The organism is Rhodococcus ruber NBRC 15591 (assembly GCF_001894945.1).
GTDB classification, from domain to species: Bacteria; Actinomycetota; Actinomycetes; order Mycobacteriales; family Mycobacteriaceae; genus Rhodococcus; species Rhodococcus ruber.
In genome coordinates this window covers 1-56,490 of record NZ_BCXE01000041.1, presented here as the reverse complement: position 1 = coordinate 56,490, position 56,490 = coordinate 1, and the positions used below count along the sequence as shown (strand labels likewise).

Below are 56,490 nucleotides of genomic sequence, written 5' to 3'. Positions count from 1 at the left end.
GCCCAGGTGCGGAACGGGAGAGTGCGGCAGTGGCGACGCAACCGGAATCCGCGCGGCGGGAGAAGCTTCGCCGTGCCTTCGAACCCACGCTGCTCGCCGTCACCCTCACCGCCCTGACGGCCGGGGGCATCGCGTGGCTTCTCGACGCGCACGCCGTCGCCGACGCGTGCTGGATCGCCGGCACCGTCGTCGCGATCGTCCCCGCCACCTGGTGGGTGATCGATGCGCTGCGGCGCGGACGCGTCGGGGTGGACCTGATCGCGGTGCTGTCCCTGGTCGGCACCCTGCTCGTCGGCGAATACGTCGCCGGGGCGCTCATCGGCGTGATGCTCGCCTCCGGGCAGGCCCTCGACGCGGCCGCGGAACGTCGTGCCACCAAGGACCTGCGTGCCCTGCTCGAGCACGCCCCGCACACCGCCCGTCGCCGCGTCGGCGACGAGGTGGAGGTCGTGCCGCTCGGCGACGTGGTGCCCGGAGACACCCTGGTCGTGGGGCCGGGGGAGGTGGTGCCGGTCGACGGCTGGGTCGCCTCCGAGCTCGCGGTGCTCGACGAGTCGGTCCTCACCGGCGAACCGATGCACGTGCAGCGCCGCACCGGGGAGGCCGTGCGCAGCGGCGTCGTCGCCGCCGGCGGCGCCTTCGAGCTCCACGCCCGCGCCACCGCCGAGGACAGCACCTACGCCGGCATCGTGCGCCTGGCCCGCGAGGCCGCCGCCGAGAGCGCCCCGGTGGTGCGGATCGCGGACCGGGTCGCCGCGTGGTTCCTGCCGCTGTCGCTGACGGCGGCGGGACTCGCGTGGCTGATCAGCGGCTCGGCCACCCGCGCCGTCGCCGTGCTGGTGGTGGCCACCCCGTGCCCACTGCTGCTCGCCGCGCCCGTCGCGATCGTCTCCGGCCTCTCCCGCGCCTCGCGACTGGGGGTGGTGATCCGCAGTGGCGGCGCACTCGAGAACCTCGGGCACGCGACCACCCTCGTGATGGACAAGACGGGCACGCTCACCAGCGGCCGGCCCGCCGGAACCGACATCGTCACCGCGCCCGGCGGCGACGGCACCGAGGTGCTGCGCCTGGCGGCGTCCGCCGACCAGCTCTCCCCGCACGTGCTCGCCGAGGCCATCGTGCAGGAGGCGAAGATGCGAGGGCTCGTCCTGTCGCTGCCCACCGACGTCGCCGAGCAGGCCGGCACCGGCGTGGCCGCGACCGTCGACGGCCGCCGCGTCACCGTCGGCAGCCTGGTCCTGCCCGACGACGCGCCGGGGTGGGCGCGGGCGGTGCTCAGCCGTGCCGCCCTCGACGGCGCCGTCGTCGCCTGGGTCACCGTCGACGACGCTCTGGCCGGCGCCCTGCTGCTCGTGGACCCGCTGCGCCGCGACGCCGCGCGCACCCTGCGGCGGCTGCGCGCGGCCGGCCTGGACCGGCTGGTCATGCTCACCGGCGACCGTCGCGAACCGGCCGAGGAGATCGGCTCCGTCCTCGGCCTCGACGGCGTATACGCCGAGCAGACCCCGGCGGACAAGGTCAACGGCGTCCGCGCCGAGCGGGAGGCGGCGGTCACGGTGATGGTCGGCGACGGTGTCAACGACGCCCCGGCCCTCGCCGCGGCGACCGTCGGAGTCGCGATGGGTGCCCGCGGATCCACGGCGAGCTCGGAGGCGGCGGACATCGTGCTCACCACCGACCGGCTCGACCGGCTCGCCGATGCGATGGAGATCGCCCGCCGCTCCCGGCGCATCGCCGTGCAGAGCGCCGTCGTCGGCATGGGCCTGTCGCTGGTCGCCATGGGATTCGCCGCGTTCGGATACCTGCCGCCCGCGGTGGGCGCGTTGCTGCAGGAGGGCATCGACGTCGCGGTCATCCTCAACGCCCTGCGTGCCCTGCGCGGTGACCGGGACCGGGAGCTGGCCCTGCCCGACGACACCGAGGCGATGCTGCACCGGTTCTCGGCCGAACACGATGTGCTGCGGGACGACCTCGCGATCCTGCGCGACACCGCCCAGCTGCTCGCCTCCGGTGATCTGCCGGCTGCTCATGCCGCGCTGCGCCGCACCGATGCGTTCCTGTTCGACACGCTGCTTCCGCACGAACGGGCCGAGGACGCCGAGTTGTACCCGGCGCTCGCGGTCCCGCTCGGCAGCGGAGAGGCGACCGCGACGATGAGCCGGATGCACGCCGAGATCGACCGGCTCAGCCGCCGCCTGCGCACTCACCTGGCGCAGGCCGACGCCGGCGGCGGCCTGAGACCGGACCAGTGCGACGACCTGCTCGCCTGCCTGTACGGGCTGTACGCGCTGCTGCGGTTGCACTTCGTGCAGGAGGAGGAGAACTACTTCGCCCTCGCGCCCGAGACCGAACGGACGGACGGCTCGGCCTGAGCGGCGCGGGCGGACGGCGGCGGACGCTCGTATCCGGTTCTGCCGACGCGACGTTCGCGGTGGAGCCGTCGGTCAGCGTCGGGCCTCGGCCGCGATCATCGACAGAGTCGGCCGTGCCATGGCCCGCACGAACGGCCCGGCCGCCGTCCAGTAGCGGCGGAAGAGTCTGCGGGCCTTTTCGTCGGTGCCGTGCACCCGGATCTCGGTGAGCAGGACGCAGGTCTGCGCGCCGTACGGCAGAACGGTGAAACTCCATGTGCCGACCCCGCATTCGGGAACCGAGATGCTCGACAGGGGCGTGCCGGGATCCCAGTCGACACGGCCGTACCCCGGCTCCCACCACCGGCCGACGAAGCCGAGCACGAGTTCGCGCCCCGGTTCCTCGGCGACCACCTCGAAGCCGCCCTGCGGACCGATCAGGTCCCCGAGACGGACCGCGCGGCGCGCCCGCACCGTCCGGTGCCGCGGCGCGCGCACGGCGTCGAAGGCCATCCGGGCCAGATTGGGGGCGGCGATCACCGGGGATCGCATGAAGTCGATGCGGCGGATCGCGGCGAACGTGTCCCCGGCGGGGGCGTCGACCACCCGCGCGCGTACGACCCGTTGCTCGAAAACCGGCAGCTGCCGGTCGGTCGCAGTGGAGTCACCGTCCGGCATTGTTGCTCCTCGGGAGCTGCGCCGTCCGATTCGCCGACAGCTGCCGGACCATCACCCAGCGCGCGACGAGGTAGCCGAGGACACCGCCGTAGACGGCCTTCAGCACCAGGAACCATCCCGTCGACAGCCCGGACACACCGAGCAGGTGCAGCACCCAGATCGCGAGCACGGAGACGGCCGCGGCGGCCGCCCCGAGCGACAGACCCAGAGACCAGGTCCCGGACGGCAACCGCGACAGCCACCGACCGGCCTGCGGGGCGTCTGCGGTGGTTGCGTCGAGCCCTCCGCGTAGCGCCCGACGCACCCCGGCGGCGGAGAACCCGGCGACGAGCACGGAGAGGATGATCGCGGTCAGCGCGATGTCGACGACGATCCCGTCCGCGGACCACAGCGGCACGAAGGACGTGCCGCGCTTGCCCGCCCACGCCAGCAGTGGATTGACGACGACGTTCACCAGGCCGGTGACGACGGCCTGCTTCCGGACATACGAGGCAGCAGAATCCACGGCCCATCCTCCCGATCCCGGCCCGCGGGAGCGGGCTCGTTCTCATCGTGAACCGCGGAACCGTGCTCGTTCCAGGGCCGTTGGTCCCGAGAGGGCGGCGCCGACGGGGCGTGGACGGGACTCGGCGCTCTATCCTCGGACATGTCGGCCGCCGCCCCGAGGAGAGTCATGTATCTGCTGGCAGGTGCCGTCGCGCTCGTCGTCGCCGTGCTGCTGCTCGATCGGCTCGGGCTGTGGGCGGAGCGTCGAGGCTGGGTCTACTGGCGCAAGAATCGGCCACCGGCGAACGGAGCCGGTGCCGCGGGTCTTTTCGGTGAGATGCAGGCGCTGTTCTCGCCCTCGCACCGGCACGTGATCGACGAGGGCCGCTCCAGGCAGATGTCGCGGTCGGACACGGCCGCGGGGGAAACCGAACGGATGATCCTCGACCTGCACGCGGGAACCGTGGCGATCGACGTTCGCGGTCGCGCGCCGCAGGGCGGTCCGTCGTCGCACTAGCTCAGGCGAACCGTGCCTCCCGGCTGCAGATGCGCGACGCGGCCGCGGCATTCGATCTCGATCGGCGCCTGGTTCCCGGGGCCCGCGCTCACCTGGACCTCTCTGCCTTTGATGCGCAGGCGAAGACGGTAACCCCGGTAGAAGATGGGGAACTCCAGGGCGCCCAGCGGCTCGGGCCACTGCGGGGAGAACACGAGCCGGCCGCCGCGGGTTTCGAGGCCGGGGACGCACCGCTGCAAGAAGTCGACGCTGCCGGCCATGGCCGCGAGATGAATGCCCTCCATGGTGGTGCCGCCCTGGATGTCGGCGATGTCGGCCTTCAGCGCCTGGTAGAAGTAGTCCACGGCCTCGTCCCGGTGGGCTCGGGCCAGCACCCAGGAATGGACCACCCCGCTCAGGGTGGAGCCGTGCGAGGTTCGCGCCATGTAGTAGTCGATGGTCCGCGGGATCTCCTCGGTCGGGAACCGGTAGCCGAGCCGTTCGAGCAGTTCCTGCAGTTCGTCGGCGGACAGCAGATAGAACAGCATCAGCACGTCGGCCTGCTTCGACGCCCGGTAACAGTTGACGTCGTCGCCTTCGGCCTCGAGGATCCGGTCGAGTCGCTGGATGTCGCCGTAGCGGCGCCGGTAGCCGTCCCAGTCCAGCTCGGCGAGCTCGTCGTACCCCTCGAACTGGCTGAGGACACGGTCGTGGAACGGGACGAACATCTTGCGTGTGATGTCCTCCCAGCGTGTCGTCTCCTGCGCGTGCAGCCCCAGCGCCTGGGTCAGATACGAGCGGATCTGCAGCGGGAGCAGGTCGAGTGTCTCCAGCGCCCGCAGGATCACCCAGACCGACATGACGTTGGTGTACGCGTTGTTGTCGATCCCGTCGTACGGGGCGCCGGGGTAGCCGGAGTGGAACTCGTCGGGGCCGATGACTCCCCGGATGCTGTACCGGTCGCGAGTCTCGTCGTAGGACGCGAGGTCGGCGTAGAAGCGGGCGATCTCGACGAGCATCTCGGCGCCGTACTCGATCAGGAACTCCAGGTCGCCGGTGACCTGGTAGTACTGCCACACGTTGTAGGCGATCGCGATGCCGATGTGGTGCTGGCGCCGGCTCGGATCCGGGTTCCACCGCCCGGATCTGGGGTTGAGGTGGAGCTGCGGGCTCTCCTCGCGGCCGTCGCTGCCCGACTGCCACGGGAACATCGCGCCCCGGTGCCCGGCTTCGCGTGCCATCCGGCGCGCCTCCCGCAGGCGACGGTAGCGGTAGCGCAGCAGCGACCGGGTCAGCGCGGGCAGCCGCAGGTTGAGCACCGGGAACACGAACAGCTCGTCCCAGAAGACGTGCCCGCGGTACGCCTCACCGTGCAGCCCACGGGCCGGCACGCCCACGTCGAGGTCGGTGGTGTTCGCGGAGACGGTCTGCAGCAGATGCAGAAGATGGAACCGGACGACGCGCAGGGCGTGGCCGTGACCCGGACCCTCGTAGTCGATGCCCAGGTGATCCCACAGGTATCCCCAGGCGAGCACGTGGCCGTCGAGCAGTTCGTCGAACCGGCCCAGCCGGGGGAGCCACCGCGCGGCTTCGTCGGCCGGTTCGGACACCGCCGGGTCACGTCCGGTGAACACCGTCACGATCTTCTCGAGCGTCACGGCCCGGTCGGGGTCGACGTCGACGACGATCTCGTGTCCGATCCGGTCGCCGCCGTCGACCAACCGGCACTCGGCCGCAACGGGTTCCCCGCCGCACCACACCGTGTGCCGGGCCGCCATCGCCACCGGGATCCGCGACTGGTTGGTCTGCACCGCCAGCAGCACCGAGTCGGCCGACAGGGCGGTGGACTGCAGCGGCCCGAGGTGCTCGTCGGCGAGGGCGCGGTAGCGCTCGACGAGGGAGTTCCGGACCGTGCCGTCCAGCAGGGAACGGATCTCGAGCCGGCCCGACCAGTCCTCGGCCGCGATCGTCGTCTCGAGGGCGCAGGCGTGCGGGACGTTCATGGCGACGAACCGCCGCTGCCGCACCGAGGTGGTGCGGCCCGCGGCGTCGCGGAAACGCAGCCGCCGGGTGAGGACGGCGCGGCGCAGATCGAGGTACTGGTGGTAGTCGAGCAGTTCGGCCGAGTCGAGGTCGAACCACTGCCCGCCGTCGACGCGGAAGGTCACCGGCAGCCAGTTCGGCAGGTTCACCAGACTCTCGTGGTCGACGATGCTCCCCGAGACCTCGTCGTCGAGCCGGTTGAAGATGCCGGCCACGTAGGTGCCGGGGTAGTGCACGCCGTCGGCCCGGGATTCGGGAGCGCAGCCGCGGGTGGCGAAGTAGCCGTTGCCGACCGTGCAGAGGGCCTCGCGCAGCTTCTCGGTGGACGGGTCGTAACCGTCGAAGAACATCGTCCAGGCGTCGTCCGGGGGCGGCGCGATCCCCGGGTCGCTGCCGAGCAGATCCGCCAGCCGCTGCAGGATCTCGCGAACCCGGTCCGGGCCGTCGACCGCGAACTGGGCCGTCGACCGCCGGTCACCCTCCCCGGGGTGGCGCACGACGACGCCGATCCCGGTCGACGTCAGGGCCCCGAACGCCTCGTCGCCGGTGAGGTCGTCGCCGATGTAGACCGGCATGGGGTCGCCTGCGCCGCGGACGTGGTCGAGTACCCAGGCCACCGCCCGTCCCTTGTCCCACTCGACGTCGGGGCGCAGTTCGGTGACCCCGCGCCCGTGCGTGACCCGCAGCGGGCCGTCCCGGCCGGCCGCATCGCGCACCGCCGCGAGGACCTCATCCATCCGGTCCCCGGCGACGTGGCGATGATGAACGGCGACGGTGAAACGCTTGGGCTCGACCAGAACGCCGGGCACGGCGGCCAGGCTGTCCCGGAGGGCGACGGCGAGCTGCCCGAGGTCGGGCACCGCGCGATCGGCGGCCTCGTGCCGGTGGTACGTGCCGTCCGGACCCACGAGCTCGAAACCGTGGCTACCCGCGTACCAGAGGCCGGGCACGCCGACCCGCGCCTGCAGGTCGGCCACATCGCGGCCGCTGATCACGCCGACCGGGCAGTACCGGGCGAGCCGGGCGAGCTCCTCCGCCGCGCCGTCCACGAGGGTGGCCGCACTGGGATCGTCCGCGAGGTGGGCGAGGGTGCCGTCGAAGTCCAGGAACACGGCGTAGCGGCGGGTGCGCAGCATGGCGGTCGCCTGGTGCCGGGATGCCAGGGCGTCCGGGATTTCCGACAGCCGGCGGTCACGGGGACGCGGTTCGACCGTGGGGGTGGTCATCGGCTCGGCTCGGATGATGAGTGCATGGCAGTCTGTCCCTCGGCGCCGTTGCGGAACAGGCCCACAGGAGTTTTCCCGATTCTACGATGTGCTCGCCGGTGGGCAGGCCCGTTTCGATGCGGCCCGCCGCCGGTCGGGTCGGCTACGACCAGGTCCTCGGGTTGAAGGCGACGTAGAACCAGGCATTCGCCGCGGGATCCCACGAACACGACACGAGGACGACAGCACCGATGGACCGATCGAACGCCTCGGCCTTGGAGCAGACGGCGCTGCCTTCCGGCCCCGCGAATTCGGCGCGGTAGAGCGGACCGATGCGCCACGGCGCCGCAGCGGCGGTCCCGGGTCCCACGGTGGCACCGAGGACGACCGGGGCGGCGACCAGACCGGCGAGGGCGGCGGCCCGGCGGGCGACCTTCTTCGACACGAGGACTCCTTCGGTTCGGGAACGGTCCCGGCAGCCTGTCGCGTCCTCCGCCGGAACCCGCCCCTCGATGATCACCGGCGGACACCCGCCGCGCAGGCGTTCGCCCGAACCGGCACCGCTGTCCGGAATCAGACCTCCAGCTGCTCGGCCTCCTCGATTGCCGCCTGCAGCTGGTCCAGTAGCGCTCGGGCCTGCGCGATGTCGAGAGCGACACCGAGGCCTTCCGGCAGGTCGAGCACGACGCCGGGTCCGTTCGCGCGGGCGGTGACGGGATGATCGCCGGTCGTATCGGTCACGGCTGGGTCCTTCCGGTTCGGGGGCACGGTTGCCGGGTCTCAGTCTGCCCGGAAGAACTACCGTGTGGGTGCGGGCGTACAGGCCGGTGCCGGAAAGGTGGATCGATGGCTGTCACGAGCGCCGGGATTCTGCTGTACCGGATCGACGATGCCGGTGTGCTCGAGGTGTGGATCGTGCATCCGGGCGGCCCGTACTGGACCGGCAAGGACGAGGCGGCCTGGTCGATTCCCAAGGGTGTGTACGGCGAGGACGAGGATCCGTTCGCCGTGGCGCTACGGGAATTCGAGGAGGAATGCGGAATGCCCGCGCCCTCGGTGGACTACGAGATGCTCGGGCGGTTCAAGCAGCCCTCCGGGAAGATCGTCACCGTCTACGCCGCCGAGACCGCCGCGGAGCTGGCCTTCCTGGGCAGCAACACCTTCGATCTGGAGTGGCCGCCGCGGTCCGAAAAGGTGCAGAGCTTTCCCGAGGTGGACGACGCCCGCTGGTTCCCGCTCGCCGTCGCGGACGTCAAGCTCGTGAAGGGGCAGCGCCCGATCCTCGCCCGGCTCGGCGAGCGGGTGCACGCGGCCGGCCGGGCGTCCGCGGGGACGTCCAGCAGCGGAACGGAGGACGCGGGTACGTGAGCAAGACCGTGCTGATCACCGGGGGAGGGCGGGGACTCGGCCGGGTCACGGCCGGGAAGCTCGCCGCCCGAGGGCACAACGTCCTGCTCACCGCGCGTACCCGGGCTGCCGCGGAGGACGCCGTCGCGGCGATACGGCGGGAGCATCCCGGTGCGCGAGCCGAGCCCCGCTGGGTGGACCTGTCCTCCCTCGAACAGGTCCGCTCCTTCGCCGTCGCGGAAGCCGCGCGGGGCGCACCGATCGACGTGCTGTTCCACATCGCCGGAATCCTGCAGACGAGCAAGCAGCGCCGGCTCACCGTCGACGGGTACGAGGAGACGGTGGCCGTCAACGTCCTGGCCCCGTTTCTGCTCACCCGCCTGCTCCTACCGGCACTCGAACGCAGCGAGGCCGCGCGCGTCGTCACCGTCGGCTCGCGGCTGCATCTGCCCGGATCCCGCGGTGCGCCGGTCGACTTCGACTTCGCCGACGTCCAGCTCGAGCACGGGTACCACCCCGATCGGGCGTACAAGAATTCGAAGCTGGCGGTGCTGTGGTTCACCTACGAGCTCCAGCGCCGCCTCGAGGGGCGTCCGATCACCGCGAACGCCGTGTGCCCCGGTTTCGTGCCCACCACCGCTGCGGCGAGCACCCGCGGTCTCATGCGGCTGTTCATGGCGCACGTGTTGCCGCACATGCCGTTCGCCACGTCCGTCGACGCGGCCACCGACTCGCTGGTGTTCATGGCCGTCGACCCGTCGCTCGACGGAATCGGCGGCCGGTTCTTCGGCGAGTGCCACGAGATCGACTCCAGCCCGCAGTCCCACGACGTCGCTCAGGCCCGGCGGTTCTGGGAACTCGCCGAACGTCTCACCCGCGCGGCGTGACCGCACAGCCCGCCACCGGCACAGACGCGCGGGCGCCAGTCAACCGCGGCGACTATCGGGGCCGCGGCTGACTGGGAACGCCGCGGATACTGGACCCCGGCCGGAGGCCGGCAGTGTCACCGCGGCCGGAGGCCGGCAGTGTCACGGTGCCCCCGGCAGGACTCGAACCTGCCTCGGTGTCGCTTTGGACTTGTGGGATGACCTGCGGGGATTGGTGAATCCTGCTGGTAGGAGACGAATCTACCGCGTGTCTTAAAGGCACACAAGTGGACACGCGATTACCCTTGGACTGCACAGATACTGCACGACGACAGGGGATCGGGTGGCCGGGAAGCGCCGAGGGTGGGGAATGAACCGCAAGCTACCGTCCGGCCGGTGGCAGGCAAGCTACGTCGGCCCGGACGGTCTGCGATACAACGCGCCCCGCACGTTCGCGGCAGAGGATGACGCTGTGTCCTGGCTCGCACACGAACGCCGACGCATCGACTTGGGTGTGTGGACACCGCCGGGCGCCGAACCAGACGAGGGCACCGACCAGGCAGCACCCCTCGCCCTCGAGGCGTACGCCGAACGCTGGCTGACAGAGCGCACCCTCAAACCGCGCACCCGGGCCCTGTACCGCGATCTGCTGCGCCTGCACATCCTTCCCGCCCTCGGGGACGCCGAACTGACCGCGATCACACCCGCGGCCGTCCGAAGCTGGCACGCCGGTCTCGGCACCAAGACGCCGACCCGCAACGCCCACGCCTACGGCCTGCTGCACGCGATCCTGTCGACCGCCGTCGATGACGAACTGATCGACGTGAACCCGTGCCGTATCCGTGGCGCCAGCAAGACCAAGCGCGCCCGCACCATCACTTTGCTGACACCGGCCGAACTCGACCAGCTCGCCGCCGCCATGCCCGGCCGGCTGCGCTGCTCTGTCCTGCTCGCCGCCTGGTGTGGCCTGCGCTGGGGCGAGACCTCGGAGTTGCGCCGCAAGGACGTGTCCTCCGACCGGACCGTGCTGCACGTGCATCGGGCCGTGGTCTACCGGAGTGGGCAGTTCATCGTGTCGACGCCGAAGACCACCGCCGGCCGTCGCGACGTTGCCATACCGCCGCACGTCGCCGGTCTGCTCGCCGAGCACCTGGACGAGCACGTGAGCCGCGGGAAAGAGTCCCTGCTGTTCCCCTCGGAGAACGGTGGGCACATGGGCGACTACGAGTACCGGAAGGCATTCAAGAAGGCCGCAGCGGAGATTGGCCGGGACAGTCTGCGGGTGCATGACTTGCGCCACGTCGGTGCTGTCCTCGCTGCGCAGGCCGGCGCGACCACCGCCGAACTCATGCTCAGGTTGGGGCACACCACACCGGCAATGTCGATCCGCTACCAGCACGTCGCTGCTGGCCGCGATGCCCACATTGCGGCTCGACTGTCCGAACTCGCCAAGGGGGAGAAGTGACCAATCCACTCGAGGAACTGTTTGCTGCGCATGATGCCGCGGACAGAATCTATGACGCGCTGGTCAAGACGCGCACCGTATCGAAACACGCGCTCCTGACGTATCGATTCCAGCGGTGTCGCTGCACTGTGCTGCACGTGATCCAGACGCCGAATGGTGTGCTGCTCGGTTTCCCTCGGCACAAGCTGTCGCATCGGGTCAATCTCGAGACCTCGAACGAGTCTGGCCGAGCGAACAACACCGAGGACGGGGACCGTCATTGGAAGCGACACGCCGGGTACTTCGTGTCGGATTTGAACTTTGAGCTTCGCTGCGATCACTCTCGAAAGACGTTCAACACCAACGATATTGCCGCTGAGATTGAAGCTGGACAGAGGAACCGCACGGTGTTCCTGTCATAGCGTGTCGGGGGCGTGGGTTACAGTGTCCACGTAATCGATTTGCCCGCCATGGATATGGCGAACCCGGGACGAATGGCTGCCGGTGAGACCCGAGAGGGGATCAGCAGCCATGCCCGCGAGCAAATCGCAGAGACGCCTCGTCTCAGTACCCCAAGCCGCCGAATACGCCGGCGTCTGTAGCAAGACTATTCGCCGCCGAATCTCGGACGGCACGATCACCGGATACCGATTCGGGCCGCGCCTCATCCGCGTCGACCTGGACGAGATAGACGCCGTGCTCCGCCCCCTCGCCACGGCAGGGGGTGCGAAGTGACAGAGCCCAGAAATGCCGATGCCCCCGGTGTCCGAATCCCGGGGGCCCGAAACGGCAAGCAGCAGAACGTCCAATCCGCAATCGATCATATCGTGTCGTCCGGTCGTGATGCGCGCTACGAACTGTCCGATCCCTCAGAGCGCGAAGTCCTCCAGGCTCTGGCCGTTGTCGCCGCCGCCGGCTACAGCATCGCCGTTCGCTGCACCCGCTGCGGACACCCCCTCGTGACTGCGACAAGCGTTGCCCGACACCAGGGGCCGCGCTGCGCCGCCAAGGGGGTGCAGGCATGACAGGCCCCATCCGCCCGGTCGGTCCCGAACCGAGTCTCGAGGTGCTGTGCGTCGGCGCCCTGCTGTGGGCCGCGCCCGACGTCGTGCGCCCGGTGCTCACCCTCGTGGGCGCCGACGACCTCGATGACCCGCATCTGCACCCGCTCCTCGAGGCGATTCGCCGCCTGGTCGCCGCCAACCGGCCGCACGACGGGGTGGCCGTAGGGGACGAGCTGCAACGGTGCGGAGCCCTCGCCGGGGAAGCCGGCCGACTTACCGCCCGTCGTCTCGCTGACGCAATCACCAGCGGTGCCAGCGCGAACACCCTCGCTGTTCGCAGCTACGCGACCGCCGTAGTCGCCGACGCATACCGGCGCCGGTACGAAACCGCTGGGAAAGCACTGGCCGAGGCCGCGACCGACCTGGCCGAGGCGGACCTACTGCCGCTGCTGCGGGGAATCGGCACCGACGCGGTCCGCCACGCCGACCGGCTCGCCGCGCTCCGGGGGGAGGTGGCCTAGATGGTGTACCTCGGAGACAACACCGACCAGAGCGGGGGCAGCGTGCCGACGGCCGCGCCGGCACCGTCGGGCGGGGCCGCGATCCTCGACGACGTGACCGCATTCCTGCGGTTCTACTCGATCTACCCAGACGAGCACTGCGCCCCCACGTACGCGCTGTGGTTGGCCCACACGCACGCTTCGACCGCGTTCTACGTCAGCCCGCGCATCATCTTCTCGAGTCCCGAACCGGGATCGGGGAAGACTCGCGATCTCGAGCTCGGGGCGCTGCTGGCCCACAACCCGCGGTTGACCATCTCCGCGACCACCGCGGCGATCTACCGGCGCATCGCCGCCTCCGTCGACGAGGGAGAGATGCCACCGGCGTTCTTCTACGACGAGGTGGACGCGATCTTCGGCCGGTCGGCCACCCCGCAGACCGAGGACCTGCGGGCATTGCTCAACGCCGGGTACAAGCGGGGCGCCACCGTCGACCGCTGCGAAGGTGACGCGAAGAACATGAAGGTGCGTGAGTTCCCCGTCTTTGCCCCTGCCGCGCTGGCCGGCCTCGCCGGGAACATGCCCGCGACGATCACCACCCGCGCCGTCACTGTCCACAAGCGCAAGCGTGCTCCAGGCGAGCACGTCCACCCGTTCCGGGAGCGCGACGCCGCGGCCGAGGCCGCTCCGATCCGAGAGGACCTGGCCGAGTGGATGGCAGCGCAGGCGCCCGTACTGGCCGAGGCCCGACCGGTCATGCCTCGCGGGGTGGAGGACCGCCCCGCCGAAGTGTGGGAAGCGCTGCTTGCCATCGCCGACGCCGCCGGTGGGCACTGGCCCGACACCGCCCGCGCCGCGTGCCGGCATTTCGTGCTCGAAGCCGAACCGGCCGAGGCTTCCCTGGGTGTGCAGTTGCTCGCCGACTGCCGAACGATTTTCCACGGCCGCGACCGGGTCGCCACCGAGGAACTGATCACCGCGCTCCGCGCCCTCGAGGAAGCACCGTGGTCGGACCTGCACGGCCGCATGATCGATGTTCGCGCCCTCGCGAAGATGCTCAAGCCGTACGGGGTGCGCTCCACCCAGATCCGGCTCGGGGAACGCACCGTCAAGGGCTACACCGCGGTCGGGGTGAACGGATTCCACGACGCCTGGAAACGCTACCTACCCACCGAAACCGGGATAGGAGCGAAACGTGCGTAACAAGCGGAACCTCCCAGGTCACAGCGTTTCGGATGGAAACCGTGTTTCGGATCAAGCGAAACACGAATCCGAAGCGAAACGCTCTGACCTGCACAGTTACCCCCGTTTCGCTCGTTTCGCCCACATCCCGCTCACGCGGAAGGGAAACACCAAATGACCCGCCGGCAGGCCCGCCTGTACCCGATCCCCCCGACGCTCACCGCCCTCGTCGATCCTCGTTTGACCGGCGCGGCCTGTACCGGCAGAGCACCACTGTTCGACGCCGAACTCGAAGAGGAGTCCGCCGAGAACCGCTCTTCCCGGCTTGCCGCCGCAGCACGCATCTGCCGCGGCTGCCCCGTGCTGTCCGCCTGCCGGACAGCAGCCCGCGAACAAGACCGTCCCACCGGCATGTGGGCCGGAACCATCCGCAACCCCCACGGTTACGGACGGCCGAGGAAGGAATCAGCGTGAGGCGCCACCCCACTCGCGCCCAGGCGCACGTCACCGCGCAGCACGCCGAGAACCGGGTCCGGCTGCGTGTCGGCACCGACCTGTGGACCCTCACCGCCGGGGAAGCACACGACCTCGCAGACCGGCTGCACGACGCCGCCGAAGCCCTCGACAGGAAGGACACCCCCTGATGGACGACGACACCCGCGCATGGCTGCGCAGCATCTTCGGTGACCCGTCGCCGCGTGACATAGTGCCCGGCGCCGGCCTGACCCGAGACGACGTGCTCCGCATGAATGCACTCACCGGGAAGCCCGTCACCGCTACCTACCCCGGGGACGTCATCACCGACGTCGACGGCATCCCCATCGGAGTGCATCCCAGCCGCACCGAACACATCACGTTCGGCGGTGTCGCCCTGACCCGCCGGCAACTCGCCGACCTGGACCTGACCCCCGAGGACGTTCCGAACGTCCACGTCCTGCCCGACCCCACCGAAGGAGAATCGAAGTGAGCGACCAGAGCACCGACCAGACCATCGACGACACCACGGTTTCCGGTGACGCCACCGAAAACGCCGCCGAGGCCGTCGACCAGGCCGACACCCCCGAGACCGACATGCCCGACGAGGGCAAGGAAGCCGCCAAGTACCGGCGCCGGCTGCGGGAGACCGAGAAGCAGCGCGACGCCCTGCAAGAGCAGGTTTCGGCGCTGCGCCGGGCCGCGATCGACACCGACGTGCAGCGCACTCACCGCATCAAGCCCGAAGGGTTCTGGGCAACCGGCATCACCGTCGACCAGCTGCTCGACGACGACGGCAACATCGACCCCGCCAAGGTCGCCGCAAACGCCACCGACGCCGTGCAACGCCTCGGAGTGCAGCAGCAGGGCCGCAACGTCGTCCCCCGCGAGGGCGCCAACCCCCGGCCGCGCGGCGGAGACCGCTTCACCGAGGCATTCAGCCCCCGCTGACTGTCGCCCCGGCCCGGTAGACTGCACCCGAACGCAGGAACCGGGCCGGGAGCCCGTCCCGCGGACACGTAAGCCCCAGGAGGGCCGATCGGACAGGCCAGGTGCCGCCCGAGCGAAATCACCATCATTCGCCGGCGGCCGTTGCGCTGCCTGAACCCGAAGGAGCCCCAGACATGGCTACCGAAACCACCTCGACCAGCGCGAAGGCCTGGTCCCCCGACGTCAACGCGTTCGCCGCCACCGACGTCATCCCCGACGCTTTGATCCTCCAGACCTCCACCGTGGTCGGTCGCATCGAAGGCGACGAACCCGCCGTGCGAGTCGCCTACGTCGACGACGCCGCGGCCACGTTCGTCGCCGAAGCCGCCACCATCCCCGAGGCCGACCCGGCCCTGTCCGAAGTCCTCGTCCACACCGGCAAGGTCGCCCAGCTCGTCCGGCTGTCGCGGGAGCAGTACAGCCAGAACAACACCGCCGCGCTGCTCTCCGAATCGGTGCGCCGGGCCGTGACGAAGAAGGCCAACGAGGCATACATCGCGCAGGCCGCGCCCACCGCCCCGGCCGTCACCCCGCCCGCCGGCCTGCTCAACGTCACCGGCATCGAAGCCGGGGGAGCAGTCGCCAGTGCCCTCGACGGCCTGGTCGACCTGATCGCCACCCTCGAGGGCAACGGCGCCACCCCCACGCACATCCTGCTCGCCCCCGACGCGTGGGCATCGCTGCGCAAGTTCAAGACCGCCACCGGATCGGCACAGACCCTGCTCGGGGCCGGCACCGCCGACGCCACCAAGTCCCTGCTCGACCTGCCCGTCATCGTCTCGTCCGCACTCACCAGCGGCACCGGCCTGGTCATCGACCGCAGCGCCGTCGTGTCCGCAGTCGGTGACGTACAGCTCGCCGTCAGTCAGGACGTGTACTTCGCATCCGACAGCGTCGGTATCCGCTGCACCTGGCGGTTCGGTGCGAACGTCGTGCGACCCGACCGAATCGGATCGTTCACCGTCACCGATCCCGCCTGACAGGAGCGCACACGATGGCCGCAGTCACCCTCACCGTCGACGACCTGACCCCGTTCGCCCCCGACATCGAACCGGGGAAAGCAACCGCGATGATCGACGACGCCCTCGCACTCGCGGCCGTCGTGGCGCCCTGCATCCTCGAAGACACCTTCACCGCAGCCGGCGCCGCGAAAGCGATCCTCCGCGGCGCCGTCCTGCGCTGGCACGACTCCGGCGCCGGCGCGATCGTCTCCCAGTCTGCGGGGCCGTTCGCCCAAACCATCGACACCAGCACCGCACGCCGCGGCATGTTCTGGCCGAGCGAGATCACCCAGCTACAGAAGCTGTGCCAGACCGGCAGCAGCGGCGCATTCACCATCGACACCGTGCCGGCCGCCCCGGTCCCGACCGTGCATCCGTTCCTCACCGACACCGACTGACCCCCAGGGGGGGATGACCGCTACCCCACCCCCACGGTGCATCCTCCGGCCTTGGCGCCGCTCTCTCCCTTGGTTTTTTCCACCAGCCCCCTGGGGTGCTCGCTCAGCGACGGCCGGAATCTGATTCCGGGCATCTTCGGTGTGTCGGTCGGATCGACGCCCCTGCCGGGGCGGCTGTGCTGGACCTCGAGGACACCGCAGAGCGGTGCCTGTGCTAGCTGCCCCTTCCCCAACGTCGCCCGGTCGCCATGCCCTCATAGACCGTCTGAGCCAGCACGAATAGCCCCGGCACCTTGTGGTGTCGCGGCTGTACTGGACCCGTTCGGACGTGTCGACCCGTACTCGATCGGGTGCCCCGCGCCGTTCGCGGGGACTGGGGATGGAACCCGGACCGTCTCGGTTTACGTCGGAGACGGCAGAAGCGACGTGCAGAGGCTCACGGACCGCGGCGTGCAGGGCCGTGCTTACTCTCCGTCTGGCGGGGGGGTAAGCACGACGCCAACAGGTCGGGTGCCGGGCGGATCAGATCGGGCAACCATGGCGGTTTTCACCACGGTTGGAGCAACTGGCCGGGGGAGTGGTACTCACTGAGCGAGTACCCCGGTCACCTCAGAGGGTGGCGTCCTGGTCGACAACCTCGAGTCGGTAGTGCAGGACTGTGCCGTCCGCAAATTCGGTGACGATCGGAGCGACGGCCTCGACGAGCTGAACCTCGCCGTGCTGGAGGGTGAGTATTTCGGTGTGGTCGGCTATCGCTGCTGCTGCCTCGAGGAACGAGTCGAGACGGCCGAGGACGACACGTTCGCCGTTGGGCCGCAGGAATGACACTGCGATGACCCCGGCTGCTGCGTGCCAGCCGTTGCTGACTGCGAGCTCCAGGAGGCCGAGGGGAAGGAAGTACAGCAGTCCGAAGCCGAGGGCCGCGGCCACGACCAGGGCTGCACGGTTCCCGGCGCCGGGAACCTTTTCCTGCGATCCCAGGAGAGGGGGTGCCCCGTTTTCACGGTCAACCGAGAAAAGGTCGTGAGCAGCCACGTTGTCGGCGCCGACAATGTTACTGCTGACGGTGTCGACGTGCAGCTGCTCGACTGGGATGCAGCACTCGAGGGCGGGGCAGCCGTCGATCGGCTCGAGGACGACGGTGGCGCACAGTTCGCCGGCGCAGACGTGGAAGTCCAGGACCTCGAGGACACGTTCGCCGGGGCCGGCCGTGAGGGTGGATAGACTGCTGGGACGGTTCATGACGGGTCTCTTCCGTTGTGGCCGAGGCCCTGGAAGGTGTGGGAAGCACCGACCAGGGCCGTTTATGTTCGACCGAGGCCAGGCAACTGCACGTGAACTGCACGTATAGTCCGCTGAGGGAGAAGAAACCGCTTTGACCAGCGGTTTTGTGGTGCCCCCGGCAGGACTCGAACCTGCGACCTAGAGATTAGAAGGCTCTTGCTCTATCCAGCTGAGCTACGGAGGCGCGGCCAGAATCTTAACTGTTTGCCGGTGCGTGCCCGACCGAGGCCCCGCCGCTGCCGGCGCGGTGGGCGCGTGCGTCCCGATCGGGCGGCGAATCCGCCCGTCGCGCCGCGAGCGCGGGCATACACTCCGTAGGTAGCTGAAATGTGAGGTATGCCACATGCAAGTACCTTCGGCTTTCGAATACGAGCGCGCCACCGGCATCGAACACGCCATCGCTCTACTGGACGAACGCGGCGAGGAAGCCCGAGTCGTCGCTGGTGGGCACAGTCTCCTGCCGATGATGAAACTGCGGCTCGCCGGCCCCGAGTGTCTGATCGACATCAACGACCTGGCCGGCGAGCTCGGCTACATCGCCGTCGAGCCCGACGTCGTGCGGATCGGCGCGCTGGCGCGGCACCGCGAACTCCTCGAAAACGAGGCGCTCGCCGAGATCTTCCCGATCTTCCGCGACGCCGAACGCGTCATCGCCGACCCCGTGGTGCGCAACCGCGGCACGATCGGCGGGTCGCTGTGCCAGGCCGACCCCGCCGAGGACCTGTCCACCGTGTGCCAGGTCCTCGACGCATCGGTCGTGCTGCGCGGTCCGCGCGGCAGCCGGACGCTGACGATGGAGGAGTTCCACCTGGGCCCCTACGAGACGACCGCCGCCGCCAACGAACTGCTCGTCGAGGTCCGGCTGCCGCGACGGGGCCGCGGGTCGAGCGCCTACGCCAAGGTCGAGCGACGAACGGGGGACTGGGCGATCGCCGCCGCCGGCGCGGCGGTGTGGATGAGCGACGGCGCCATCGACGACGCGCGCGTCGGCCTCACCGCGGTCCGGGCGGACGCGCAGGCCCTGGCCGGCATCTCCGACCGGCTGCGCGGCGCGACGCCGTCCGAGGACCTCTACCGCGAGGCCGGCGAACTCGCCGCCGCCGCGAGCGACCCGGTCGCGGATCAGCGCGGCACCGTCGACTACAAACGCCACCTCGCCGCGGAGCTCACGGTGCGGACCCTGCGCCGCGCCGTCGAGCGGCTCACCACCTCCGAAAGGGGTTGACCCGATGCGTGTTTCGATGACCGTCAACGGAGACGAGGTCAGTGCCGAGGTGGAACCGCGGCTGCTGCTCGTCCACTTCCTGCGCGATCACCTCGGCCTGACCGGCACGCACTGGGGCTGCGACACCAGCAACTGCGGCACCTGCGTCGTCGCGGTCGACGGCGAGCCCGTCAAGTCGTGCACCATGCTCGCTGCCATGGCGAGCGGCCACGACGTGCGCACCGTCGAGGGACTCGAGCGCGACGGCGTGCTCGACCCCGTCCAGGAGGGCTTCATGCGCTGCCACGGGCTGCAGTGCGGCTTCTGCACCCCCGGCATGATGATCACCGCCCGCGCCCTGCTCGACCGCAACCCGGACCCCGACGAGCAGACCATCCGCGAGGCGATCTCCGGGCAGATCTGCCGCTGTACCGGCTACACCACCATCGTGCGGTCCGTCCGCTGGGCCGCCGAACACCCCGCCACCGAGAAGGCGCCGTCATGACCGCCGTCGACCCGACCCCCGAGCTGCTCGACACCGTCGACAACGACGAGAAGCCGTGCGGCCACGGCCGCATGCTGCGCAAGGAGGACCCGCGATTCATCCGCGGCCACGGCCGCTTCGTCGACGACGTGCAACTACCCGGCATGCTGCACCTGGCGATCCTGCGCTCCCCGGTCGCGCACGCGAAGATCCTCGGCATCGACACCAGCGCCGCGCAGGCCCACCCGAAGGTGCGGGCCGTCGTCACCGGCGCCGACCTCGCGGACAAGGGCCTGGCCTGGATGCCGACCCTGTCCAACGACGTCCAGGCCGTCCTCGCCACCGACAAGGTCCGCTTCCAGGGCCAGGAGGTCGCCTTCGTCGTCGCCGAGGACCGGTACTCCGCCCGCGACGCCCTCGAACTCATCGACGTCGAGTACGACATCCTCGATCCGGTCGTCGACGTCCGTCGCGCCCTCGCACCCGAGGCCCCGGTGATCCGCACCGACCTCGAGGGCAAGACCGACAACCACTGCTTCGACTGGGAGACCGGGGACGCCGCCGCCACCGAAGCCGCGTTCGCGAAGGCCGACGTGATCACCCGGCAGGAGATGGTCTATCCCCGGGTGCACCCGGCGCCGATGGAAACCTGCGGTGCCGTGGCCGACTACGACCGGATCACCGGCAAGCTCACGCTGTGGTCGACGAGCCAGGCGCCGCACGCCCACCGCACCCTCTACGCCCTCGTCGCGGGTCTGCCCGAACACAAGATCCGGGTGATCGCCCCGGACATCGGCGGCGGGTTCGGCAACAAGGTGCCCATCTATCCCGGGTACGTCTGCGCGATCGTCGCGTCCCTCGTCACGGGCAAGCCGGTCAAGTGGATGGAGGACCGCAGCGAGAACCTGGTGAGCACCGGCTTCGCCCGCGACTACGTGATGGTCGGTGAGATCGCAGCGACCCGCGAGGGGAAGATCCTCGCGATCCGCACCCAGGTCCTCGCGGACCACGGCGCGTTCAACGGCACCGCCGCCCCGGTGAAGTACCCGGCCGGCTTCTTCGGGGTGTTCACCGGCAGCTACGACATCGAGGCCGCCTACTGCCACATGACCGCCGTCTACACCAACAAGGCGCCCGGCGGCGTGGCCTACGCGTGCTCGTTCCGCATCACCGAGGCCGTCTACCTCGTCGAGCGGCTCGTGGACTGCCTGGCCTACGATCTCGAGCTCGATCCGGTGCAGCTGCGGCTGCAGAACCTGCTGCGGCCCGAACAGTTTCCGTACACCAGCAAGACCGGATGGAAGTACGACTCCGGCGACTACGCGACCACCCTGCGCAAGGCGGCGGAGATGGTCGGGTACGAGGAGTTGCGCCGCGAGCAGGCCGAGCGCCGCGCGCGGGGCGAACTGATGGGCATCGGCGTGGCGTTCTTCACCGAGGCCGTCGGTGCCGGCCCCCGCAAGGACATGGACATCCTCGGTCTCGGCATGGCCGACGGCTGCGAGCTGCGCGTGCACCCCACCGGCAAGGCGGTGGTGCGGCTGTCCGTGCAGACCCAGGGCCAGGGGCACGAGACGACGTTCGCGCAGATCGTCGCCGAGGAACTCGGCATCCCACCCGAGGACATCGACGTCGTGCACGGCGACACCGACAACACCCCGTTCGGTCTCGGCACCTACGGCAGCCGGTCCACCCCGGTCTCCGGCGCGGCCGCCGCCCTCGTCGCGCGCAAGGTCCGCGACAAGGCCCGGATCATCGCCTCCGGCATGCTCGAGGTGTCCGTCGCCGACCTCGACTGGACCAAGGGCTCCTTCCACGTCAAGGGCGATCCGACCGCGTCGGTGACCATCCAGGACATCGCGATGCGGGCGCACGGCGCGGGCGATCTGCCCGAGGGTGTCGAGGGCGGACTCGAGGCCCAGATCTGCTACAACCCCGAGAACCTCACCTACCCGTACGGGGCGTACTTCTGCGTCGTCGACGTCGACCCCGGCACGGGTGAGATGACGGTCCGCCGATTCCTCGCCGTCGACGACTGCGGCACCCGCATCAACCCGATGATCATCGAGGGCCAGGTCCACGGCGGACTCGTCGACGGCATCGGGATGGCGCTGATGGAGATGATCGAGTTCGACGAGGACGGCAACTGCCTCGGCGGCTCGCTCATGGACTACCTCATCCCCACGGCCATGGAGGTGCCGCACTTCGAGACCGGGTTCACCGTCACCCCGTCGCCGCACCACCCGATCGGCGCCAAGGGCATCGGCGAGTCCGCGACCGTCGGCTCGCCGCCCGCCGTGGTCAACGCCGTCGTCGATGCCCTGCGCCCCTTCGGGGTGCGGCACGCCGACATGCCGCTGACCCCGTCCCGGGTGTGGGAGGCGATGCAGGGCCGGCCCACCCCGCCGATCTGACCCACCGGCCCGAACCAGGGAGAGCCGTATGGACCTGACGATGCGTGCCGCGGAACTGACCCGCCGGCGCCGGGCGTTCGTCCGTGCCACCGTGGTGCGCGCCCAGCGGCCGACGTCCGCGCGGCCCGGCGACTGCGCGCTGGTACTCGACGACGGCACGATCGAAGGCTTCGTCGGTGGCCAGTGCACCGAGACCTCGGTGCGGGACGCCGCGCGACAGGCCCTGACCACGGGGGAGAGCACCCTGCTGCGGGTCCTGCCCGGCACCGCGCAGACCTTCCCCGACACCCCGGGGGCCACCGTCGCGGTCAATCCGTGCCTGTCGGGCGGCGCGACGGAGATCTTCCTCGAGCCGCAGCTACCCGCCCCGATGCTCGTCGTGTCGGGGTCGACGCCGGTGGCCGAGGCCATCGCGGACTTCGCCGAGCGGCTCGACTTCGTGGTCGACCGCCTCGAGCCGGGCGCCACGCCCGCCGCCGACGCCGCGGCCGTCGTCGTCGCGAGCCTCGGTGGCGAGGAGCCGGGCGTCATCCGGGCCGCCCTCGACGCCGGGATCGGCTACGTCGGGCTCGTCGCCAGCCGGCGGCGCGGCGCCGACGTGCTCGCGCAGGCCGAGGTGCGCCCCGACGAACGAGCGCGCGTGCACACCCCCGCGGGTCTCGACATCGGGGCGCGCACCGCCGCGGAGATCGGGCTGTCGATCGTCGCCGAACTGGTGCAGGCGGTCCGCCGCGAGAATCTCGGGTCGCCCACCGCGCCGATCGCGGCCCCGCGCACCGCGGTGGACCCCGTCTGCGGAATGACCGTCACCGTCACCGCCGACACGCCGCATCTGTCCGACGCCGGCACCGATGTGTGGTTCTGCTGCCCGGGATGCCGCCGCGCCTACCAGAAGGAACACGCCACGTGTTCGTGACGGGACCGGCTCCGGGAGCCGGCCGATGAGCGTGTTCGCCGACGTCGACGACGTCGTCCGCCGGTTCGACGACCGGGACTACCTGCTCGACGAGGGCACCGCCACCGCCCTGTATCTCGCGGTGGAACTCGGCCGGCCGCTGCTGCTCGAGGGCGAACCCGGCGTCGGCAAGACCACCGCCGCCAAGGCCCTCGCCGCCGCCGTGGGCACCGAGCTGATCCGGTTGCAGTGCTACGAGGGTCTCGCCGCGAGCGAGGCCCTCTACGACTGGAACTACCAGCGGCAGCTGCTCGCGATCCGGCTCGCGGAAACCCGCGGCGAGACGCTGCGCGAGGCCGACCTCTACACCGAGGAGTTCCTGCTCGAACGGCCGGTGCTGCGCTGCGTGCGCCACCGCGGGCCCACCGTCCCGGTGCTGCTCATCGACGAGATCGACCGGGCCGACGACGAATTCGAGGCGCTGCTGCTCGAGTTCCTCGGCGAGTACTCGGTCACGATCCCCGAACTCGGCACCCTCGCCGCCGCTCGGCCCCCGATCGTCGTGCTCACCTCCAACCGCAGTCGCGACCTGCACGACGCGCTGCGCCGGCGCTGCCTGTACCACTGGATCGACTATCCGGACCGGCACCGCGCCGTGGCGATCCTGCGCCGCACCGTCCCCGCCGCGAACCTCGCGCTGGTCGAATCGGCCGCCGACTTCGTCGCCTCCGTGCGCCGGCTGGACCTGGACAAGGCGCCGGGCATCGCCGAGACCATCGACTGGGTGTCCGCACTCGTGGCGCTCGGAGTGGCGGATCTGGTCCACCCGGGCGCGGTGGCGACACTGACCGCGCTCGCCAAGACCCCCGACGACCGGACCACCATCCGCGCCGAATACGAGGAGTTCCGCGCGTGAGCAGCGCGCTGCTGCTGCGCGGCGTCGACCTCGCCGCGTTCACCGTGGCGCTCACCGACCGGTTGCGCCGCGCCGGCGTGCCCGTCGCCGCGACCGCCACCGCGACCCTGGTGCGGGCACTGCGCCTGCACCCGCCGCGCACCCGCAGTCGCCTGTACTGGACGGCGCGGATCGCCCTCGTCGACCGGCAGGACGCGCTCGAGGCATTCGACGCCGTCTTCGCCGAGGTCTTCGACCAGCAGGCGCTCGCCGTCGACCCGCACGCCCGGCGCACCGGACCCGACGGGGCGACGGGCGCGGGGGAGACCACCGTGCCGGCGCCGCACGCGCCGCCGGGGGCGCCGCAGTCCGGTGTGCCGTGGCACACCGGCGCCCCGCGTCGATCCGGCGGACCCGGCGAGACGGGCCGGCCCGGGCCATGGGCGCCGAGCCCCGTCGAGATCGTCGCCGACCAACCGTTCGGCGACCTCCGGCCCGAGGACCTGCGCCTGCTGGGGCAGTGGCTCGAGCAGGCCCGGGTGCGCTGGCCGCGGCGCCTCGGCCGCCGCCGCACGCCGCACCACCACGGCCGCCTCGACGTGCGGGCCACCCTCGCCGCCTCCCGGCACACCGGGTTCGAGCTGATCCGTCTGTGCCGGGCGCGGCCGATCCGCCGGCCGCGCCGGATCGTGGTGCTGTGCGACGTGAGCCGGTCCATGCACGGCTACGCCGACACCTACCTGCACCTGATGCGGGCCGCGGTGCGCGCCGGCGACGCCGAGGTGTTCGCGTTCTCCACGAGCCTGACCCGGCTCACCGCGACCCTGGCGCACCGCTCCGCCGAGCACGCCGTCGCCCGGGCCAACGACACGGTCGTCGACCGCTACGGCGGCACCCACATCGCCGGGAGCCTCGAGGCGTTGCTCGCCTCCCACCACGGCAACCTGCTGCGCGGCGCCGTCGTGTTCGTCGCCTCCGACGGGTGGGACAGCGACGATCCGCAGGCGCTCGGCCGGGCCGTCGCGCGGATCCGTCGCCGCGCCCACCGGCTGGTGTGGCTGAACCCGCGGGCCGGCCGGCCCGGCTACCGTCCCGAGACGGGGCCCATGGCGGCAGCGCTGCCGCACTGCGACGCTCTGCACGCGGCCGACACCCTCGACGCCCTGCGCGTGGTGTTCGATCTCGACCCGGTCGCCGGGTGGGTGGCGCACGTCTCCGACGGTGCGTCGTAGCGGCGCTCGCCGAGGTCCTACCCTGGTACCTATGGCATCACCCGAGCTCGCGTCGGCCGCGCCGACCTCCTCGCCGCCGGCCGGGCGGCGCAACACGTCGGCACTGTACGTCCTCCTCGGGCTCGTCGCCGCGGTCGTCGCGCCGATCGTGGTCGGTCTGTCCGCCGCGCAGGCGCTGGTGCTGCTGGGCATCCCGGACCCGGGACCGCTCACCACCTACGGACTGCCCGCGGTGCGCGCGATCGCGGAGGTCGCGGCCGTCGCCGCAGTCGGATCGTTGTTCTTCGCCGCGTTCCTGGTGCCGCCGCAGCGCAGCGGGGTGCTGGACGTGGGCGGCTACCGGGCCGTGCGGACCGCGGGCGCCGCCGCCCTGATCTGGGCGTTGTGCTCGGCGGTGCTGGTGCCGCTGACCCTGTCCGACACCTCCGGGCAGCCGCTGGCCGAGGCGCTGAAGCCGGAGAACCTGTGGGGCGCGATCGGGCAGGTCGACACGGCGCTCGCGTGGGCGTGGACGTCGGCGCTCGCCCTGATCCTGGCGGTGCTGATCCGCGCCGCGGTGCGCTGGTCGTGGGTGCCGTACCTGCTGCTGCTGTCGCTGGTGACCCTGATGCCGCTGGCCCTGACCGGGCACTCGTCGTCGGGCGGGTCGCACGACATGGCCACCAACAGTCTCGTGCTGCACCTGGTCGCGGCGTCGGTGTGGGCGGGCGGGTTGTTCGCCCTGCTCGCCCACGGGTGGCGCCGCGGCACGCACACCGACCTCGCGGCCCGCCGGTTCTCGTTCGTCGCCGGGCTGGCGTTCGCGGTGATGGCCCTGAGCGGGGTCGTCAACGCCGCGGTCCGGCTGCCCGCGGACGAGCTGCTCACCAGCACCTACGGCCGGCTGATCGTGGCCAAGGCGCTGGCACTGATCGCCCTGGGTGTCCTCGGGTGGATGCAGCGGCGCCGTGCGCTGCCCGCGCTCGAGGCGAACCCCGACGATCGGGGCGCGCTCGTCCGGTTCGCGGCCGTCGAGGCCGTCATCCTGGCCGCCACGGTCGGCCTGGCCGTCGGGCTGGGCCGCACCCCGCCGCCCCCGCCCGCGACGGTGCCGTCGCTGCTCGAGGTGGAGCTGGGCTACAACCTGGACGGCCCCCCGACACTCGGCACCCTCTTCTTCGGGGCGTGGCGCTTCGACCTGATCTTCGGCACGATCGCCCTCGTCCTCGCGGTCGCCTACGCGATCGGGCTGTGGACGCTGCGCCGGCGCGGCGACAGCTGGCCCGTCGGCCGGTCGATCGCCTGGTTCTCCGGCTGCTTCGTGCTGCTGGTCGCCACGTCGTCGGGCGTGGGCATGTACTCGCCGGCGATGTTCAGCGTCCACATGGGCGCCCACATGGCGATGTCGATGCTGGCGCCCGTGCTGCTCGCCCTCGGCGGGGCGATGACCCTGGCGCTGCGGGCCTTCAAACCGGCGGGCCGCGACGGCTACCCCGGCCCGCGGGAATGGCTCCTCGCGTTCCTGCACAGCCCGCCGTCGCGGTTCTTCACCCATCCGGTCGTCGCGTCGGTGATGTTCGTCGGCGGCTTCTACGCGTTGTACCTGGGTGGGATCTTCGAGGCCAACGCCGACAGCCATGCCGCGCACGTGCTGATGAACCTGCACTTCCTGATCAGCGGCTACCTGTTCTACTGGGTCGTGATCGGCGTGGACCCGTCGCCGCGGGACGTGACGCCGGTGACGAAGCTGGCGATGGTGTTCGGCTCCCTGCCGTTCCACGCGTTCTTCGGCGTGACGTTGATGAGCATGGGCTCGGTGATGGCGGAGTCCTACTATCGCGGGCTCGGCCTGGCCTGGAACAGCGACCTGTTCGCCGATCAGAAGGTGGGGGGCAGTATCGCCTGGTCGGCGGGGGAGATCCCGCTGGTGCTGGTCATGCTGGCGCTGCTGGTGCAGTGGTCGCGCAGCGACGAGCGCACCGCGCGACGGGTGGACCGCGCCGCCGAGCGCGACGACGACGCCGATCTCGCCGCCCACAACGCGATGTTCGCCGAGCTGGCGCGGCGGGACCACGAGGGCCACTAGGTTCGCCGGCGCCGCGCGGTGTCGGTGCGTCGCCGCCGCGCGGCCTCGGTGCGCAGCCGCACGATCACCGCGGACAGCACCGCCACGGCCGCCGCGCCGCCCGCCGCGACGGCGGCCGGGACTGAGGTGAATCCGGTGTCGCCGCTGCGGGCCACCGCGATCCACACCAGGCCCCACGCCATGGCCGCGGCGACGGCGAGCCGCCCGTGCCCGGCGATGGCCAGGAGCACCGACACCGCGGCGACCGCGACCAGGACGATCACCGCCCAGGCGTCGGCGCCCAGCGAGAACGGGTCGACGTCCGCGGCGCGCAGCGCCGCCGCCGTGTTCGCGACGGTGGCCACCGCGACCCAGCCCAGGTACAGGAACATCGTGCCGTCCACGACGACCGCTTCCACGCGGGACGACGGCGCGGTGCGGGTCAGGCCGAGGAAGATCCGGACCAGCACGGCCAGCAGCGCGACGATGACCGCGACGCTGAGCGCGAGCAGTTCGAGCTGCACGACGAGGATCCACGCGGCGTTGAGCAGCATCGACGCGGCGATCCACCAGCCGAGCGCCCGCTGGCGGGGGTCGGCGTGGTGCGCGGGCAGCGCCTGCCACACCGCGAGCGCCAGCAGACCCGCGTAGATCACCGACCAGATCGCGAATGCCGGACCGCCCGGCGCCACCGCCGTCGCATCGGCGGAGAGCGCCCCGTCGGCCACCTCGGAGATCGGTGTGCCCACCACGGCCCCGGAACCGAGGAAGGACAGAGCGACCGCGGCGATCGCCGACACGGCGACGCCTGCGACGCGGAGCCGATCGGCGGCGGTGGCCTGTGGGGTCGTCGAGCTCGCCGGGAAAGTCGTCATGCCTCGGAAGATGCCCGGCGTCACCGTGCCCGAAACGTCCTGTCCGGCTGGGCGCCGCTGCTAGGTTTGAGCGCCTGTAGGTTCGAGCGCCTGCACCGACGACGGGAGGACACGATGAGGGGAATCGGGTGGCGGCTGCGGGCGCTCGCGTGCATCGGGGCCGTGGCGGCCGGGCTGGTCGTGCCCGCGACGGCCGGCGCGCAACCCGGGCCCGGCACGGTGGTCGCGGTCGAGTCACTGCCCGGTGAGCTGTCGGTGCCGGGAGCGGCCACGGCCGAGCGACTGGCCTTCCGCACCCAGTGGCGATCGGGTGCGTCGACGACCGCCTCGGGTGTCCTGTACCTGCCTCCGGGTCAGGCGCCCGAGGGTGGCTGGCCGGTCGTGTCGTGGGCCCACGGCACCGTCGGCGTCGGCGACGACTGCGCCCCGTCGCGCAACCCGCGCACCGACCGCGACCGGGCATATCTCGGACACTGGCTGTCCCGGGGCTACGCCGTGGTCGCCTCCGACTATCCCGGCCTGGGCAGCGACGGGCTCCACACCTACCTCGACGGGCCGAGTGCCGCGAACAGCGTCGTCGACGTCGTCCGGGCCGCCCGCGCCGCCGAGCCGTCGCTGTCGAACCGGTGGATCGTGATCGGCCAGTCGCAGGGCGGCCACGCGGCCCTGCACACCGCGCTCCTGGCGACGTCGCGGGCCCCCGAACTCGACTTCCGCGGCATGATCGCCACCGGCGCGCCGTCGAACCTCGAGACGCTGTTCCCGTTCGGCGGTCCCGGCTTTCCGGATCTGGGCCTCGACGGCACCACCGTGTTCCTGTCCTACGTCCTGGCCGGTCTGCGAGTCGCACGGCCCGACGTGGACGTGAACAGCTACCTCACCCCGGTCGGACGGGACGTGGTCGACGACGCGGAGCGGCTCTGCTACGCCGAACTCAGCGACCGCGTCGACGGCATCGGAGTGGGGGAAATCCTCGCCCGCCCGCTCGGCGACGACCGCATGCGCGCGGCCCTCGCCGACTACATGGGAGTGCCCACCCGTGGCTACGACCGGCCGCTGTTCCTCGGCCAGGGATTGCGCGATCAGGTCGTGCCGGCGCCGCTGTCGTTCAAGCTCGTCGCCGACCTGTGGTCCGGGGGTACAAACGTCGACTACCGCACCTACCCCAACGGGCATTCCGAGACCATGTTCGACGCACTGCCGGCCACCACGCCGTTCGCGGCGACCCTGTTCGGCGGGTAGAGCCGCTGTTCGTGCGGGGCCCGGTGATTGTCGAGGCTGCTGCGGGTCGACGCGTCAGCTGACGCGGGCGCAGGGCCGCAAGATGTTCGACCTGCACGAGGCCGGCGCGAAGACTGTGGTCGCCGGCGGATCGGCCCAGTCAGCCGAATCCGGCGACGATGAGGGTGTCGCCTTCTCGACAGGTGGCGAGGGCTTCGCACAGTCCGGGCCGATGTCGTGGCCCCGTCCCGCGGTGCGCGAGTGGTGTGCTGTTGTGTTACAGGGCGTCGGGTCGACGGCCGTCGATCCGTATGACAGGCAGCCACGTCGCGAGGGTCCGGCCCAATGAACCGACAGGACGTTCGCCGAACACGCACAGGGTCTGCTCCCACGGGTGTCCGAACGTGCCCTCGCTGAGGTCGTCGCGCAGAAAGAGGTGGTAGTCGCCGTTGGGGTAGACCGGAACCCGCCACTCGGTGTCCGGGGTGGCGGCATGCACGGCCGTATCGAGCCGATAGCAGGTGTGCTGCCAGTCCAGCACCACGAACATCGGGTCCTCGGGGAAATCGGAGACGAAACAACGTAACGCTTCGGCGTTGATCGCATCGAAGCGGCTCTGCCACGCGCCTGCGATGTCGGCAGGCGCGGTGAGATCGAACGTGATCGACGGTGTCGGTTCTGCCATCGCCGGCCAATCCGACTCGGTAAGACCAGGCCGGAACCTGAACCGGTCGGTGAACTGATCCCAGTACCGGTTCTGGTCGTCGAGTGTGGTCCAGCCCGGGGGCAACGGGCTACCGAAGTCGAGTGTGTGTCTCATCATGGCGCGTCTCCTCGTAACCGGTACCGCCGCGCCCACAGCGATACCTCTGTTGCTGTGCGGGACCATCACAAGGGCGGGGTCACACGTGGCGTCGCCGCCAGGTCCACACGCACAAGGCAATTCCCACGAGTGATATCGCAGGTAGTACCCATCTCCACCGACGCAATGTCATGAACCGCTGGTACTGCTCGTTCGACAGGAACTGCAAACCCGGCTGATTCACGGTGGGCGGATCCCACCAGTAACTGCCCGAGCCGGTCAGCACCTGAGGCCATGCGAAGACACTCACCGCAGCCGCGATGACGATGCAGGTCGCCGGGAATGCCACCCAGAACCACGGAAACCCGGAAGCGCGTTCCACCCGGTCTCGCTGTCGCACCACCACGCCCGCCACCAGCCCCATCAGCGCCAGAACTCCGAACACCAACCATGCCATGCGCTCGGACGATACGGCCCTTCCGCTGGAAGGTCGGGAAACCAACGTACGGAGTGCTGTTCGAAGATCGTCGAACAGCACAGCAGCCTGGGCCCACGGAGCGGTGACATCGAGACCACAACCGGCCGATCCCGAGCTCCGGGTGGCCGGCGGAGCGTAGCGTGCGAAACGTGTGATCCGGCGGCCGTAATTCGGGGACAGTCAGGACGGAAGGGATCGGACCGATGGCGAAGATGAGCCGCACCACCACGATCGAGGCGCCCGTGGCGGAGGTGTTCGAGTTCGCGAAGGACGTCGGGAAGTTGTGGGTCTGCTTTCCCGACTGCGCAGTGAGGGACGTCGACCTCACCCCGGACGGGGTCGGGACGAGTGCCGAGTGGTTCGAGAAGCTGCTGGGCCTGCACCTGAAAGGACGCGTGGAGTACACCGAGGTCGTCCCCGGCGAGCGCATCGTGGCCCGATCCAGCATGGGACCGGTCTGGACCTTCACGTTCGCGCCGCAGGACGGCGCGACGAGCCTGACCTTGGACTGCGAATGGACACTCGACGTTCCGGTCGTCGGGGTGCCCGTCGAGGAGTTGATGTTCAAGTTGAGAGGGGGTGACATCGAACGGATGCTCGCGACCGTGAAGGCACGGGTCGAGGGTGCCCGGACTCCGGCCGCGCCGCCGAGCGCGCGTGCGGCGCAGAGCATCACGATCGATGCCCCCGTCGAGAAGGTGTTCGGGTTCGCGCGCGACATCGGGAAGCTGTGGTCCGCTCACCCGAACATGGCGGTCCGGGAGGTCCACTCGACCCCGGACGGTGTCGGGTCGAGCGCCCAGTGGTTCGGAGGACTCCGGGGCCTGCATTTCGAGGATCACGTCGAGTTCGTCGAGGTCGTCCCCGACGAACGCATCGTCGTCCGGTCGACGCCCCGGGCGGGCATCGAGTTCCTGTGGACGCTCACGCTTGCGCCCGCCGACGGCGGCACCGAGGTGACGCTGGCAGGAACCTCGCATGTCGCCGTCCTCGTCGCCGACGTCCCCCTCGGCGATCATCTCCCGAAATGGACCGAGAGCAGCATGCAGCAGATGCCGGCCCACCTGAAGACCCGGATCGAGCGTGTGGGCTGACCCGAGCCGGTCGCGCCGGGTGCCGGATCGCACCGTCGCAGCGGCCGGCACGCCGTCCCCGACCGCGCGTCGTCGTCGCGGGGAGACCCGAGGGGATCCGTGGACGAGCCGAGTCGTCGTGAGACGGGGGTACGCCGGGCGGTGTGGACGGTCTGCGCGTCGTCGGCCGTGTTGTTCCCGTCCGGGCTGTGCCCGGCCGTCGCGGTCGCCGAACCGGTGCCCGGGGCGGTGATGTCCGTGGAACCGCTGCCGGCCGAGCTGTCCGTGCCGGGCGCTGCGGTTGCGGAGCGGCTCACCTACCGCACCCAGTGGCGCTCCGGTGCCGCCGCCGTCGACACCGGGGTGCTGTTCCTGCCGCCGGGCCCGACACCCGAGGGTGGCCGTCCGGTGGTGTCGTGGGCCCACGGCACCGTCGGTCTCGGCGACGACTGTGCCCCGTCGCGCAACCCACGCGTCGACCGGGAACAGCGGTATCTCGCGCACTGGCTGTCGCAGGGCTACGCCGTGGTGGCCGCCGACTACCCCGGACTCGGCACCGACGGCCTGCACACATATCTCGACGGGCCCACGGCCGCGAACAGCGTGATCGACATCGTGCGGGCGGCGCGCGCAGTGGAGCCGTCCCTCTCGTCGCGCTGGGTCGTCGTCGGTCAGTCGCAGGGCGGGCACGCGGCGCTGCACACCGCGCACCGGGCCACGGCGCGCGCGCCGGAGCTCGACTTCCGCGGCGCGGTCGCCACCGGTGCGCCGTCCAACCTCGAGCTGCTGTTCCCGTTCGGTGTGCCCGGCTTCCCCGACCTCGACCTCGACGGGCTCGTCTCGTTCAGCGCGTACATCATGGCCGGTCTGCGGACGGCCCGTCCCGACGTCGATGTGAACAGCTACCTCACGCCCGTCGGACGCGAACTCGTCGATGCCGCCGAGCGCCTCTGCTACAGCGAGCTCGAGGACCGCGCCGCCGGTGTGGCCGTCGGGCAGCTGTTGTCCCGGCCGCTCGGTGACGACCGGATGCGCGCCACGCTCGCGGACTACCTCGGCGTCCCGGCCCGCGGTTACGACCGGCCCCTGTTCCTGGGCCAGGGCCTGGAGGACCGGATGGTGCCGGCCCCGTTGTCGTTCAAGCTCGTCGCCGACCTGTGGGCCGGCGGCGCCGACGTCGACTACCGCACCTATCCGGCCGACCACTTCGCCACCCTCTTCGAGGCCCTCCCCGACACCACGAGGTTCGTCACCGCCCGATTCGTCCGGTAACGCCGGACGGTCGGGGACCGACGTGCGAGGTGGTGCCTGCCGACGACCGGCACGCGCGTCGGACGAGCGGAGGACTTTCATGGGCCGGACCAGGCGGTGGCGATGGGCGCTGTGTACGGTCGGTGCGGTGCTGGCGGGCGGGCTCACTCCGCCCGTCGCCGGGGCCGAACCCGCAGCCGCCGACCCCGGCGCGATCGTCTCGGTCGAACCGTTGCCACCCGAACTGTCGGTGTCCGGCGCCGCGGTCGCCCAGCGGCTCACGTACCGCACCGAGTGGCGCTCCGGTGCGCCGGCCGTCGGCACCGGAGTGCTGTTCCTGCCTCCGGGCCCGGCCCCGGAGGGCGGCCGGCCGGTGATCTCCTACGCCCACGGCACCGTCGGCATCGGCGACGACTGCGCACCGTCGCGGAATCCGCGCGCCGACGTCGAGCGCGCGTACCTCGAACACTGGCTAGCCCAGGGGTACGCCGTCGTGGCGGCCGACTACCCGGGACTGGGCACCGACGGCGTCCACACCTACCTCGACGGCCAGAGCGCCGCCAACAGCGTCGTCGACATCGTGCGCGCGGGCCGTGCCGCCGAGCCGTCGCTGTCGCCGCGGTGGGTCGTCGTCGGCCAGTCGCAGGGCGGGCACGCCGCGCTGCACACCGCACACCGGGCCTCGTTGCGGGCGCCGGAACTCGACTTCCGCGGCACGGTCACCACCGGGGCGCCGTCCAACCTCGAGCGGCTGTTCCCCTTCGGCGGGCCCGGATTCCCCGATCCGGGTTTCGAAGGTCTGGTCGCGTTCAGCTCCTACATCTTCGCCGGACTCCGCGCCGCCCATCCCGACCTGGACGTGAACAGCTACCTGACCCCCACCGGGCGGGAGTTCGTCGATGCGGCCGAACGACTCTGCTACAACGAGCTCGACGCGCTCGCCGGCGACGTCCGGGTCGGCGACCTCGCGGCGCGGCCCCTGTCCGAAGGCCCCTTTCCCGCCGTGTTCACCGACTACCTCGGCGTCCCGACCAGCGGGTACGACCGCCCCATGTTCCTCGCCCAGGGCATCCACGACACGATGGTCCCCGCGCCGTTGTCGGCCGGGCTCGCAGCCGACCTGCTGGCGGCGGGTGCCGACATCGACTATCGGGTGTACGTCGCCGGCCACAACACGACCATGACCCGTTCCCTGCCCGACACCACCCCGTTCGTGGCGCGGCTGTTCGCCTCGTAGCCGGGCCGCTTCCGGGTCTTACCGACCGGGCCGGTCGTCCGGGATGTGGTGTCCGCGGGTCGGCCCGATACGCTGGACCTATGGCGGAGTTCATTTACACGATGAAGAAGGTGCGCAAGGCGCACGGTGACAAGGTCATTCTCGACGACGTCACCATGAGCTTCTACCCGGGTGCCAAGATCGGTGTGGTCGGACCGAACGGCGCGGGCAAGTCGTCCATCCTCAAGATCATGGCCGGGCTGGACCAGCCCAGCAACGGGGAGGCCTTCCTCGATCCCGAAGCCTCCGTCGGCATCCTCCTGCAGGAACCGCCGCTCAACGAGGACAAGACCGTCCGCGGCAACGTGGAGGAGGGTCTCGGCGAGATCAAGGTCAAGCTCGACCGGTTCAACGAGATCGCCGAGCTGATGGCGACCGACTACTCCGACGAGCTCATGGAGGAGATGGGCAAGCTCCAGGAGGAACTCGACCACGCCAACGCCTGGGACATCGACTCGCAGCTCGAGCAGGCGATGGACGCCCTGCGCTGCCCGCCGCCGGACGAGCCGGTCACCCACCTGTCGGGCGGTGAGCGCCGCCGCGTCGCCCTGTGCAAGCTGCTGCTGAGCAAGCCCGACCTGCTGCTGCTCGACGAGCCCACCAACCACCTCGACGCCGAGTCGGTGCTGTGGCTCGAGCAGTTCCTCGCGAGCTACCCCGGTGCCGTCCTCGCCGTCACCCACGACCGGTACTTCCTCGACCACGTCGCGCAGTGGATCTGTGAGGTCGACCGCGGCAAGCTGCACCCGTACGAGGGCAACTACTCCACCTACCTGGAGAAGAAGGCCGAGCGCCTCGAGGTGCAGGGCAAGAAGGACCAGAAGCTGCAGAAGCGCCTGCGCGAGGAGCTCGAGTGGGTCCGGTCCGGGGCCAAGGCCCGCCAGACCAAGAACAAGGCCCGTCTGGCCCGCTACGAGGAGATGGCCGCCGAGGCCGAGAAGTTCCGCAAGCTGGACTTCGAGGAGATCCAGATCCCGACGCCGCCGCGCCTGGGCGACGTCGTGGTCGAGGTCGACCACCTCGACAAGGGGTTCGAAGGCCGCGTGCTGATCAAGGACCTGTCCTTCACGCTGCCGCGCAACGGCATCGTCGGCGTGATCGGCCCCAACGGCGTCGGCAAGACCACCCTGTTCAAGACCATCGTCGGCCTCGAGAAGCCGGACTCCGGCACCGTGAGGGTCGGCGACACCGTCAAGCTGAGCTACGTCGACCAGTCCCGCGCGAACATCGACCCGAACAAGACGGTCTGGGAGGTCGTGTCCGACGGGCTCGACTACATCGAGGTCGGCCAGAACGAGATGCCCTCACGGGCGTACGTCAGCGCCTTCGGCTTCAAGGGACCGGATCAGCAGAAGAAGGCCGAGGTGCTCTCCGGTGGCGAGCGCAACCGCCTCAACCTGGCGCTGACCCTCAAGGAGGGCGGCAATCTGATCCTGCTCGACGAGCCGACCAACGACCTCGACGTCGAAACCCTCAGCTCGCTCGAGAACGCGCTGCAGAAGTTCCCCGGCTGTGCCGTCGTGATCTCCCACGACCGCTGGTTCCTCGACCGCACCTGCACCCACATCCTCGCGTGGGAGGGCAACGTCGAGGAGGGCAAGTGGTTCTGGTTCGAGGGCAACTTCGAGTCGTACGAGGCCAACAAGGTCGAGCGGCTCGGAGCGGAGGCGGCGCGTCCGCACCGCGTCACCCACCGGAAGCTCACCCGTGACTGAGCGGAAGACCTTCACCTGCACGCTGGAGGTGCGCTGGGCCGACTCCGACCGCCTCGGGCACGTCAACAACACGAAGTTCGTGGAGTACATGCAGGAAGCCCGGATCAAGTTCCTGCAGAGCGGCCCGTTCGCGCGCGGCGCCGTGGTGGTGCGGAAGATGGACGTGGAGTTCCTGCGTCCGCTCAAGGACGACTCCGGTCCGATCACCGTCGCCATCTCGGTACTGCATGTGGGCAACAGCTCGTACACCCTGCGGCACGTGATCACCGATGTGCAGGGCCACCCGTGCGGCTCCGGGGACGCGGTGCTCGTCGGGTTCGACCCGCGCACGGAGACCGCCCGGCCGCTGTCCGCCGAGGAGCGGGCGGTTCTCGAGGAGTACGTCGCCGCCCCGGTCGCCTGACCGCCCGGCGCGGGATTCCCCCCTCACACCCGGCGCCGCGGATAGGCTCGCACCAGAGCCTGTCCGCGGCGCTGCCGGTTTCCGGCCGCGAATGAGGGAGTGAGCACCATGGCCGAGTCCGCCCCACCCCACGGGGTTTCGCCGAACCGGCAGCTCGCGGCATCCGCTCTCGAGGACAGCTACCGGCGCTACGCGGACACCGTCGACGCCCCCGAGCGCGCCCTGGCCGCTCACCTGGACCTCGGCCGGCAGCGGCACGAGGCCGAGGTCCTGACCCGCGTCTACCGGCCCGGCGACCGATGGGACATCGGTGCCGCCCTGCAGATCGTCACCGACGACATGCCCCTGCTCGTCGAATCCGTCATCGCGCTGCTGACCCGGCTCGGCGTCGCCATCCGCGAACTTGTCCATCCCGTCGTGTCCGTCCGGCGCGACGAGGACGGCGGCCTGCGCGAGATGGTGGCCGACACGACGCCCCCGTCCGGCTTCGTCACCGAGTCGTGGATACACGTCCAGTTGCATCCGGCCACCGCCGAGGCCGCCCTCGACGCGGTCGGCACCGAGATCGGGGGCGTGCTCGCCGACGTCCGGCAGGTCGGCGCGGACACCGCCGAAATGCTCGTCCGGGAACGCGATCTCGCCACCGAACTCGACGCGCTCGCCGAGAACCCGCCGCCGCGGCGCGCCGCGGAGGATCTGCGGGAGACGGCGGCGCTGCTGCGCTGGTTCGCGCGGGGCAACTACACCGTCCTCGGCTATCGGCGCTACGACGTCGTCGCCGACGCCTCGGGAACGCGCCATGCCCGCGCCGTGCCGGGCAGCGGACTCGGGGTGCTGCGCTCCGACCTGGCCGCCGACGACGTGATCGACATGTCGGCAACGGTCGAGGCCGCCGACCGCCCGCTGCTGGTGCTCACCCAGGCGTCCCTGCCTGCCACGGTGCACCGCTCGGTGTACCCGTACTTCGTGGGAGTCGCCGTTCTCGACTCCGACGGCCGGGTCGTCGGCGAGCACCGGTTCCTCGGTGTGCTCGCCGTGACCGCGCTGCACGAGAACGTGCTCGACATTCCGGTGCTGGCCCGGCGGGTACGAGAGGTGGTGGCCCGCGCCGGCGTGGAACTGTCGTCGTTCACCGGACAGGCCATGCTCGAGGTGCTGCAGGCGCTGCCCCGGGTGGAACTGTTCTCCGCCGACACCGAGACCCTCCACGAGACCGTCACCGCGGTCGTCGCGATGCGCCGGCAACTGCGGCTGTTCGTGCGGGTCGATCCCTACGGCCGCTTCGTCTCGTGCCTGATCTACCTGCCCCGTGACCGCTACAACACCCGCGTGCGGGTCGCGATGCAGCAGATCCTGCTGCGCGAGTACGGCGGAGGTGCCATCCACTACACCGCCCGGGTCACCGAGGGCGATCTGGCGTTGCTGCACGTGACCATCCGGACGCCGCCGGGCCAGGCCCTGCCGCGGATCGACACCTCCGAGGACAATCGGCTGCGCATCCAGGCCCTGCTCGCCGAGGCCAGCCGCAGCTGGGACGATCACCTCGCCGACCTGGCCGCCACCGACCACACCGTCGATCCCGTGCTCGTGCAGCGGTACGCGGAGGTGCTGCCCGACGGCTACAAGGAGGACTTCGACGCAGACCGGGCGCTGGCCGACATCGCCCGTCTCGAGGCGCTGCGGGACGGCAGCATCGACCTGCTGCTGTACCGGCGGCCCGGCGCCGACCCACGGCGTTGGCGTTTCACGCTCTACATCGGCAGTGAGGGCATCACCCTCAGCCAGGTGCTGCCGGTGCTGCAGAGCCTCGGCGTCGAGGTACTCGACGAGCGGCCGTACCAGATCATCCGCGCCGACCGGATGAGCTGCTGGATCTACGATTTCGGACTGGTCCTGCCCGTCGACCTCGAACCCGACCCGAAGGTGACCACCCGCTTCACCGCGGCGTTCGCCGCCGTGTGGCACGGATTGTCGGAACCGGACCGGTTCAACGAACTGGTCCTGCGGGCCGGAATGGGCTGGCGGCAGGCCATGATGCTGCGCGCCTACGCCAAGTACCTGCGGCAGGCCGGCTTCCCCTACAGCCAGTACCACATCGAAGGAGTCCTGCTCGCCGACCCGGCCACCACCGCGCTGCTCGCGGAGCTGTTCGAGGCGATGTTCGACCCGGCCGAGGCGTCCGCCGACCGCGAGCAGGACACCACCGCCGAACTGGCCGGCCGGATCGACGCCGTCGTCGGTCTCGACGCCGACCGGATCCTGCGCGGCCTCTTCGGCCTGATCCGGGCGACGTTGCGTACCAACTACTTCGTGTCGGGCGACGACGGGGCCGTCCCGCCCGCACGCGCCGACGCCGCACCCGCCCGGGCCCTGTCGTTCAAACTCGACCCGACCCGCATCGACGAGTTGCCCCAGCCGCGACCGAAGTTCGAGGTGTTCGTCTACGCCCCCGACGTCGAGGGTGTGCACATGCGTTTCGGGGCGGTCGCCCGCGGTGGCCTGCGCTGGTCGGACCGGCGGGAGGACTTCCGCACCGAGATCCTCGGTCTCGCGAAAGCGCAGGCCGTGAAGAACGCCGTCATCGTCCCCGTCGGCGCCAAGGGAGGCTTCGTGGTCAAGCGTCCGGTCTCGCCGACCGGCGATGCGGCCGCCGACCGGCAGGCCGTGCGCGCGCAGGGCGAGGCCTGCTACCGGCGGTTCATCGCCGGTCTGCTCGACGTCACCGACAACCTCGACCGCGCCCGGGGCGTGGCCGTGCCGCCGCCGCGGGTCGTCCGCCGCGACGGCGACGACACCTACCTCGTGGTCGCCGCCGACAAGGGCACCGCCACCTTCTCCGACCTCGCCAACGAGGTCGCCCGCGAGTACGGGTTCTGGCTCGGCGACGCCTTCGCCTCCGGCGGCTCCGCCGGCTACGACCACAAGGCGATGGGCATCACCGCCCGCGGAGCCTGGGAGAGCGTCAAGCGGCACTTCCGTGAACTGGGCGTCGACACCCAGAGCGAGGACTTCACCGTCGCCGGCATCGGCGACATGAGCGGCGACGTGTTCGGCAACGGAATGCTCCTGAGCACGCACATCCGGTTGGTGGCCGCGTTCGACCATCGGCACATCTTCCTCGATCCCGATCCGGAGCCCGCCGCTTCGTACGCCGAGCGGCGCCGCCTGTACGAGCTGCCCCGTTCGTCGTGGGCCGACTACGACACGGACCTGATAAGCACCGGCGGCGGGGTATGGGAGCGCTCCCTCAAGTCCGTCCCCCTCAGCGCCGAGGTGCGGAGCGTGCTCGGACTCGACAACGACGTCACCGAGCTCTCGCCCCCCGAACTGATCCGCGCGATCCTGCGCGCCCCGGTGGACCTGCTGTGGAACGGTGGCATCGGCACGTACGTCAAGGCCGCTCCCGAAACCGACGCCGACGTGGGCGACAAGAGCAACGACGCGGTCCGCGTCAACGGCGGCACCCTCCGCGCCCGGGTGGTGGGGGAGGGCGGCAACCTCGGCGTCACCCAGCGCGGCCGCATCGAGTACGCCCGGGCCGGCGGCAAGATCAACACCGACGCGATCGACAACTCCGCCGGGGTCGACTGCTCCGACCACGAGGTCAACATCAAGATCCTGCTCGACTCGATGGTCACCGCCGGCGCGCTCGCCGCCGCCGACCGCAATCCGCTGCTCGAATCCATGACCGACGAGGTCGGGCGAATCGTCCTCGAGGACAACATTTCCCAGAACAACCTGCTCGGCTACTCCCGCACCGGCGCCCCCACGATGCTCGCGGTGCACCAGCGGCTGATCGCCGATCTCGTCGCCGAGCGCGGGATCGACCGGTCCCTCGAGGCGCTGCCCGGCGACGCCGAGATCGAGCGGCGCCGCCTCGAAGGTGAGGGACTCACCTCGCCGGAGCTGTCCACCCTGCTCGCCCACGTCAAACTCGCCCTCGCCGACGACCTGCTCGACACCGACCTGCCCGACAGCGAGACCTTCGCCGGACGGCTACCCGGCTATTTCCCGAGGCAACTGCGCGAACCCTTCCGCGCCGGCATCCGGTCCCACCCCCTGCGCCGGCAGATCGTCGCGACCATCCTCGCCAACGAGACCGTCGACAACGGCGGGATCAGCTACGTCTACCGGCTCTCCGAGGAGGCCGGCGCATCGAGCACCGACGCCATCCGCGCCTACGCCGCCGTCACCGAGATCTTCGACCTGCCCGGCGTGTGGGCCCGCATCCGCTCCGCCGACACGACCACGGCCGTCGCCGACGACCTGCTGCTCGAATCGCACCGCGTCCTCGACCGGGCGTCGCGGTGGCTGCTGTCGAACCGGCCGCAACCTCTGGCCGTCGGCGCCGAGATCAGCCGGTACCGGGCGATGTTCGCGCGGCTCGCCCCCCGCGTGGGGGAGTGGATGCAGGGTCACCACGTGCAGGACCTGAAGGAGCGCGCCGAGCCGCTGCTCGCGCGCGGCGCCCCCGAGGAGTTGACGTGGGACGTGTTCCGCCTCCTCGACCAGTTCCCGCTGCTGGACGTGATCGACATCGCCGACATCGCCGAACGGGACGAGGCCGAGGTCGCCGAGCTGTACTACGCGATGGACGCGCACATGGGGATCGACTGGCTGCTCTCGGCGGTGACGTCCCTCGAACGCGGCGACCGCTGGCACTCGCTGGCGCGGCTCGCCCTGCGCGACGAGCTGTACGGGTCGCTGCGCACGCTCACCCTCGACGTGCTCGCCACGGCCGAACCCGGCGAGAGCACCCGCGAGATGATCGAGGACTGGGAGCTGACCAACGGCTCGCGGCTCGGCCGCGCGAGGTCGGCGCTCGAGGAGATCTTCCTGTCTGGAAACCTGGACCTCGCGACGCTGTCCGTGGCGGCGCGTCAGGTCAGGAGCATGGTGCGCGCCGGCGCACCCGACAGGAGGTAGACAGTTGAAGCACGCCGGGGCCGACCACCGTGGAGCCGTGGGGACCGCGCAGTGAGCGACGCGACCGAACAGTTCGGCTTCCACACCGCGGTGGAGGTCCGCTGGTCCGACATGGACGCGTTCCAGCACATCAACCACGCGCGCATGGTCACCCTCCTCGAGGAGGCCCGCATCCCGTGGTTGTTCGCCGACGGCCGGCCCACCGTGAACCTGCGGGAAGGCGCCGTGATCGCCGACCTGCACGTGCGGTACCGCGGCCAGTTGCGGCACGAGGACAGCCCCCTGGACGTGCTGATGTGGATCGAGCGGGTGCGGGCGGTCGACTTCACCATCGGCTACGAGGTCCGGCCCGGTGGTGCGCCGGCCGACGCCACGGCCTCCGTCGTCGCCTCGACCCAGATCGCGGCGTTCGACATCGGAACCCAGCGGCTGCGCCGGCTCACCGATCCCGAACGCGAGTACCTGCAACGGTGGCGTCGTGACTGACGCCGTCGGAGCGGCCGGGACGGCACCCGAACGGTGGTTGCAGATCCCGGACCCCGTCGACCGCGCCGACCTCGTCGCGTTCCTCACCCGTGCGGTCCGTCTCGACGAGGCCGCCGTGGTGCGGCTGCGGCAACGGCGCGACGGCCTCCTCTCGGCCTGGGTGAACACCGGATTCGATGCCCTCGCCGTCCGGGTGCTGCGCGGCACGGTCGCCCCGCCGGACACGACCGTCGCCGCGGACGGGCTGCGCGCGATCCTCGTCGCCGCCGGCGACGACGGGGTGGATCCCGGGTGGGCGATGGACTCGGTGTGGCGCGGCGCGCTGCCCCCGGAAACCGGGTACGTCCACCTCGACGACGTTCCCGCCCGCATTCTCGTCGACCTCGCGCAGCGCGGCGTCGCGCTCAGCCGCGAGCAGGGACAGGGACCGCCGTCGTCGCTGCTCGCGCAGGAGGTGCTCGAGGTCGCCGGCGGGGGAGAGCGGGCCGGGGTGCCGATGCGGCTGGTGTTCGCGCTCAACGCGATGGGGTTCGTGCCCACCGGCGGCGCCCGCGCGACGGCGGAGATCGACCTGGACCGGATCGATCCGGCCGAGGTGGTGCGCGTGCGGGCGACGGCGACGTGGCTGCGGCTCGACGCCCGCTACGGATCGGTCTACCTCCGTCGCGGGGGCGGTCTCGGCCTCAGCGTGCGCTGACGCCGCCGGCACCAGGGTGAGTGGCCCGGTCGGCGTGCAGTGTGCCGTCAGATCAGCCACGCCGCGCAGTTGCCGCGCAGCTGTCCGTCCACGAGCGGAGCGCTGGACAGGATCACCGTGCCCGGCGGCATCTCCACCGGGTGCTCGGTGGTGTTGAGGGCGCAGATCAGCCCCCCGGGCCGGCGGAAGGCCAGGCATCCGGGTGGGCTGCCGTACCACTCCACGTCGGGGCCGTCGAACTCCGGCCGTCGCCGTCGCGCCTCGAGCGCCGCCCGGTACAGCGACAGGGTGGACGAGACATCCTCGAGTTGCGCCTCGACGGTCAGCTCGGACCACTCGTCCGGTTGCGGCAGCCACGTCTGTGCTGCGGTGGTGAAGCCGAACGGCGGCCGGGCGCCCTCCCACGGCATCGGCACCCGGCACCCGTCCCGGCCGCGGTCGGTGTGCCCCGACCGCTCCCACACCGGGTCCTGCAGCACCTCCTCGGGCAGGTCGTCGACGTTGGGCAGACCGAGTTCGGCACCGTTGTAGAGGAAGGCCGCGCCGGGCAGTGCCAGCTCGACGAGGATCATCGCCCGCGCGCGGTCGCGCCCGAGCGGCCCGCCGCCGTAGCGGGTCACCTCACGCTCGATGTCGTGATTGGACAGCGTCCACGTCGCGACCCCACCGATGGGTGCGACCGCGGCGAGCGACGTGTCGATCGCCTCCCGGATCCGGGCGGCGTCCCAGCTCGCGAGTGCCAGATGGAAGTTGAATGCCAGGTGCAGTTCGTCGGGGCGCAGGTACTCCGAGAACAGCACATGGTCGTGCACCCAGATCTCGCCGACGGCCACCGCGTCCGGGTACTCGTCGAGCACCGTGCGGATCCGGCGGTGGATGTCGTGGACCTCGGCGTTGTTGAAGCGGGGATCGTCGTCGAAGTGCCGCAGCAGCCGGTTCTGTTCCCAGTGGTCGAAGTCGGGCAGCCCGCCGGGTTTGGCCATGCCGTGCGCGACGTCGATGCGGAAGCCGTCGACGCCGCGGTCGAGCCAGAAGCGCAGGGTCTTCTCCAGGTCCTCGAACACCTCGTCGTTGCGCCAGTTCAGGTCCGGCTGCTCCGGCGCGAACAGGTGCAGGTACCACTGGCCGGGCGCGCCGTCGGGGTCGGTCACGCGGGACCATGCGGGGCCGCCGAACACACTCGGCCAGTTGTTCGGCGGCAGGTCGCCGTTCGGCCCGCGTCCGTCCCGGAAGTGGTAGCGGGCCCGCGCGGGGCTGCCGGGCGCGGCGGCCAGGGCCTCCCGGAACCAGGGATGTTCGGAGCTCGTGTGGTTGGGGACCAGGTCCATCACGACACGGATCCGGCGCGCGTGCGCGGCCTCGATCAGGGCGTCGAGGGCGGCCAGGTCGCCGAACAGGGGGTCGACGTCGCGCGGATCGGACACGTCGTAGCCGTGGTCGGCCATCGGGGAGCGCATCACCGGGTTCAGCCAGATCGCGTCGACTCCCAGCAGCTCCAGGTATCCGAGCTTGTCGCGGATCCCGTCGAGGTCGCCGACGCCGTCTCCGTCGGAGTCGGCGAACGAGCGGGGGTACACCTGGTAGAAGACGGCGTCCGCCCACCAGCGTTGTTCAGGGGTGCCGGGGGGAGTGCTCACAGCCACCCATAGTGCCAAACCGACAGGTGGGCCACGACTCGAATGTCGCCGCCCCGGCCCGTCGTCAGATCGGCGAGTTCATCATCGAGTCCGCCGCCATCTCCATGTACGCGATCAACTGGCTGCGGTGCGCGTCGTCGAGCGTCTGCGAATCGATCGAGGCGATGGCGGTGTGCATGCAGCGCAACCAGGCGTCGCGTTCGAGCGGACCGATCCGGAACGGGTGGTGGCGCATCCGCAGCCGCGGGTGCCCGCGCTCGTCCGAGTAGGTGCGCGGTCCGCCCCAGTACTGCTCGAGGAACATCCGCATGCGACGTTCCGCGGGCCCGAGGTCCTCCTCGGGGTACAGCGGGCGGACGATCTCGTCCTTGGCCACTTCCTCGTAGAACCGCGCCGTGAGCTTGTGGAAGGTCTCGGCGCCGCCGACCGCGTCGTAGAAGGTCTGCTCGTCACTCATGGGTTCTGCTCACCGTTCCTCTCGCTCGTCCATTGTGCCGGTTCGGTGGGGACGCGCCCGAGCCGCATGTCGCCGGTACCGGATGTTCACCTCCGCGACCCGGAAAGTCCGCAGAATCGGGGTGCGACGTGCGTAGATCCGTGGTCAACTTGTGAGCAGTCTTCCGGAGGTCGTATGAAGCACCGACGCAGCGCACATCGACAACTCCCGCCCGCCGACGCCCCCACCGGGGCGCCGGGGGCCAACTCCCTGTGTGTCGTACGCGACGACGCCGTCCCGGATTGGGTCAAACGCCGCGTACTTCTGCTCAATGCCACCTACGAGCCGCTCACCGCGTTGCCCGCCCGTCGTGCGGTCGTGCTCATGGCCGGCGGCAAGGCCGACACCGTGCACGACGACCCGCTCGGCCCGTTGGTGCGCTCCGCGGAGTGGGCCGTGCAGATCCCGTGGGTGATCCGCCTGCGGACCTTCGTGCACGTGCCGTACCACGCGCGGGTGCCGATGACGCGGGCCGCGCTCATGCACCGCGACCGGAATCGGTGCGCCTACTGCGGCGCCAAGGCCGAGACCATCGACCACGTGGTGCCGCGCAGCCGCGGTGGGGAACACTCGTGGGAGAACTGTGTGGCGTGCTGCGCGTCGTGCAACCACCGCAAGGCCGACAAGCTGCTCAGCGAACTCGGCTGGACGCTGCGCGCCGCGCTCGTGCCCCCCAAGGGCCGGCACTGGCGGCTGCTGGCGACGCTGCCGGAGCTGCATCCGACCTGGTTGCCGTACCTCGGCGAGGGCGCGGCCTGACCGACGTCGCCGCAAGTCGGGGCAAGCGCGCCGGGATCGGACATGCTGGGCTACCGTTTGCGGTGTGAGCATTCTCGAGACAACCCTCATATTCGTTGCCATCCCGGTGGCGATCATCGTGATATTCGGGGTCTTCTCCGTCTTCACGAAGCCGCTTCCGGGCACGCGGCCCGCCGAGTACAAGCTCGGGGAGAAGTGGGACCACGAGCCGATGCTGTGGAGCGCGGTCGACGAGGTCACCACGCACGGCCATCACGGTGGGCATCATGAACTCGTCGCCGGCGCGCCGGTCGACCCGATCGGAGGTAGGGCAAGTGGCAAGTGGTGACGTGATGCACAGCCGGACGGCGGTCGCTCCCGCGGAGCTGCCGTACGGTGCGGCCCTGACGTCGAGCGGCCGTATCTCCCGGACCCGTGTCCTCGACGGCCTGTTCGAGGGCCCGCCGTTCAGCGACCGCGACATGATCGCTCTCGACGATGCGCTCACCGAGGCCACCCGGGCGACGAAGGTGCGCTTCAACGTGTACGTCGCGGACGCCGCAGATCCCGCGATCACGACCGACGCGGTGTTCCCGACCACGCCGGAATCGTCGAACTCGGTGCTCATCGCCGTGTACCCGAACCAGCGCGCCATCGAGATCCGCAGCGGACGCGGCGTCGCCGACCGCGTCGACAACCGGATCGCGCAGCTCGGCGTGACCGCGGCGATCTCGTCGTTCGGCCAGGGCGACCTGATCGACGGCATCGTCAGTGCGATCCGCGTCATGGCGAACGCGATCACCGCGCCGTAGAGCCCCTCGTTGCTGTGGCCGAATGTCACATCGCGTCGATCGATCGACGCGATGTGACATTCGGCCACACGCGTAGGGCGGCTAGGACGCGTCGAACGCCCGGGCCTTCAGCGACCGGACGATCCCCGCGCGACCCTCGCTGATCAGCCGGCGCAGGGCCGGCGGGTGATCACCGGCGAGGAACTCGTCGGCCGCCGCCACCGACGACTCGCTGATCGACCACGACGGGTACAGCCCCACGACGACGGTCTGCGCGACCTCGCTGGAGCGGCGCTCCCACACGCCCGGCACGTCGGCGAAGTACCGCGCGACGTACCGTTCGAGCAGCTCACCCTGTCCGGCCGGCGCGAAGCCGCCGATGATCGCGCGAGCGGTGATGTTCGGAATCGAATCGTCGCCCACCACCGTCTCCCACACCTGCTCCTTGACGGCCTCCTGCGGCCGCGCCGCCCGCGCGGTGGCGGCCTGCCGCGCGCCGGCAGCCGTCGGATCTCGCTCGGCCTCGGCATCGATGAACGGCGACTCCACCCCCTCGGCGTCGATCTCGCCGGCCGCGGCCAGCGCCTGCACGATCCGCCACCGCAGATCCGTGTCGACGACCAGTCCGGCCAGCCCGACGTTCGCCGGATCGGCACCGAGCAGCTCGCCGAGCACTTCGGTGTGCCACGGCGCGAGCCGGGCCGTGGTCAACGCGTTGACGAACGCGAGCTGATGATCCGAGCCCGGCTGCGCCTCGCGGGCCAGTTCCAGCAGCCGGTTCGCGTAGTCGTTCCAGCCCCGCTCGGTCGCCCAGCCGGGGTCGGCGTAGCTGCCGAGCGCGGTGTGCGCCTGCATCAGCAACCGCTGCACCACGCCGACCTCCGTCTCGGTCGCGATACCGCGCTGCACCAGCGCCACGAAGTCGCGGGCCTTCATCTCGGCCTGCCGGGTCATCTCCCATGCGGCGGACCATGCCAAGGTGCGTGGCAACGGCTCGGCGATGTCGCCGATCCGGTCCGTCAGCACCTCGAGCGACCGGGGATCGAGACGCACCGAGCAGTAGGTGAGGTCGTCGTCGTTGACGAGCACGAGCCGGCCGCGGTCCACGCCGACGAGTTCCGGCACCTCGGTGCGCTCGGTGGCGTCGAGATCGATCTCGACGCGGTGCGTGCGGAGCAGCTTGCCCGAGCCGTCGTCGTCGTAGACCCCGATCGCCAGCCGGTGCACCCGATGTTCCCCGGCGCCCGGATCGGCACCCTCCTGGATCACCGCGAAACGGGTGAACCGCCCGTCGTCGTCGACGTCGAAGTCGGGACGCAGGATGTTCAGGCCGGTGGTCTTGAGCCACTGCGCGCCCCATCCCGACAGGTCCCGGCCGGACGACTTCTCCAGCGCCGCGAGCAGGTCGTCGAACGTGGCATTGGCGAAGGCGTGCTCGCGGAAGTACTCCCGCAGGCCCGCCAGGAACGGTTCCTCCCCGACGTAGGCGACGAGCTGCTTGAGCACGGACGCGCCCTTGGCGTAGGTGATGCCGTCGAAGTTGACCTCCACCGCCGCGAGGTCGGGGATGTCCGCGGCGATCGGATGGGTCGAGGGCAGCTGGTCCTGGCGGTAGGCCCACGACTTCTCGACGTTCGCGAACGTGGTCCACGCGTTCGTGTACTCGGTGGCCCGCGACTGGCACAGCACCGACGCGAAGGTCGCGAACGACTCGTTGAGCCACAGGTCGTCCCACCAGCGCATGGTCACCAGGTCGCCGAACCACATGTGCGCCATCTCGTGGAGTACGGTCTCGGCGCGGCGTTCGTACGAGTAGCGGGTGACCTTGGAGCGGAAGACGTAGTCCTCGAGGAACGTCACCGCGCCGGCGTTCTCCATCGCGCCGGCATTGAACTCGGGGACGAACAGCTGGTCGTACTTGCCGAACGCGTAGGGCAGGCCGAAGTTCTCGTGGTAGAACTCGAAGCCCTGCTTGGTTTCGGTGAACAGCCGGTCGGCGTCCATGAACTCCGCCAGCGAGGCGCGGCAGTAGATGCCGAGGGGGATGGTGCCGTGTTCGTCGGTGTAGACGTCGGTCCACTGCGCGTACGGCCCGGCGATCAGCGCGACGAGGTAGGTGCTCATCCGCGGGGTGGTACGGAAGACGTGCCGGCCCGGCTCCGCGGCGACGTTGTGCACGGTCTCGGAGTTGGAGATCACCGACCAGTCCGCCGGCGCGGTCACCGCGATGTCGAACGTGGCTTTCAGGTCCGGCTGGTCGAAGCACGCGAACATCCGCTTCGCGTCGGCGGTCTCGAACTGCGAGTACAGGTAGACCGCGTCGTCGGTGGGGTCGACGAACCGGTGCAGGCCCTCGCCGGTGTTCGTGTAGAGGCAGTCCGCCTCGACGGTGAGTTCGTTGCGCGCGGCCAGTCCGCTCAGCGCGATCCCGTTCTCCTCGGTGTATCCGGAGACGTCGACGGACTTGCCGTTGAGGGTGGCCGAGTGCACGGACTGAGCGATCAGGTCGACGAAGGTCGACGCACCGTCCGTGGCGTCGAATGTGATGGTGGTGGTCGAACGGAACGTGGTCGTTCCCGCAGCGCCCGCGCCGTCGGTCAGATCCAGCTCGATGCGGTAGTTGTCGACGGTCAGGACCGCGGACCGCTCGGCCGCCTGCTCGCGGGTCAGATTCGGTGGTGCCACGGAAGACTCCTTCTCAAGACGGGATGCGACTCGGGTGCCATCCCATCATGTGAGGGACCGGTTCACCCGGCGACCTCCGCGAGGGGCACCTGCGGATCGGAGAGCCGGTGCGGGTCGACGGATTCGCCGGAGGAGATCAGCGCGCGGATGTCGTCGCCCGCGTCCCAGATGTTGACGTTCATCCCGGCGCGGACCCGGCCGGCCGCGTCGAGCCAGAACGCGAGGAACTGCCGGGAGCCGACGTCGCCGCGGGTGATCACCCGCGCCTCGGCGGGTGCGTGCCCGACGTACTCCATGCCCAGGTCGTACTGGTCGGTGAAGAAGTAGGGCAGGCGGTCGTAGGAGGCGGGCCGGCCCAGCATGGTGGCGGCCGCCACGTCGGGCTGGTTGAGCGCGTTGGCCCAGTGTTCGACCCGGATCCGGGTCCGCAGCAGCGGATGCTCGGCGGCGGCGATGTCGCCGACCGCGACGATGTCGGGATCGCTCGTCGCGAGAGACGCATCGACTGCCACGCCGTCGCTCGCCACGGTCAGTCCCGCGTCGCGGGCGAGTTCGACGTTGGGCTGCGCCCCCACGGCGACGAGGACCGCGTCGGCCCGGATCTCGGTGCCGTCGCCGAGGCGCAGGCCGGTGGCACGGCCTTCGACGGTGAGGATCTCCGACACCGTCGTCGACAGACGCAGGTCCACACCGTGGCTCCGGTGCAGGTCCGCGAACACGGCGCCCATCTGCTCGCCGAGTGCGCCGGACAGCGGCTGGGCGGCGGCTTCGACGACGGTCACGTCGGCGCCGTGTCCGCGCGCCCCGGCAGCGATCTCGAGACCGATCCAGCCGGCGCCGACGATCGCCAGGTGCGGCGCCGGACCCTCGTCGCGGCGGACGGCCGCGAGCAGCGCGTCGGACTGCTCGACGGTGCGCAGCATGTGCACGCCCGCGGCGTCGATGCCTGGCAGCAGGATCCGTCGCGGGCGCGAACCCGTCGCGAGGGCGAGCTTGTCGTAGCGCACGGTGGAACCGTCGGGCAGGGTGACGGTGTGGGCTCCCGGGTCGAGGGCGGTGACGGTGACGCCGAGTTCGACCTCGACCCGGTGGTCGCGGTACCAGTCACCGTGCTGCACGGTGAACTCCGCAAGCTGCTTCTTGCCGGCGAAGTAGTCCTTCGACAGCGGTGGTCGCTCGTAGGGGAGGTGTTCCTCCTCGCCCAGGAGGAGGATCCGGCCGGGGAAGTCGCGGGCGCGCAACTGCTCGGCCGTCTTGGCGCCGGCGAGCCCACCGCCGACGATGACGAAGAGCTTCTCGTTGGACATCGCGCATCCCCGTTCCGTGCGGCACCGGTCCTTCGACGGTACGTCGGTGGAGGCGCGGGAACCGGCGGTTCGGGAAGAATCCGACGACGACCGGCGTTGAATCGGACCGTAGTCCGAATTTCTGCAGCGAGGAGACCCCGTGAGCGACCCGATCTCGAAGGACACCGCCGACTTCTGGTTCGACCCGTTGTGCCCCTGGTGCTGGATCACCTCGCGCTGGATCCTGGAGGTGGCGCAGGTCCGCGACATCGAGGCGAAGTTCCACGTGATGAGCCTTGCCGTGCTCAACGAGGGCAACGACGACCTGCCTGAGAACTACCGGGAGCTGATGACCAGGGCATGGGGCCCGGTGCGCGTGGCGATCGCCGCGGCGCAGAAGTACGGCGACGAGGTCCTCGAACCGCTGTACACGGCGATGGGCACGCAGATCCACGACGAGGACAACAAGGACTTCCCGGCGGTGATCGCCAAGTCCCTCGCCGACCTGGGCCTGGATCCGGACCTCGCGCGAGCGGCCGAGACCGACGCCTACGACGAGGCGCTGCGCACCAGCCACGCCGCCGGCATGGACGCGGTCGGTCCGGATGTCGGCACGCCGACCATCCACGTCAACGGCGTGGCATTCTTCGGTCCGGTCCTCTCGCGGATCCCGCGCGGCGAGGAGGCAGGGCGGATGTGGGACGGGGTGGTGGCCATGGCGTCGTACCCGCACTTCTTCGAACTCAAGCGCACGCGCACCGAGGACCCGAGCTTCGAGTAGGCGCCTTCGGCGCCGGTGTGTCCTTTGGGCGGCTACAGCCGCCCAAAGGACACACCGGCGGCGCAGCCGCCTATTCTCGACGCCATGCGCGTTTACCTGGGTGCCGACCACGCCGGCTTCGAACGTAAGAACCAGATCATCGAACACCTCACCGCCAACGGCCACGAGGCCGTCGACTGTGGCGCGTACGAGTACGACGCCCTCGACGACTACCCGGCGTTCTGCATCGAGGCCGCGCGCCGCGTCGTCGCCGACGAAGGCAGCCTCGGCATCGTTCTCGGCGGCAGCGGCAACGGCGAGCAGATCGCGGCGAACAAGGTGTCGGGTGCCCGCTGTGCCCTCGCGTGGAGCGTGGAGACCGCCAAGCTGGCCCGCGAGCACAACAACGCGCAGCTCATCGGCATCGGTGGGCGCATGCACAGCCTCGAGGACGCCTTGGCCATCGTCGACGCGTTCGTCGCCACCCCGTGGTCGGGGGAGGAACGGCACCAGCGGCGCATCGACATCCTGAGCGAGTACGAGAAGACCGGGCAGGCCCCGGAAGTTCCCGGCGCGCCGTCCTGACGAACGGAGCCTGATCGACCGTGCCGGAGGGACCATCCCTGCACCGGCTCGCCCGGTTGCACCAGCGGCGTTTCTCGGGTGCGCCCCTGCGGGTGTCGAGCCCGCAGGGGCGCTTCGCCGGCGATGCGGCGCTCGTCGACGGCCGGGTGCTGCTCCGGGCCGAGGCTCTCGGCAAGCATCTGTGGCACCACTACGACAACGGCCTGACGGTGCACGTGCACCTGGGTCTGTACGGCTCGTTCACGGAGGCGCCGGTTCCGATGCCGGACCCGGTCGGGCAGGTACGGATGCGCATGGTCGGCGCCGAGTACGGCACCGACCTGCGCGGTCCGACCGCGTGCGAGGTCCTCACCCCGGACGAGGTGGCGGCGATCGCCGCGCGGATCGGCCCCGACCCGTTGCGGAAGGACGCCGACCCCGAGCGGGCGTGGGCGCGAATCTGCAAGTCCCGCAGTGCCATCGGCTCGCTTCTCATGGACCAGTCGGTGATCTCGGGGGTGGGCAACATCTACCGGGCCGAAGTCCTGTTCCGGCACGGCATCCATCCGCAGCGCCCCGGACGTGATCTCACCCGAGCCGAGTTCGACGGCATCTGGGACGATCTCGTCGTGCTGATGCGGACGGGAGTGCGACGCGGCGCGATCCACGTCGTGCGACGCGAACACGACCGCGGGGCACCGGCCTACGCGAAGGGCCGTCCCCGGACCTACGTCTACCGGCGTGCCGGTGAGCCCTGCCGGTTGTGCACCACACCCGTCCTGCACTCGATCATGCAGGGCCGCAACCTGTTCTGGTGCCCCGCCTGCCAGACGGGCTAGAAGTCGAAACCGCCGAAGTCGCCGCCGGCCCCGAAGTCGCCGCCACCGTAGTCACCGCCGCCGTAGTCACCGCCGCCGTAGTCACCACCGGCGTCGCCGTAGTCCCCGCCGTCCTGGCCGGCCTCGAGGCCCTGGTCGTATCCGGAGTCGAAGCCCTGCTCGAACGCCTGTGCGTCGTAGGGCACCCCGGCCATGCCGGAGAACATCGCCGAGAACAGCAGCATCGATCCGACGCCCCACGCCCCCGCGACGAGGGCGGGCTTCCACCAGGGCTCGGAGTACCAGCCGGCCGGTACCGGCCGGCCCGCGACGCGACCGCCCGGGAAGTAGTTCGGGGTGCGCGACGACGGGGCCGGTGAGGCCGCCACCTTGCGTCCCTCGAAATCGATCTCTCGGTTCTCGGTCACCCGGCCGGCCGTCTGCTGGCCGTCCAGCGTGGGGATCTCGGGACCGGGATCCATGCCCATCGCGAGACGAGCGGCGCGGATGTAGTACAGCCCCTCGAGAGCGGTCTGCTTGGCCAGCCGCGCCTGCACCGGCGTCCGGGCCTGCTCGATCTGTGATCCGGCGGCGGTGTAGCGCTCGGACGCATCGGCGAGCGCCTGCTTGGATGCGGCGTCCGTGCCGGAGAGGTTGTAGATCTGCCCGCCGAGCCGTTCGATGGCCTGGCGGGCATCGGCCTTCGCGTCGTCGAGTTCGTGGGCTCCGCGCCCCGACTTGTTCCGTTGCGCCGCGGACACCAGGAACACGACGGCGACGAGGACGGCGACGATCAGTAGGAGTTCCACGGCGGTCCCTTCCGGCGGACTGGACGGTCGACGTCCAGCCTACCGGCGGCTCAGGCGTCGAGGACGGCGTGGAATCCGCCGCGCATGCAGTCGTCGAACACCTCGAGGTCGGGAACCGCGCCCGTGTCGAGAGTGAATCCGACGCAGCACGTGTGCAGATACGACATCAGGGTGACGTTGAACGCCGAGCCGAGGGTGGGACCGAACGCGTAGTACCGTTCGACCTTCGCGCCGGCCATGTAGAGCGGCACCGGCGACCCCGGCACGTTCGAGGCGAGGAAGTCGACGTGCTTGAGCATCTCGCCGACGACAGCCGGGGGGAGCAGATTGAGAGGGGTGGCGAGGGCCTGCGCCATCGGCACCGCAGGCTCGTGCCGCCAGCCCTCGACGATCTTGTTCACCTCCTGCATGAGCGTGAGGGGATCGTCGGAACGCACGGGCAGCGGGAAACGCGCGAGGTTGATCCGGTTGCCGCCGAGGGTGTCCTGCTCGGTGCGGATGCTCAGCGGCATCGTGACCCGTAGCTCGTCGACGTCGGTCCCGTGGCGGCGGTGGTAGTCGGCGAGGCCGACGAGGACTGCGGTGAGGAAGGCGCTGTTGAGGGTGGCGCCGCCGCGGTGAGCGGCATCGCGCAGCCGGTCGAGCGGCACGTCGATCACGTGGAGCCGGCGGCTGAGGCTGCGTTGCGTCATGACCGGGGATTCCAGTCGCAGGATCGGGCGCAGGTAACGGGCGACGGACACCGCGACCCCCGCGGCACTACGGGCGGAACCGATCGGGTTCGTCACGACGGCCCGGGTGGTCGGCCAGATCGAGGCCAGCCCGCGTCCCGCCAGTCCGCGGAGCTGCGACCAGTCCCAGCCGATCGCCTCGGCGGCCAGGTCCAGGCTGTCCGGGGACTCCGGGGCGGGCGGTTCCGGGGCGGGTTCGCGGGGCGTGCCGTCGCGGTCGAAGTCGACCAGCCGCGCAGTGATCTGCATACCGCCGATTCCGTCGGTGAGCGCGTGGTGCACCTTGATCAGCAGCGCGGCCTGACCGCCGGCGAGTCCGTCGACCACCGTCATCTCCCACAGCGGCCGGTCCTTGTCGAACGCGGCCATGGCCGTGGTCCGAGCGAACTCCAGGACGTCGTCGAAGTTTGCCGGCCCGGGCAGCGAGACCCGGCGCATGTGCCAGGACAGGTCGAAGTTCGCATCCGCGACCCATCGTGGCGGCGCGAGCCCGAAGGGCACCTCGACCACGCGATGGCGGAAGCTGGGCACCTCGCGGGTGCCGCGGTCCATCATCTCGCACAGACGGTCCCAGTCGGGTGAGGCGTCGAGCAGGACGACGGCCACGATCGTCGAGCGCAGCGCGGGGTCGCGCTCCATGCTCCAGGTGAGGTAGTCCGTCTGCTGCATGTGACGGTCGGCTGCGTTGCTCATCTCGGTAACTTCTCACACGGGCCGCCGGGACGATCGGGTTTCGCTCCGTCCGCACCGTCGGACCGGGGACGGCACCACGGCCCGGCGCGGAATCCGGAGCGGATACTCCGAACTCTAGGCGCCGGGCCGTGGTATCGATAGTGACTTTCGTCCGGGTTGTGCGGCCGTCAGGCGGCCGAGGTGGCGGCTTCCGTCCGTCGTCCGAGTCGCTGCAGGGGGCAGTGGGTACTGCGGCTGCAGGCGAAGGTGGTGCCGGCGGCGACGAGGGTGAGTACCGCTGCGGCGATGCCGACCAGAGGATGAATCTCCTGGGCGAGGATGACCGAGGACATGATCAGGACGAACCAGCCGAAGCCCTTGCGCAGCGAGTCCGGGTCGACCATGGAGGTCAGGCGTCCGCCGATGAGGCTGCCGACGACGGCGGCGGCGGTGACCATCGCCGCCAGGCGCCAGTCGATCTGCACGGTGGACAGGTAGCCGCCGAGGCCGGCGAAGGACTTCATGGCGATCACGATCAGCGAGGTGCCGACGGCGACGGGCATGGGCAGTCCGCCGAGCAGGGCGAGGGCCGGCACGACGAGGAACCCGCCGCCGGCGCCGACGAGGCCGGTGACCAGGCCGACGACCACGCCGTCGAGGAGGATCTTGCCGACCGGCATCGAGTGGGTGCCGTCCGAAGCCGCGGTCTTGTTCTTGCGGCCGCGGAGCATCGCGATGGCGGTGGCGATCATCATCGCGGCGAAGGCGAGCAGCAGGATGCTGCCGGGAACGAAGCGCGAGAGCAGGCCGCCGGCGTAGGCGCCGACCATGCCGGCCAGGCCGAACAGGATGCCGGTGCGCCACTGGACGCGGCCTGCCCGCGCGTGGGAGATCGCGCCGACCGCGCTGGTGACGCCGACGACGAGCAGCGAGGTGGCGATGGCCTCCTTGGCGTCCATACCGGCGACGTACGCCAACAGCGGGACGGTGAGGATCGATCCACCGCCGCCGAGCAGTCCGAGGGTGACGCCGACGAGGACCGCCAGCGCAACGGTCAGCGCGATCATGATCAGTTCCTTTCGGCCGGAGCGGTCTTCGAATCGACCAGCTGGGCGACGATGGTCTGCGGATCACACGAGGCGCCGCGGTTGTAGGGCAGCTTGGAGAGCAGCATCCCCATCGCGCAGGTGTTGGACAGCGCGGCGAAGGTGAGGCCGCCGCCGACACCGGCGGCGAGCCACTTGAGCTTGGGGACCGCGATGCTGCCCAGGACGGAGGTCAGCACGAGGGAGCCGGCGACGAGGCGGACCTGCCGTTCGAGGTCCCAGCGCTCGACGCCGCGATTGACGGAGAAGCCGTTGGCTTCCCAGCCCGTCATGCCGCCCTCGAGGATGTGCACGTTGAACAGCCCGGCCGTGCGGAGGGTCTCTTCGGCCTGGGTGGCGCGCTGGCCCGACCGGCACACGAGGACGACGTTCTCGTCGAGGTGGGCGAGGAACTCGTCCCGGTGCTCGCGCAGCAGGTCCAGGGGGACGTTGTAGGCGCCGGGGATGTGCACGGACTCGAACTCGCCGGGTGTGCGGACGTCCACGACGCGGACGTTCTTGCCGGAGTCGAGGAGCTCGCGCAGGGCGGCGGGATCGAGGGTTGCGGGGCTCGGCTCGGTCATGGGGGCCTTTCGGGTCGGTGGCGCGAACGCGCGAGGGGCGATCGCCGTGGGCAATAAACCCCGGGGGGTATGTCGGCGACAATGATAAGCATACGGGAGGGGGTATATGCAAGGCGGACACAGGCCGTGGGTCGCCTTCGTGACGCACTCCACCCGCATACCCCAGGGGGTACTTGACATACCCAGGGGGGTATATGTCAGGATGGGGTCAACGCAGAACGCGACCGGTCTTCGCGGCCGAGGAGAGGGAGAACCGAATGATTCTCGAGCAGTACTACATCGAGTGCCTGTCGCACGCGTCGTACCTGATCGGTGACGAGGGCACCGGCCGGGCGATCGTGGTCGATCCGCGCCGGGACGTCACCGAGTACCTCGACGACGCGCGCAGGCACGGGCTGAGCATCGAGGGTGTGATCAACACCCATTTCCACGCCGACTTCGTCTCCGGGCACCTCGAGCTGCTCGAGGCGACCGGGGCGTGGATCGGGTTCGGCGAGGCCGCCGAGGCGGACTACCCGATCCGCCGGCTGCGCGACGGCGAGCACCTCTCGCTCGGGGAGGTGGACCTCGAGATCCTGTCCACCCCGGGGCACACCTGGGAGTCGATCTCGGTGCTGGTGCGCGAGCATCCGGGCGCGACGCCGACGGCGGTGCTGACCGGGGATTCGCTGTTCATCGGGGATGTGGGCCGGCCGGATCTGGTGAACCTGGGAG

Annotated in this window: 55 protein-coding genes and 1 tRNA gene; 38 read left to right on the top strand and 18 right to left on the bottom strand. The window is 70.6% G+C overall.

Features of this window, described 5'->3' with window-relative positions; genetic code table 11:
• Positions 1-29 precede the first annotated feature (29 nt).
• Entirely contained in the window at positions 30-2,372 is a 2,343-nt protein-coding gene (locus tag RR3_RS23455) for a heavy metal translocating P-type ATPase (RefSeq protein WP_064066579.1), read from the top strand.
• Positions 2,373-2,444: 72 nt separating this feature from the next.
• Here RR3_RS23455 and RR3_RS23450 read toward each other — a convergent pair whose 3' ends face one another.
• Together RR3_RS23450 and RR3_RS23445 are read right to left on the bottom strand one after the other, a co-directional pair.
• Positions 2,445-3,029: a hypothetical protein gene (locus RR3_RS23450; RefSeq protein ID WP_059174773.1), complete on the bottom strand. Its 585-nt coding sequence runs from the start codon at positions 3,027-3,029 to the stop codon at positions 2,445-2,447.
• A complete protein-coding gene (locus RR3_RS23445) occupies positions 3,016-3,534 on the bottom strand; it encodes a hypothetical protein (RefSeq protein ID WP_010596356.1) in 519 nt (172 codons plus the stop codon). The genes RR3_RS23450 and RR3_RS23445 overlap by 14 nt, the downstream gene beginning before the upstream one ends.
• 168 nt (positions 3,535-3,702) lie before the next feature.
• Between RR3_RS23445 and RR3_RS23440 the strand changes: the two genes are divergently transcribed.
• Entirely contained in the window at positions 3,703-4,032 is a 330-nt protein-coding gene (locus tag RR3_RS23440) for a DUF6191 domain-containing protein (protein ID WP_006554824.1), read from the top strand.
• Here RR3_RS23440 and otsB read toward each other — a convergent pair.
• The 3 genes from otsB to RR3_RS25010 form a co-directional block, all read right to left on the bottom strand.
• Positions 4,029-7,280, bottom strand: coding sequence for a trehalose-phosphatase (otsB, locus tag RR3_RS23435; protein ID WP_017681091.1), 3,252 nt, complete (start codon positions 7,278-7,280; stop codon positions 4,029-4,031). The genes RR3_RS23440 and otsB overlap by 4 nt on opposite strands.
• Positions 7,281-7,422: 142 nt before the next feature.
• Positions 7,423-7,704, bottom strand: coding sequence for a hypothetical protein (locus tag RR3_RS23430; RefSeq protein ID WP_026137847.1), 282 nt, complete (start codon positions 7,702-7,704; stop codon positions 7,423-7,425).
• Between the two features lie 128 nt (positions 7,705-7,832).
• Positions 7,833-8,000 (bottom strand): hypothetical protein, encoded by a 168-nt coding sequence (locus RR3_RS25010; RefSeq protein WP_017681093.1) that lies wholly within the window; start codon positions 7,998-8,000, stop codon positions 7,833-7,835.
• Positions 8,001-8,105: 105 nt separating this feature from the next.
• Between RR3_RS25010 and RR3_RS23425 the strand changes: the two genes are divergently transcribed.
• The 13 genes from RR3_RS23425 to RR3_RS23375 all read left to right on the top strand — a co-directional run bounded on the left by RR3_RS23425 (position 8,106) and on the right by RR3_RS23375 (position 16,465).
• Positions 8,106-8,627, top strand: coding sequence for an NUDIX hydrolase (locus tag RR3_RS23425; RefSeq protein WP_006554822.1), 522 nt, complete (start codon positions 8,106-8,108; stop codon positions 8,625-8,627).
• On the top strand, positions 8,624-9,493 hold the full coding sequence (locus RR3_RS23420) for an SDR family NAD(P)-dependent oxidoreductase (protein ID WP_006554821.1): 870 nt from the start codon (positions 8,624-8,626) through the stop codon (positions 9,491-9,493). The genes RR3_RS23425 and RR3_RS23420 overlap by 4 nt, the downstream gene beginning before the upstream one ends.
• A gap of 349 nt (positions 9,494-9,842) precedes the next feature.
• Positions 9,843-10,937, top strand: a complete 1,095-nt coding sequence (locus tag RR3_RS23415; protein WP_064066580.1) for a tyrosine-type recombinase/integrase — start codon at positions 9,843-9,845, stop codon at positions 10,935-10,937.
• Positions 10,934-11,338 carry a hypothetical protein gene (locus RR3_RS24750; protein WP_139278888.1) on the top strand — a complete coding sequence of 135 codons (405 nt, stop codon included), beginning with the start codon at positions 10,934-10,936 and terminating at the stop codon, positions 11,336-11,338. The genes RR3_RS23415 and RR3_RS24750 overlap by 4 nt, the downstream gene beginning before the upstream one ends.
• Positions 11,339-11,447: 109 nt before the next feature.
• On the top strand, positions 11,448-11,651 hold the full coding sequence (locus RR3_RS23410; protein ID WP_072786577.1) for a helix-turn-helix transcriptional regulator: 204 nt from the start codon (positions 11,448-11,450) through the stop codon (positions 11,649-11,651).
• Positions 11,652-11,937: 286 nt separating this feature from the next.
• A complete protein-coding gene (locus RR3_RS23405) occupies positions 11,938-12,441 on the top strand; it encodes a hypothetical protein (protein WP_064066581.1) in 504 nt (167 codons plus the stop codon).
• Positions 12,442-13,623, top strand: a complete 1,182-nt coding sequence (locus RR3_RS23400; protein ID WP_064066582.1) for a DUF3631 domain-containing protein — start codon at positions 12,442-12,444, stop codon at positions 13,621-13,623.
• 153 nt (positions 13,624-13,776) lie between these two features.
• Positions 13,777-14,076 carry a WhiB family transcriptional regulator gene (locus tag RR3_RS23395; protein ID WP_072786572.1) on the top strand — a complete coding sequence of 100 codons (300 nt, stop codon included), beginning with the start codon at positions 13,777-13,779 and terminating at the stop codon, positions 14,074-14,076.
• On the top strand, positions 14,073-14,246 hold the full coding sequence (locus tag RR3_RS25005; protein ID WP_156525171.1) for a hypothetical protein: 174 nt from the start codon (positions 14,073-14,075) through the stop codon (positions 14,244-14,246). The genes RR3_RS23395 and RR3_RS25005 overlap by 4 nt, the downstream gene beginning before the upstream one ends.
• Positions 14,246-14,569: a hypothetical protein gene (locus RR3_RS23390; protein WP_064066583.1), complete on the top strand. Its 324-nt coding sequence runs from the start codon at positions 14,246-14,248 to the stop codon at positions 14,567-14,569. The genes RR3_RS25005 and RR3_RS23390 overlap by 1 nt, the downstream gene beginning before the upstream one ends.
• Positions 14,566-15,027: a hypothetical protein gene (locus RR3_RS23385; RefSeq protein ID WP_064066584.1), complete on the top strand. Its 462-nt coding sequence runs from the start codon at positions 14,566-14,568 to the stop codon at positions 15,025-15,027. The genes RR3_RS23390 and RR3_RS23385 overlap by 4 nt, the downstream gene beginning before the upstream one ends.
• A 173-nt stretch (positions 15,028-15,200) precedes the next feature.
• Positions 15,201-16,046 carry a phage major capsid protein gene (locus tag RR3_RS23380; RefSeq protein ID WP_064066585.1) on the top strand — a complete coding sequence of 282 codons (846 nt, stop codon included), beginning with the start codon at positions 15,201-15,203 and terminating at the stop codon, positions 16,044-16,046.
• Between the two features lie 14 nt (positions 16,047-16,060).
• Positions 16,061-16,465 (top strand): hypothetical protein, encoded by a 405-nt coding sequence (locus tag RR3_RS23375; protein WP_064066586.1) that lies wholly within the window; start codon positions 16,061-16,063, stop codon positions 16,463-16,465.
• Positions 16,466-17,074: 609 nt separating this feature from the next.
• Here RR3_RS23375 and RR3_RS23370 read toward each other — a convergent pair.
• Together RR3_RS23370 and RR3_RS23365 are read right to left on the bottom strand one after the other, a co-directional pair.
• Positions 17,075-17,707, bottom strand: coding sequence for a hypothetical protein (locus tag RR3_RS23370; protein WP_064066587.1), 633 nt, complete (start codon positions 17,705-17,707; stop codon positions 17,075-17,077).
• Positions 17,708-17,856: 149 nt separating this feature from the next.
• Positions 17,857-17,933, bottom strand: a tRNA-Arg gene (locus tag RR3_RS23365).
• A 159-nt stretch (positions 17,934-18,092) separates the two neighbouring features.
• On the opposite strand from RR3_RS23365, the gene RR3_RS23360 reads away from it, so the two are divergent.
• Genes RR3_RS23360 through RR3_RS23330 form a run of 7 tightly spaced genes read left to right on the top strand, consistent with a single transcriptional unit; the run spans position 18,093 to position 26,938 of the window.
• Positions 18,093-18,974 carry an FAD binding domain-containing protein gene (locus tag RR3_RS23360; RefSeq protein WP_040271681.1) on the top strand — a complete coding sequence of 294 codons (882 nt, stop codon included), beginning with the start codon at positions 18,093-18,095 and terminating at the stop codon, positions 18,972-18,974.
• 4 nt (positions 18,975-18,978) lie between these two features.
• Positions 18,979-19,458 (top strand): (2Fe-2S)-binding protein, encoded by a 480-nt coding sequence (locus tag RR3_RS23355; protein ID WP_003936856.1) that lies wholly within the window; start codon positions 18,979-18,981, stop codon positions 19,456-19,458.
• The gene (locus RR3_RS23350; protein ID WP_064066588.1) at positions 19,455-21,851 is read left to right on the top strand and encodes an aerobic carbon-monoxide dehydrogenase large subunit; all 2,397 of its coding nucleotides are present in this window, start codon (positions 19,455-19,457) and stop codon (positions 21,849-21,851) included. The genes RR3_RS23355 and RR3_RS23350 overlap by 4 nt, the downstream gene beginning before the upstream one ends.
• Positions 21,852-21,879: 28 nt before the next feature.
• Positions 21,880-22,767, top strand: a complete 888-nt coding sequence (locus tag RR3_RS23345; RefSeq protein WP_064066589.1) for an XdhC family protein — start codon at positions 21,880-21,882, stop codon at positions 22,765-22,767.
• 25 nt (positions 22,768-22,792) lie between these two features.
• Positions 22,793-23,662, top strand: a complete 870-nt coding sequence (locus RR3_RS23340) for an AAA family ATPase (RefSeq protein ID WP_010596385.1) — start codon at positions 22,793-22,795, stop codon at positions 23,660-23,662.
• Complete coding sequence (locus RR3_RS23335; RefSeq protein WP_010596386.1) at positions 23,659-24,873, top strand: vWA domain-containing protein; 1,215 nt, start codon at positions 23,659-23,661, stop codon at positions 24,871-24,873. Before RR3_RS23340 ends, RR3_RS23335 begins: the two co-directional genes overlap by 4 nt.
• A 31-nt stretch (positions 24,874-24,904) precedes the next feature.
• Positions 24,905-26,938 carry a bifunctional copper resistance protein CopD/cytochrome c oxidase assembly protein gene (locus tag RR3_RS23330; RefSeq protein ID WP_017681990.1) on the top strand — a complete coding sequence of 678 codons (2,034 nt, stop codon included), beginning with the start codon at positions 24,905-24,907 and terminating at the stop codon, positions 26,936-26,938.
• Here the strand turns inward: RR3_RS23330 and RR3_RS23325 are convergent.
• Positions 26,935-27,792, bottom strand: a complete 858-nt coding sequence (locus RR3_RS23325) for a TspO-related membrane protein (RefSeq protein ID WP_017681991.1) — start codon at positions 27,790-27,792, stop codon at positions 26,935-26,937. The two genes, RR3_RS23330 and RR3_RS23325, sit on opposite strands and share 4 nt — an antisense overlap.
• 114 nt (positions 27,793-27,906) lie before the next feature.
• Between RR3_RS23325 and RR3_RS23320 the strand changes: the two genes are divergently transcribed.
• The gene (locus RR3_RS23320; protein ID WP_010596389.1) at positions 27,907-29,034 is read left to right on the top strand and encodes an alpha/beta hydrolase family protein; all 1,128 of its coding nucleotides are present in this window, start codon (positions 27,907-27,909) and stop codon (positions 29,032-29,034) included.
• Between the two features lie 256 nt (positions 29,035-29,290).
• Here RR3_RS23320 and RR3_RS23315 read toward each other — a convergent pair whose 3' ends face one another.
• A complete protein-coding gene (locus RR3_RS23315) occupies positions 29,291-29,836 on the bottom strand; it encodes a DUF2716 domain-containing protein (protein WP_010596390.1) in 546 nt (181 codons plus the stop codon).
• Between the two features lie 79 nt (positions 29,837-29,915).
• A complete protein-coding gene (locus RR3_RS23310; protein WP_010596391.1) occupies positions 29,916-30,272 on the bottom strand; it encodes an ABC transporter permease family protein in 357 nt (118 codons plus the stop codon).
• A gap of 224 nt (positions 30,273-30,496) precedes the next feature.
• Here RR3_RS23310 and RR3_RS23305 point away from each other — a divergent pair, with 224 nt between their 5' ends.
• From RR3_RS23305 to RR3_RS23270, 8 genes are all read left to right on the top strand, one after another.
• Positions 30,497-31,387, top strand: coding sequence for an SRPBCC family protein (locus tag RR3_RS23305; RefSeq protein WP_017681992.1), 891 nt, complete (start codon positions 30,497-30,499; stop codon positions 31,385-31,387).
• 141 nt (positions 31,388-31,528) lie between these two features.
• Positions 31,529-32,638: an alpha/beta hydrolase family protein gene (locus RR3_RS23300; protein WP_017681993.1), complete on the top strand. Its 1,110-nt coding sequence runs from the start codon at positions 31,529-31,531 to the stop codon at positions 32,636-32,638.
• Between the two features lie 79 nt (positions 32,639-32,717).
• On the top strand, positions 32,718-33,854 hold the full coding sequence (locus tag RR3_RS23295; protein ID WP_017681994.1) for a lipase family protein: 1,137 nt from the start codon (positions 32,718-32,720) through the stop codon (positions 33,852-33,854).
• Between the two features lie 80 nt (positions 33,855-33,934).
• Positions 33,935-35,608, top strand: coding sequence for an energy-dependent translational throttle protein EttA (gene ettA / locus RR3_RS23290; protein ID WP_017681995.1), 1,674 nt, complete (start codon positions 33,935-33,937; stop codon positions 35,606-35,608).
• Positions 35,601-36,011 carry an acyl-CoA thioesterase gene (locus tag RR3_RS23285; RefSeq protein ID WP_010596396.1) on the top strand — a complete coding sequence of 137 codons (411 nt, stop codon included), beginning with the start codon at positions 35,601-35,603 and terminating at the stop codon, positions 36,009-36,011. The genes ettA and RR3_RS23285 overlap by 8 nt, the downstream gene beginning before the upstream one ends.
• Before the next feature lie 108 nt (positions 36,012-36,119).
• On the top strand, positions 36,120-40,937 hold the full coding sequence (locus RR3_RS23280; protein WP_230831780.1) for an NAD-glutamate dehydrogenase: 4,818 nt from the start codon (positions 36,120-36,122) through the stop codon (positions 40,935-40,937).
• A 51-nt stretch (positions 40,938-40,988) separates the two neighbouring features.
• Positions 40,989-41,423: an acyl-CoA thioesterase gene (locus tag RR3_RS23275; protein WP_010596399.1), complete on the top strand. Its 435-nt coding sequence runs from the start codon at positions 40,989-40,991 to the stop codon at positions 41,421-41,423.
• A complete protein-coding gene (locus RR3_RS23270) occupies positions 41,416-42,120 on the top strand; it encodes a DUF8010 domain-containing protein (protein WP_010596400.1) in 705 nt (234 codons plus the stop codon). Before RR3_RS23275 ends, RR3_RS23270 begins: the two co-directional genes overlap by 8 nt.
• 47 nt (positions 42,121-42,167) lie before the next feature.
• Here RR3_RS23270 and RR3_RS23265 read toward each other — a convergent pair whose 3' ends face one another.
• Together RR3_RS23265 and RR3_RS23260 are read right to left on the bottom strand one after the other, a co-directional pair.
• A complete protein-coding gene (locus tag RR3_RS23265) occupies positions 42,168-43,757 on the bottom strand; it encodes a glycoside hydrolase family 13 protein (protein ID WP_017681997.1) in 1,590 nt (529 codons plus the stop codon).
• 64 nt (positions 43,758-43,821) lie between these two features.
• Complete coding sequence (locus RR3_RS23260) at positions 43,822-44,214, bottom strand: globin (RefSeq protein WP_010596403.1); 393 nt, start codon at positions 44,212-44,214, stop codon at positions 43,822-43,824.
• A gap of 174 nt (positions 44,215-44,388) precedes the next feature.
• Between RR3_RS23260 and RR3_RS23255 the strand changes: the two genes are divergently transcribed.
• The 3 genes from RR3_RS23255 to RR3_RS23245 all read left to right on the top strand — a co-directional run bounded on the left by RR3_RS23255 (position 44,389) and on the right by RR3_RS23245 (position 45,803).
• Positions 44,389-45,012, top strand: coding sequence for an HNH endonuclease (locus RR3_RS23255; RefSeq protein ID WP_010596404.1), 624 nt, complete (start codon positions 44,389-44,391; stop codon positions 45,010-45,012).
• 64 nt (positions 45,013-45,076) lie between these two features.
• Positions 45,077-45,340 carry an aa3-type cytochrome oxidase subunit CtaJ gene (ctaJ, locus tag RR3_RS23250; RefSeq protein ID WP_064066590.1) on the top strand — a complete coding sequence of 88 codons (264 nt, stop codon included), beginning with the start codon at positions 45,077-45,079 and terminating at the stop codon, positions 45,338-45,340.
• A complete protein-coding gene (locus tag RR3_RS23245) occupies positions 45,327-45,803 on the top strand; it encodes a DUF5130 family protein (protein ID WP_026138056.1) in 477 nt (158 codons plus the stop codon). Before ctaJ ends, RR3_RS23245 begins: the two co-directional genes overlap by 14 nt.
• Positions 45,804-45,884: 81 nt before the next feature.
• Here the strand turns inward: RR3_RS23245 and pepN are convergent, their stop codons facing one another.
• A complete protein-coding gene (gene pepN / locus RR3_RS23240; protein WP_017681999.1) occupies positions 45,885-48,467 on the bottom strand; it encodes an aminopeptidase N in 2,583 nt (860 codons plus the stop codon).
• A gap of 62 nt (positions 48,468-48,529) precedes the next feature.
• Positions 48,530-49,774, bottom strand: coding sequence for an NAD(P)/FAD-dependent oxidoreductase (locus RR3_RS23235; protein ID WP_017682000.1), 1,245 nt, complete (start codon positions 49,772-49,774; stop codon positions 48,530-48,532).
• Positions 49,775-49,913: 139 nt separating this feature from the next.
• Between RR3_RS23235 and RR3_RS23230 the strand changes: the two genes are divergently transcribed.
• The 3 genes from RR3_RS23230 to RR3_RS23220 all read left to right on the top strand — a co-directional run bounded on the left by RR3_RS23230 (position 49,914) and on the right by RR3_RS23220 (position 51,916).
• Positions 49,914-50,534 (top strand): mycothiol-dependent nitroreductase Rv2466c family protein, encoded by a 621-nt coding sequence (locus RR3_RS23230; RefSeq protein ID WP_010596408.1) that lies wholly within the window; start codon positions 49,914-49,916, stop codon positions 50,532-50,534.
• A gap of 84 nt (positions 50,535-50,618) precedes the next feature.
• On the top strand, positions 50,619-51,098 hold the full coding sequence (locus RR3_RS23225) for a ribose-5-phosphate isomerase (protein WP_064066591.1): 480 nt from the start codon (positions 50,619-50,621) through the stop codon (positions 51,096-51,098).
• A gap of 20 nt (positions 51,099-51,118) precedes the next feature.
• Positions 51,119-51,916, top strand: coding sequence for an Fpg/Nei family DNA glycosylase (locus RR3_RS23220; protein ID WP_010596410.1), 798 nt, complete (start codon positions 51,119-51,121; stop codon positions 51,914-51,916).
• Here RR3_RS23220 and RR3_RS23215 read toward each other — a convergent pair.
• The 4 genes from RR3_RS23215 to RR3_RS23200 form a co-directional block, all read right to left on the bottom strand.
• Positions 51,913-52,704, bottom strand: coding sequence for a hypothetical protein (locus tag RR3_RS23215; protein WP_010596411.1), 792 nt, complete (start codon positions 52,702-52,704; stop codon positions 51,913-51,915). The genes RR3_RS23220 and RR3_RS23215 overlap by 4 nt on opposite strands.
• A 50-nt stretch (positions 52,705-52,754) precedes the next feature.
• A complete protein-coding gene (locus RR3_RS23210; protein WP_010596412.1) occupies positions 52,755-54,128 on the bottom strand; it encodes a wax ester/triacylglycerol synthase domain-containing protein in 1,374 nt (457 codons plus the stop codon).
• Between the two features lie 167 nt (positions 54,129-54,295).
• On the bottom strand, positions 54,296-55,174 hold the full coding sequence (locus RR3_RS23205; RefSeq protein WP_017682004.1) for a sulfite exporter TauE/SafE family protein: 879 nt from the start codon (positions 55,172-55,174) through the stop codon (positions 54,296-54,298).
• Positions 55,175-55,176: 2 nt separating this feature from the next.
• Positions 55,177-55,776: a rhodanese-like domain-containing protein gene (locus RR3_RS23200; RefSeq protein WP_010596415.1), complete on the bottom strand. Its 600-nt coding sequence runs from the start codon at positions 55,774-55,776 to the stop codon at positions 55,177-55,179.
• Positions 55,777-56,033: 257 nt separating this feature from the next.
• Here RR3_RS23200 and RR3_RS23195 point away from each other — a divergent pair.
• On the top strand, positions 56,034-56,490 hold a 457-nt coding region (locus RR3_RS23195), incomplete at its 3' end, for an MBL fold metallo-hydrolase (protein ID WP_139278887.1).

What these genes read in the sequence shown, in the direction of transcription:
- RR3_RS23325 (WP_017681991.1), bottom strand. Translation starts at nt 27,792, where the DNA reads ATGACGACTTTCCCGGCGAGCTCGACGACCCCACAGGCCACCGCCGCC.
- RR3_RS23330 (WP_017681990.1), top strand. Translation starts at nt 24,905, where the DNA reads ATGGCATCACCCGAGCTCGCGTCGGCCGCGCCGACCTCCTCGCCGCCG.
- RR3_RS23370 (WP_064066587.1), bottom strand. Translation starts at nt 17,707, where the DNA reads ATGAACCGTCCCAGCAGTCTATCCACCCTCACGGCCGGCCCCGGCGAA.
- RR3_RS23375 (WP_064066586.1), top strand. Translation starts at nt 16,061, where the DNA reads ATGGCCGCAGTCACCCTCACCGTCGACGACCTGACCCCGTTCGCCCCC.
- RR3_RS23235 (WP_017682000.1), bottom strand. Translation starts at nt 49,774, where the DNA reads ATGTCCAACGAGAAGCTCTTCGTCATCGTCGGCGGTGGGCTCGCCGGC.
- RR3_RS23315 (WP_010596390.1), bottom strand. Translation starts at nt 29,836, where the DNA reads ATGATGAGACACACACTCGACTTCGGTAGCCCGTTGCCCCCGGGCTGG.
- RR3_RS23360 (WP_040271681.1), top strand. Translation starts at nt 18,093, where the DNA reads ATGCAAGTACCTTCGGCTTTCGAATACGAGCGCGCCACCGGCATCGAA.
- RR3_RS23210 (WP_010596412.1), bottom strand. Translation starts at nt 54,128, where the DNA reads ATGAGCAACGCAGCCGACCGTCACATGCAGCAGACGGACTACCTCACC.
- RR3_RS23320 (WP_010596389.1), top strand. Translation starts at nt 27,907, where the DNA reads ATGAGGGGAATCGGGTGGCGGCTGCGGGCGCTCGCGTGCATCGGGGCC.
- RR3_RS23395 (WP_072786572.1), top strand. Translation starts at nt 13,777, where the DNA reads ATGACCCGCCGGCAGGCCCGCCTGTACCCGATCCCCCCGACGCTCACC.
- RR3_RS23295 (WP_017681994.1), top strand. Translation starts at nt 32,718, where the DNA reads ATGGGCCGGACCAGGCGGTGGCGATGGGCGCTGTGTACGGTCGGTGCG.
- ettA (WP_017681995.1), top strand. Translation starts at nt 33,935, where the DNA reads ATGGCGGAGTTCATTTACACGATGAAGAAGGTGCGCAAGGCGCACGGT.
- RR3_RS23350 (WP_064066588.1), top strand. Translation starts at nt 19,455, where the DNA reads ATGACCGCCGTCGACCCGACCCCCGAGCTGCTCGACACCGTCGACAAC.
- RR3_RS23450 (WP_059174773.1), bottom strand. Translation starts at nt 3,029, where the DNA reads ATGCCGGACGGTGACTCCACTGCGACCGACCGGCAGCTGCCGGTTTTC.
- RR3_RS23260 (WP_010596403.1), bottom strand. Translation starts at nt 44,214, where the DNA reads ATGAGTGACGAGCAGACCTTCTACGACGCGGTCGGCGGCGCCGAGACC.
- RR3_RS23440 (WP_006554824.1), top strand. Translation starts at nt 3,703, where the DNA reads ATGTATCTGCTGGCAGGTGCCGTCGCGCTCGTCGTCGCCGTGCTGCTG.
- RR3_RS23415 (WP_064066580.1), top strand. Translation starts at nt 9,843, where the DNA reads ATGAACCGCAAGCTACCGTCCGGCCGGTGGCAGGCAAGCTACGTCGGC.
- RR3_RS23340 (WP_010596385.1), top strand. Translation starts at nt 22,793, where the DNA reads ATGAGCGTGTTCGCCGACGTCGACGACGTCGTCCGCCGGTTCGACGAC.
- RR3_RS23305 (WP_017681992.1), top strand. Translation starts at nt 30,497, where the DNA reads ATGGCGAAGATGAGCCGCACCACCACGATCGAGGCGCCCGTGGCGGAG.
- RR3_RS23400 (WP_064066582.1), top strand. Translation starts at nt 12,442, where the DNA reads ATGGTGTACCTCGGAGACAACACCGACCAGAGCGGGGGCAGCGTGCCG.
- otsB (WP_017681091.1), bottom strand. Translation starts at nt 7,280, where the DNA reads ATGACCACCCCCACGGTCGAACCGCGTCCCCGTGACCGCCGGCTGTCG.
- RR3_RS23345 (WP_064066589.1), top strand. Translation starts at nt 21,880, where the DNA reads ATGGACCTGACGATGCGTGCCGCGGAACTGACCCGCCGGCGCCGGGCG.
- RR3_RS23380 (WP_064066585.1), top strand. Translation starts at nt 15,201, where the DNA reads ATGGCTACCGAAACCACCTCGACCAGCGCGAAGGCCTGGTCCCCCGAC.
- RR3_RS23425 (WP_006554822.1), top strand. Translation starts at nt 8,106, where the DNA reads ATGGCTGTCACGAGCGCCGGGATTCTGCTGTACCGGATCGACGATGCC.
- RR3_RS23405 (WP_064066581.1), top strand. Translation starts at nt 11,938, where the DNA reads ATGACAGGCCCCATCCGCCCGGTCGGTCCCGAACCGAGTCTCGAGGTG.
- RR3_RS23255 (WP_010596404.1), top strand. Translation starts at nt 44,389, where the DNA reads ATGAAGCACCGACGCAGCGCACATCGACAACTCCCGCCCGCCGACGCC.
- RR3_RS23225 (WP_064066591.1), top strand. Translation starts at nt 50,619, where the DNA reads ATGCGCGTTTACCTGGGTGCCGACCACGCCGGCTTCGAACGTAAGAAC.
- RR3_RS23390 (WP_064066583.1), top strand. Translation starts at nt 14,246, where the DNA reads ATGGACGACGACACCCGCGCATGGCTGCGCAGCATCTTCGGTGACCCG.
- RR3_RS23310 (WP_010596391.1), bottom strand. Translation starts at nt 30,272, where the DNA reads ATGGCATGGTTGGTGTTCGGAGTTCTGGCGCTGATGGGGCTGGTGGCG.
- RR3_RS23280 (WP_230831780.1), top strand. Translation starts at nt 36,120, where the DNA reads ATGGCCGAGTCCGCCCCACCCCACGGGGTTTCGCCGAACCGGCAGCTC.
- RR3_RS23410 (WP_072786577.1), top strand. Translation starts at nt 11,448, where the DNA reads ATGCCCGCGAGCAAATCGCAGAGACGCCTCGTCTCAGTACCCCAAGCC.
- RR3_RS23205 (WP_017682004.1), bottom strand. Translation starts at nt 55,174, where the DNA reads ATGATCGCGCTGACCGTTGCGCTGGCGGTCCTCGTCGGCGTCACCCTC.
- RR3_RS23355 (WP_003936856.1), top strand. Translation starts at nt 18,979, where the DNA reads ATGCGTGTTTCGATGACCGTCAACGGAGACGAGGTCAGTGCCGAGGTG.
- RR3_RS23200 (WP_010596415.1), bottom strand. Translation starts at nt 55,776, where the DNA reads ATGACCGAGCCGAGCCCCGCAACCCTCGATCCCGCCGCCCTGCGCGAG.